Genomic DNA, 57,671 nt, shown 5'->3' on the forward strand with positions numbered 1-57,671 from the left:
TCAGCGCCACTGACGATACTCGTCACACCACTGACGGTTTTAAGCGTGATGATGTTCTCACCCGCACCGGCATCAATGTGCGTACTGCCAGTGTGAGTAGATTCAACTGTAACGTTATCTGCGCCAACACCCAAGTTCAGTGTTAACCCTTCTAGATTGGCGTAGTGAATGCCGCCCTCTACGATTTCGCCTGCAATCACGACATCACCACCCATCCCCATTCCGGTGATGCGGCTATCGGTGAGCGTAATGGATTGATCGGCCGGGCTGTTTGTATTAAATACATTCAGCACATCCACCTGTACGGCTTCATCAACGCGGGTATTTAAATTCACTGGGCGAATGAAATACTCAACACCTGCGGCAATGGTGACGCCCTCTGGCAAGGCAGCAAGGGTCAATGATTGACCATCTCGCGCAATGACATCTAACACAGCGATCAATTCACCATCAGCCATAATGCTGACTTCATAGGGGTAATCATCAATTCTTGGGTCAAATCCATCCACATGCTGGGCAAGATCGGCATCCCAGTATTCTGCATCAGTGTCTGTGATGATCGTGCTTTCCGGTGTGACAACGACCGATGTCAAACTACCTGCCGCAGGGAACAAATTCGTTTCACCGTGAATCGTCAATGGATTATTAAGCTCGTAGTCTGCACCTACTTGCTGTCCACCATCGATAAAAATCGGGCCGCGCAATGTATTTGCAATCTGTCCACCTGGAGCAAACACCTGTGCGTCAGAACCGTCGATAAAGCTTTCGATTTCCGACCCAACAATTGACCCGCCTTCTAACGCATCTATGTCAATCGATCTCAGGCTCGACCAATTGTTGGCGTCGAATATTAGCTGCGCAGTGTCTACCCCCACCTGCACATAATTCGCTTCCGGCTCACCACTAAACACTAAATCGCCATTGTAGGTGCGCGTTTCAACGCCCGCGATATCAAGCGTTACCGTGTCGCTGGGGGCACCCGACAATACGACAAAGTACTGATCTTCTTGCCATGTTGTGAGCGCAGGAGTGTCACCGTAATCTTCGTAGGTGTCCTCGACGTTGTAGGTGATTTCATACCGCTCACCGGCACTAATGCTCAGCGGTGTTGCCAGCGTGAACTGATCGGTTATTGCATCATAGCTATCAATAACAGCACTTTCAGTGGTGCCGTCAGCGCGATGGACAGTAAGCAGCATGCCCGACATATCCAGGAAGTCTGCGTCCGTTGCATGGCCTTCCAACGATACGTTCAGCTGATAACCTGAATCGATGCCCACATCACTTGTGGCAACCGTTGTCGCTGTAGTCGTTGATGAAGATTGGCTCTGCGATACAAATCCACCAAAAATGTTTGTGGTTATAGAGGCAACATCAACTGTCACAGTTTCCGTTTCCACTTGAGTAAGCGTATAACCAACTTCTACCTGATAGTTGCCAATATCTTCAAAAAGGAACAAAGACATTGGATCGGTGGCCATAAAGCTACCCTGATCAAAATAGGCGGTGTAATCAACGTCCGGCAGTAATTGATTACCAGCGGCGTCAAATACTTTCACATAGGGTAGGTACGATTCAGTAGTGGTTTCCGTGACAAGGGTAGTTACAAATGTTCGAGTAAGCTCAATGCCATTTAACGTTTGAGATTCCACCATAGAACTATGGGTGCTGGTAGTTGACGTCGAATATGTCTTAACGAAATCCAAATCGAACAAGCCTTGAGCTGCACTAGTGCGCGACCCACTGACCACTAAACCCGTACCTTCAACAATAATTTTATTGCCGACGGCAGTGTCGCTGCTGGCAAAACCGGCGGACTGCAATTTCGCCATCAATGCGTCTGCCACTAGGTCTTGCGTTGCAACCCCGCTATCAATGTCACTTTGACTGATTACATGGCTGTAATCGATGCCGTTAACAGTAATCGTCCATGTGTCGCCTACCGCAGGCGTAGCGTCTTCATCCACCGCCAACGCGTAGGTATCCCAACGATCCTGATCATCGATGATCGGACTTAAGGATGCCTGCGTAACCGTCATCGCCAATGAAGCGGCAATGGCTCCTTCATCGTCGGCCACTATCTGGAGTGCGCCGTCTACGGCGGTAATGGTATGGTTTGAGAATTCAGCATTTAATGCAGCTGCCGTACTTGCCAAATTACTGCCTACAGCAACGCCGCGGCTAACGCCGTTCACCGTTAGCGTCCAAATATCCGACGGGTCGCTGTAGTTGTAGCCTGCGTCAATAGCAACCGCATAGCTGTAGGCCGTAAAGTTTTCGGTGCTCGGTGTGCCATCCACACCACTGTCGGTAACCTTGGCCTGCAAGGTTAAATTGGGTGCTGCGCCGTCGGTCCTTTTAATGGTTAGCGTGTTGCTATCTGCATCGTAGCTTGCACTATAGGTGGTGCCGTTAGTCGCATCGCCGTCGCTATCAATAGTATTTAATTCGGCTACAAACTGAGTACCTACAAGATCGAGATCATCGTTGTTAAACGGCCCCGAGATTTCGGTGCCCGATAAAAAGATTGACCAGTCGCGCGCGGTGAGCGACTCATCCAAGACCAAGGTCTGTTCGCGCAGACTATCGGTGGCAGTCATCGTCGCAGCGCCACTCTTCGATGTGCCGCTGACAATGGCATTGCCATCGTTGCGTATCACGTCGAAACTTTCACTACCGACGGTATAGACAATCGTGTAATCAGTTGAATCCAATTCCGTTGTCAACTGTGATACAAGGGAAGCAGCCACACTAGCGCGATTGGTAATGCCTGTATCATCGCCATTAACCGTTGCCTCAACACCGTTTACAGTGACCTGCCACTGCGCACCATTGTTAACAGTGCCACCGACGGTGAAAGTTTGACCCGTAACCGTTTCATTTATAGCCGAAACGATTTGTTGCGATTCCATGGTCACATCGACAGACACACCATCAATATCAATAACCTCTATCGCATTGCTATCGTAGCTGATTCGGTAGCTGGCACCTTTACCCGCGGTGACACCATCCCCACCCTTCACAGCGGAGACCAAACCTGCACCGATATCATCCCGATCGTCACCCGCCGCAGCTTGATACGTATAACTGTCAGCACCAATGGTGATGGTCCAAATATCACCTACTGTGGCACTGTCGCCCGCGCTATCGAGGGACAAGGTGGTCTTTGTCAAGTCTTCCGTTGTTTCAGAGGGTACTGCCGTTGAGAAATGGGTGATACCTAACCGGAAACCCACAACCGGATTGCTGACTGTTAATTGCGTTGGATCATTACCGTCGATTTCTACCGTGAACAAATCGCTGTTCAACGCCGCATTGAGCAGTCCACTCAACTCAGTGGCAAGGCTAGCACCCGTGTCTGTAGCATCATCAGCGTTTACTGTGAACGCTTGATCATTCACCGTTACTGTCCAACTTTCGCCAATAGCAACTACTGCGGGGAAATCAATGCCCGAAGATGTATACCAACCGCCATCGGTATTACTTACCGATTCATTTTCAAGGTGTTCACCGAGCGCGCCGTTAAGCATTTCGGTAGTCACGGTAAACCAATAGCGATCCTTACTACCGTTTCCTGAACCATCGACCGTGATATAGGGCATGCTCGAATCAATGCCAGTGCCCGTACCGATATTGGCGTTGGGCTCTGTATACCAGCCGGTGTTGTCTTCGTTGCCAATACCATTTGCCGCGGACGTCGACTCACTCAGCCATTGCCCACCGGCACTGGATTCCAATTCATTTTCTAGCAGTGTTGCAGGAATGAACTTAAAGTCTGCCACGTATTGCTCCGGCAAACTCACATGCAACTCGTAGTTCACACCCTCAGGCACTCCACTGCCGTAGGTTGCCGTCGTAGATTCAGATCCATCCACTTCAATAATGTAAGTGCCCGCCTCGGAAATGCTTTGGCTTAAGTGGATATCATCACTGCCGGTAAATGGCGTGTCGGCGAGCTTCACCAATTCTGTGCCATTTTGGCGGAACAATTTGAATTTTGATTGCCACCAGGTGGTATCCGCATCGCCTTGGTCTAGATCTGCCGTAAGCACAATGGGGCCGTTGGCCAGCATGTCGTCGGTCACCACAACTTTGTAATAATCCCGCGTACCATCGCCGGTGCCCACCACCGTTACATGCGGTGTCGAGGATTGCGCAATGTCCGGGTGGTTAGCGGTGCTCCAGCGCGTAAGGCTCAGATCCTGCGCCTGGAAAGGCGCATCGTTGCCAATGCGTTCATCAATTTCAGCAATACCGACGGTACCGGCAAACACAGTGCCGGTACTGTTAGTCAAGGCTTCGCCCTGCGCTAACACGCCAATTGACGCGCGTTCAGCAACACGACTGGTGCTATCACTTTGCAGCTGGTAGCTCTCTAGATCTGTGGTGCCATCGCCATCCATATCGATGCTGACGCGCTCCAGTAGCAAGAGGCTTGGATACTCGCCGTCGGCAATAGTTACATCCACCGACTCCATCGCCAAGTTATTAAACGCTGCATCGGCGCTGGTAACTGTGTGGGTAATACGACCGTAGTGCTGGCCTTCAACGCCATCATTAGCTACAGCGCTGAAAGTTACCCACTGTGGATCGTTCCAATTGTCTTCAGTAAAGGTCAATGTCGGCTGATCAACAGTTAACTGTCCATCAGTTTCAATGGTGATAACGACGTCTTCCGTGGGTGCCTGACTCAGTACCACGCGATAGCTATCGCTGTTTAAATCCGCAACGGCCTCCGCCACCAACGGATTCTCGGTGTTCTGACTCACAATGACTGAAGCGCTATCGGCATCAACCACTTCAACCACCAAGCGCGATACGTTAAGGCGATCGTAGTCGCTACCATCTTCATCGGTGAGACCTTCCATTACCGAGTGACGAATTTCCACGAAATCGTTACCCTCTGCTACACCATCAGCAGGCGCAGTCACGGTAATGGTTTGGGCAATAAACCAATTGGTCCGATCAAACACTAATGCCGTGGCATTTGCAGTGCCGTTTAACAATACGCCCACAGCACCAGCGTCCTGTAACTGATCGCTGGGCAAGGTCGCCGTGGCAGAAATGCGCACCACATCCTCCGGCGGTCGCGTCAATACGACTTCGTACACATTGATCGCATTAGGATCTACCAGCGCCGTGCCATTGTCGTCTTCATAAGCACGCAAAGGGCCGACCAAAGGCCTAATAATGACGCCCGCTTCGTCGGCATCCATGACGTTGGCGGCCAACAACGCGCGCATTTCAGCGAGTCGTTCATCGCCACTGGTGATCACATGTTCAATCAAGCCACTGTGGCCCAACAAATCATCGGCAACGACAGAAATCGGTTCACCATTGTTGCCACCGGCCGTTTCAAAGGTATCGCTACCTAGGCCGCCAAACAAATTCAACTCAACCTTTTCACTGGTACTCATCACATAGAAGTTGTCGTTACCTTCCATGCCGTCAATCACCAGTTTTTCAATACCGGTAAAGCTCGTGTACCGCCCAGCGCCGTATACGCCCTCTTCAGTTACAACAAATTCGTCGCCAAACTCTGTGCCCAGAATGGTGACCGTATCGAGGCCGTCTCCGCCACTGATTCTTACCGGCGCGTTAATGGCATAACTGATGAAGTCTGCACCTTGTCCACCGTTAATATTGGTAAAGGGTGCTTGAGGATCGTTGGGATCAATAAGTACAAAACTGCGCACCAAGAAGGTGTCGTTATCAGCGCCGCCAATTAAAGAGAGCTCAGCCACATTGCGATACACGGTGAAGTTATCTTCACCTGCACCACCATCTAACGTGAGGCCATAACTGTTGCCGTTGCTAATGAAGCCCTGGGTAATGGGCGTGGTGTCAAAAATATCATCCGAAGACAGCCCAGCCGCTGCATTGCGGGGCGAATTGAATATCTGGCCAACCTGGAAAACATCATTACCGGCTTGGCCCAGCACGGTAATCACCGCACTGGTTTCATCAAAGACAAATCGATCATCGCCATCGCGACCGTAAACGGTAATGCCACCGTTGAGGTCGGAACCATAATTAATGCGCTCTATGGCACCGTTCTCTAGGACTTCTCCCTCGGCATCAGTCTCAAGGGCGTTAATGGCATTGGGGCGGAACAGGAACTGATCAGCGCTGTTAGTACCGTATACATGCAATGCATTCGTGGCCAGCAGCTCTGCTTCCGCTTGATCAGCGATGTTGATGATGCTGTCGCCGGTTCCGGCCAGACCCACGTAATAGGTGTCCGAGCCAATTTGGCCGTGGACATCTAAGGTGCCACCTACGCCATTCTCAAAGGTTTGCTCACCCAATGCGGTGTAGTTCACCCGCAAAAGGTCATTGCCATCACCCGCGTTAAGTTGTGCATAGTCACCGGTCGCGCCAACATTGATGGTATCGACACCGTCGCCTGCGTGCACAATCGTCGAAACGGTATTCGCAGTACTCACAAAAATAGCATCGGTACCATCGCCACTGTTTATGGTGACCAGATCCATTATGGTGTTGCTCTCCACGTGCACTACATCGGCGCCACCGCCGGTGTTTACCGTGATATCGAGCCAGTCCACGCCATCACTAATGGTCACGTGATCCACTTTGTCGAACACCGTGAGCACATCATCAGTCGTGTCTGCGGTATCTTGATCGTCCGTAACATCTGCATTGACGTTGAACGTTGCGTTCTCAAATCCACGCAGCCAGAGCCCGCTCCAATCGCTGTCAGCCAACTCAATGGTGTCGTAACTCACATCGTATTGCGTGCCGTCGATACGACCGCTTACGTAGTCATTGTCAACGGTCACTTCAACCAAGGTGGTGCGATTAACAGTGACCGTTTCCGGCAAGTAGAAACCTGCAGTATCCTGGAACTTAGCTATATCAACACTGTATTCATCCGCAGCGTTGCCAGCCACTTTAGGCTCCAGAATTAGACCGTCGGACAAAAGTGCCGAAATTTCTACACTGCTCTGCGCTTGTGTTAAGCGAATCAACTTATCGACGTTTTCTTCCGTGAACTCATCGCCGATGGTATTGGCAGAATTGTCGAAACCTGCATCTGCCATGAGTGCATCACGATACGAAATCCAATTGTCCGCCGTTAAATAACGCTCCGTGGTTTCGCCGTATTTGGTGCCAGATGCATCTTTGAGATCTGCAACGTAATCCAGCAATTCTTCGTGGGCAACATCTGCGTTAAATCGGTTGATCGAAACAGCTTCAAGAATCTGTTCGCCGTCACTGCCCACGCCAAAATAGGCGTAGGTGTAGTAGCTGGTATTAAGTGCATTGATGGCGTTGGTATACGCAATCTCCATGGCCAACGTATTGCCCATCAGGTCTGGATTGCCTACACCACCAACCATGCCGGTGTAACCGCCGACACTGTAAGCGATCTGCAACAGTCGCAAGGTTTCGCCAGTGACATCATTTGAAGCCAACAGCTCAGAGTCATCCGGGCGGCCCACTAGCCCAGCATAATCACCTGTACCCGCATGCCACTCATTGGCATGTTGTAATAGGTTTTCATCCCAGATTTCTTGGCTGTACTGATAGCTCGCAGTGCGGTCAGTTAAATCGATATCATTGCGGGTATAGACTTTAAGATTCGTACTGGCTTGCCATTCAAAGTCAGCAGCTAGTGTGCTGTCTGCCGTTACAAGCGTAATGAAGTTGCGCACAGCAACCAGCGCTTCTACAGCTGCTAATGCTTGAGCATCTTCGGCCGCCCACGCCTTGAGCGTCGCGTCTGCCAACAGCGCATTAATTGCATCTAACGAAAAATCACCTGCGCCAATAATCGCGCTTCCATCACTGTCTTTTTCACCCAGCAATTGCTGACCCATCTTGGCCAAATTTTCAATACGGGTTTTCGTTGCAATTTGCTCCGCACCAACTGGCGTCAAGGCTGCACTGGCGTTGCGCAAGGCTGACAAATCCGTCGAGAGCGATAACGTTTGCTCAACGGTCTGAATCTGCAGTTCCACCTGCGCATTCGGTTCTTCACCTAGTGCCAACTGGTCCAGTATTGCAATTTGGGTTTGCTTATTGGCGCGCTCTAACGCGCCTTGTACATCCCCGTGGTTGGCATCAGCCAACAGCCCCTGAAAGCCCGTCACCCAATTTCCGCTGGCGTCATAATGCCCGATGAGCGATTCATCATTTACGTAAGTAAATTCCGCTAAATCCATATCGACACGGCCTACGTTGAGGTCCGCGCCATCGGCATCAGCAATATTTAATGTCAAAGAGTCGCTGCCAGGTCCACCCGCCAAACGCAAGGTACCTTGGATGTCAGCCAAATCAAAGGTGGCTGGCATGATTTTGGTGACCGTACGCTGGGTCAATCCATCAAAACGATATGAGGCTGCCCCCTCGTATTCTTGCGCTACATAGCTCTGCTCAAGGTTTACATTAGTGTCTGTGGGCGCCTCTGCCACCGGCTGATAGAAGAGCGAAATTAAATCGCGGAAAAGATCGCCACCCGCTCCTTCCGAGTATTGTTCGGTGGGAATCCATACCGCGGATTCACCCGTCACGTGCGGCAAATTATCTTGCACGGTAACTTGCCGTGTTTTAATGGAAAAACTGCTCCAATCCCAGTAGTGCTGAGTGACAGTTTTGTTCACCCTAACTTGATCGGAATAGAGATCCCACCAATACAAATCAGGATCGTAGCCCCAATCGTCCAAACGCCGTGAGTCACTGTTGTTGTCAACAAAATCAGCAGTGTCGTATATCTGGTCAGCATGGATAAAATCGCCCCAGATTGTAAATGCGACAATTTTGCGCAAATACTCTAAGAAAAATGCGCTATCTAGTGATCGCGTACCCGCTTGTAGCTCGCGATCCCCCACCTTGATATTGCTATTCCAATCGCTCACACCGTCCCATGCGGCTTGTTGCTCAGAATCCAATACCACGCGATCGGGAGCAAGGTTCAACATAGTTTGGAGATCTATGGCGTCTGGCAATATCGGCGCCTGCTGCCCCAACCCAAAACCAACTTCATAGTCGCCATCGGCCCATTGGTTATAGCCGCCTTCTGCATTCATCGCCGCCAGCAAGGCATTCTCGAAGGCATTGACATCGTCGCCGTAGTCACCGGGGCCTTTGAATATTTCGATGATTTCTTGGTGAATATTGTTCGTCAATTCACCAAAATTTATTTTATCCCAAATGGTAGTGCCGTGATCTGGGTTATCACTTAGCGCTTTATCAACGGCCTGACTGTAGAGCTTCAAGGCGACAGATAAATTGGCCTCCAATAGCTGCCAATGAATCGCATCCATTTGTACCGCAGCAATTTCATCCTCTGAGGCATCTGGCTTAACCCAGCGCTTATAAAACTCTTGCCAAAGCGCGACCATATCGGTTGAGCTGCGCTTAACGAATTGAATATCGTTATAGGTTATTTCTGGCTCGCCTACAGCCTCATCCTGATACAAATCGCGCTGCACTGTGTGGGTTGCATTGCTGATGGGGTAGACCACTTCAAAAGTGCGTTCTTCGCCACCCAAAACCACCTCATCGTCGCCCGAGCCGGTATTGATGAGCAATTCTATATTGCCGCTTAAACCATTGAGATAAACAACATCGTTACCGCCACCGGTGACTAACGCTAGACGCTCAATGTTTGACACACCTTCAACTTTTAAGCCGGCGCCATATATGTACTGCTTGTCATTAGCATCTGTAAAAATGAAGAACTCGTCGGCGATGCCTGTACCGGCAATGACCAAGGTGTCAAAGCCAGAGCCACCGTTAATTAGCACCCGATTGTTTTGCACATAGCTGATCAGAATATCCTGATCGGCTTCGTCGATATTGTTGGCCTCATCACCAGCACCGGCAGTTACAGTATTGCCATCTATTTCTTCGCCGTCCGCCTGCAGGTGGGCGCGCAAGAAGAAGGTATCGTCACCCGATTCACCGTAAAGTTCTAATTCGCCAATGTTGTGGTTCACTTCGAAATAATCATCACCGCCACCGCCATAGAAATAGGCGTTGTAACTTACACCGGCAGTGATGCCCTCATCACCTGCCACCACATCTAGCGTTCGACCATCAGCCAAGGTGACCGTTTCAGTTGCGATTACGCGTCCAATGAGGAAATTGTCATTGCCTTCATCACCATACACGTAGGATGCCGCCATGCTGTCATCGGCGATAATTGTATCCGCGCCCAAACCACCATGAATTTCAACCCGCTCTGCGCCTCGGTTGTAATAGACGCGCTGGTAATTGCTAGGTGACGCAAGCGACAGTGACGGTGACGTCGTCGCAGCCGCGTCGGCGATATCTAATGGATCGCTGATCACACTTAAATCGAGTGTGGTGAATTTTTGATAGTTGCCTTTGGAGTCTTTTTTGCCCTTTACAATTTCTATGCGCCATGGATCTCTGTGAGTGCCGGCGCCAGCGAGAGTAACATCGTCGATATCATCAAACGTCTCTAACAGCGCTTCCAAATAGGCGAGACGCTCAGCAACGCGCAATGCACGATCTGCTTCACTATAAAGTTCGTCTTCATTCGGGTTGGTAGGTAGAGTCGCGCTCAGCGTCTGACCGCCATAGGATATATCGAAGGCAATGGCACCCGCGGCGCTGTCGCGCACATAGAACTGCTGCATAGCGAATTGCGGTTTTTCAAATAGCGCATCAATGTCGGGTTTACTCGCCAACAAGGCGGCGCCAAAGTTGGCATCTAATCGCTGTACAAAGGCACGCTCAACATCGGCCTTGGCGATATTGACGTCCGTTGTGCCCAATTTAAAGAACTTATCCTCAGCGGTGGTGTCAGCCGATTCCAATACAATTAACCACGGTTCACCCGACGTACCCTCGCCGGTAACCGTTACCGCGCTAATGCCGTCTAAGGCAATCAATGCATTGGCGATATCTTGCGCGCTACTCGAACCGTTAAGCAGCTCGGTAGACTCGCCGTGATAGGTCAACCTAAAGCTTTCGGTTGTGCCGGTGTAGGTAACCTGCTGACGACTGGTATCGACATCCAAATGCAGCGTGTCGGCTTGATCAATGCCATTACCGCCACCCCAAATTTCTACACTGTCGGTGTCTTCACTGTCGTTGCTACCGCTATCCAAAATTTCCACTGACGAGGCGCCTTCAATTTCACCGCTCAGTGTAATCACGTAGGTATCAGAGCCCACCGTGCCATCGAGCATTGCCTCTTTTGTGAAGTCAACAATGGCAAAATTATTTTGCCCAGCACCGCCGAATAGCTCAAAGCGCTCAAATATTCCCACGCTAGTTTCGCTTTCTGGCACAACGGGCTCACCGGTTAAGCTGTCAGAGCCAGAGATCACCAACTCATTGTCAGAGAGCGAGAAATTGAGATTGCGTTGTTCGATGAGCGTGTCAAATTCGGTCTCGTCCGATGCATCTAAAAATGCATCGACACCGCCGCCGCCAGTTACTGTATCGTTGCCGATCCCAGAGTTGATGGTATCCGCGCGCCAAGTGCCGACGATCCGATCATCATCAGCGCCACCAATTAGCGTTAAGTTATCCACCACGTGAGCCGTAATGATGTCAGTTGCGGCAATGTCGGTGCTGTTAGGTAAGAAACCGGCAATGATTTCATCATCGCCCGCCTGACCGTCAATGGTAATCTGATCGTGAGATCCAATACCTGATTCACTTGTTGAATCATCCAGATCACCGTCTAAATCAATGCCGCGAATTACGATGCTTACACTGCGGGTATCATTGCCGACGCGATGGTGATCAATCTGCAAGGTATCGTATTCGATCGTAGGCGCGTCAGTATCTTCGCCATTGACTAAATGGCCGATAGTGAATGCATCATTTTCGGTGTTACTGCCTTTAATAGTGACACTGTCAATGTTGTTGTCATTACGATAGGTGGGATCTTGAAACCAATCCGTCTCGTCAGTTTCCACCAAGACACCATTCTCATCGTAATCCCAAATGGTTTTTTCGGTTAAACGCGGGCCATTAACCTCTACAGTAAGATAGGGAGAAATATAGAGATCTGCGGTCGCATCGGTCTGCTGAGTTGGCTTAACTGCCTGCAGGCCATCAACGGTCTGCAAGGCCCAGTTGCCATTGTCATCGCGTTTTTCAAGGGTGTGGTAGGTGGATGGCGCTGCCAGCGTTACAGCATCAAATCCATTGCCAGTAAAGTCAATTGCCGCTGTAAAGTCAGACAACCCAGAGAAATCCGCCACCTGAATCACAAAGGGACTTTCAACCGTGCCATCGCCCACAACGGTTATATTTTCAGCCGCTCCCAGCGTTAACTCCGCCAGAGCACCTTGAATACTTAGCGCTATGTCTGCAGCCGTGTTACCCGACAAGGTTAGCGAATGTGATACGCCGTTATAGTTTAGCGTGATGGCCGCCGTCCCTGCAGGCAGCGCCAATTGCGCGAACGCCTGGGTGGCAGCATCGGCTTGTTCCACTGCTGGATCCAATGACATATTGCTGGCCAGCAGCAAGCCCGTTAGTCCTGAATCTGAAATAACATACTGGCCACTCGCTGAATCGAACTCAACCTCAACATCATTACCTAGCAGTACTGAAAGGTCAGTGGCTAGTTGATCGGCTTTTTCACTTTGGGTTTTACCAGTGTAGATAGCACCTAGCGTTATCGAATCATTGGCGTTGATGGCAATTGTAGTGCCTTCCTCAATGAACGCCTCACTTATGGATTGCGTTGTGATATCTGTTGTGTCATTTACGGTTGCGAATTCATTCATGGCCTGTACGTATACGTCACGCGCCAGGGTATAGAATTCACCAATCGCATCAGTTTGCGCATCTACGAGCGCAATGGTCCACTGCGAGCCTAGGACGCCTGCAGCAGCGGAGACCACCACATTGGAAATGCCATCCATTGACTCCAAGGCGGCTTCCACATCAGCTGCACTCATGCCGCGCTCAATCAGAACTTGCTCGCCGTTATAATTGACGTAGGCTGAAGTTTGCCAGTCTTCGAGTGCGAAGATTGCCGTGGCACTGCTGGCAAACACCTGGTTGTGTCGCTTGCCATGGGCAAGTTCAGCGTCTGATGATTCAACGCTGGCCATCAAGAAGTGGCCATCGGGATCTGTGTCCGCTGCCACAAATGTTATCTGCCAATTCCCCGGCACACCGGAAACATGCACGCGCTGAACATTCGCCAGCTTTTCTAAAGCCGTTTCAATTTCTGCTGCTGTTGCGCCGAAGTCAACATCAACGCCTTGGTCGCCGTACCAAAAACTGGCCAATGCATTTTCGGTAACCGATTGAATGCTGTTGTCAGTCAACGCTGTTGAAACTGCAATGTCTGGATAATTTGCCGGCGCGGCGTTTATGCTAGCGCTGTAAAACGCACTGTACTTAACATTTGCATCGACAGACGTTAAGGCAATAGACCATTGATCACCGTCGCGAGTCACCTCGATATTGGCATTCGCCAAGGACGTCAATTCCTCTAGATCAGACTGCAGTGACGCAGGCGTGGTTGCACTGTCAATCACCACGACGCCCGTGCCGTACCACAATAAGTGATCGTCACCGACTAGCGTTACGGTTTGCAGGGCATTGTTGTCGTCACTTGCCGTCGCTTTTACAGACGAAGATTTTGTTTCAAGTACATCCACGGCAATAGCTTCTGGGCTATTTTTGTGAATAACTATTTGCCAAGTATTGGTGCCAGTCATTGCCACCGAAACCGCAACTGCGGTGGGTAATGCGGCAAACGCGGCTTCGATCTTCGCTGCAGACTGCTCGGCGGTTAAGCCCGCAAAATCCAGAGAGAAACTTTCTGTTCCGTAGGTAAATTCCAGACTCACTGCACTGGCCGGCCAATCAAAATACTGGCGATCCAAATCAGGCGCGGCTTCTGTAGCAAGTGTAACGGTAGTCCGAGTCAGCGCGAAAGCGGTATCAGACACACTAACGCCACCCGCAAACTCTAAGGGCAGATAAGCGCCGTCTGTTTGTGGCGCTTGATCGAAGATAAACTCCCACGGATCATCCGCAGTACCACTTCCAAACACCTCAACAGAATTGGCTCCCAATACGCTGTTTAGACGACTTTCGAGCAGCGCTGCGCCATTAGCCAATTCACTCTGTGTGATAGCAACCCCTTGGTCGCCATACCAGATGACGCCTTCTGTACTGCCAGCTGGCAGCGCCAGCTGTTGAATTCGACTATCGGTTACCGCAGTGGCGCTTTCACTATTTACCACCAATGCAGGCGCCACGCCGTCATAAAGGTAATCAGCAGTTTCACTGTCGATACGGTAAAAAACTTGTACTGAGCGCGTATCATCTTTTTGCAACAGGCTCCCGCTGTGGGCCTGAACCGCATAGTGATAGCCAAATAATGCCGTGCTCGAAGCGGAAATTATTTCAATATTCCATGGCGAAATATCGGTGCCACTGCCCGTAACTTCCACCTCATTGATACTTGCCATCGATTCAATAGCGGCCTTTACGTCTTCAGCGCTCATGCCCGCTGTGAGCGTAACGCTATCAATAGGCGAATTGTCATTGGAGGGTGTGGGACGACCGGCATTGACCAAGCTATCGTCGTAGCCGTAAAACAGCGTCACATTTTGCAAGCCATCTGCAAGGCTAACGCTTTGCACTGACAAATCCGAATTCGCTTGCGCCACTACATTGACATCTTTCAGCATGGGCGAACCATCACTGTTGTAGCGATAGGTGCCACCTTCGGCCAAATCAAATCGGTAAAAATATTCTTTAAGTGCAACACCATCCACAAAAGCTTGAGGCTCAACGGGTACCATTACGGTATATCCGTTTGCGTCTTTTACCTCGTTGCCATCGCTATCGAGCAGCGGGGTTTTCTCGAGAAAGGCTGTGTACTCTGTGGAATAGACTTGATGGTTGCCAAAGCCGTCGCGCTCAACTTGCCACATGGTGGCCAAGGATGATCCCAACTGCACATCTACGGTCAATAAGTTGGTGCCGAGTAAATCGCCAATATCGATATCGTCCGCGCCACCTTGGGTGTCCAGCACAAGATTTTCTACGTCCAGTTTCAGGCTATCTGTTTGGCCGCCGTTGTCCTGTATTTCCAAGGTAGCTAACTTGCTCGCAACATCATCACCGTGTTGGTACAGATTGATCTCACTGTTGTTATTGGTAATGAACGCTGACAGGGTGTCGTTACCATCGCCACCTTGAACAATTAACTCCACATCTGCACCTACCGGCGCGTATTGCCACACGATGGTATCGTCGCCTTTACCGCCGAAAGCAATTAATCCACCGACTCCGGCATCGATAATGTCATTGCCGTCATCACCGTAAATGGTATTGGTACCATCCGTGCCGATATTTTTTTCGTTGAGCCCATAGAGGCGGTCAAAGCCTTTGCCGCCGCGTATTTCGTCGTCGCCTTCGCCGCCTTCAATTACATCGCCACTAAAGGTGCGAACCACAATATCCAAACCACTGATATCAATAGGATCTGCGCTATGGGTACCGGTTTCTCCGGCAACGGCCAGTCGATATAGGCCCATGGCGGCATCGAAGAGATAGCTGCCGCTGGCATCGCTTGAGAAAGTGACTGGGAATCCGTATTCGTTATAACCCTCTGCGGAATTCGCCACGCCATAGCGGTCGCCATTAACGTCGTAGATTTCCGCTGCTTGTAACTCACCCTGGCGGTTGACATAAAGTGCTGGGGCTTCATCGCCCCCTTCGATGTAGTCTGCACCGCCGTAGGTGGCGATGACATCGAAGCCTGCGCCGCCATAGACTTCGTCGCGGCCTGCACCACCAAAGATCGTATCGTCGCCGTCATCGCCGTGTATTTCCAACTTACTATAGCTAGCAACGCCCGTTACTTTAATGGAGTCTTCACCCGCACCACCTTGAATGAGGTGTACGCCATCGGGAGTAAGTAGCAAGCTATCAACACTGATTCGATCGGCACCTTCACCACCAATAATACGGATATCCAAAGCTTCATCGGTGACATCACTGTCGGCGTAAAGGTCGATGATATCATCGCCCTTACCTGCATTGATGGTTAACGACTCCACTGTGCCATTTAGCTTTGAAATCTTGAATCGATCAAAACGATCACCAGTCAAATCCGACCCATTGACTACAACGTGGTTAATTTCTGAAGCGAGAAAAACTTCTAAACGCTGACCCGTGCTCACTACTATGACTTCATCACCGGGGTTATTGGCGCGCCAGTTTGCTAATTTAGTACTCAGCGCCAATTCTTCATCGCGATCGTAATACTCTGTATCCAGAAGCCCCGCTAGCGCCAAGCTCTGCAGTGTTAAATCACCGTCTATTGGCCAGACGTCGACAGTGTATTGATTGGCACTGTCGCTATAGTCCGCCGGATATTGCAGAACCAAAGTGTCGCTGCTAGCGTTCTCAATCCATTCACCGCCACTTTCAATACCTTTGAAGGCAATGTCAGTAGGCGCTTCGTGAATACACTCCCAAGAAAACTCGGCAATGATTTCGTCAACGAAGCGATCTCGCGCTTCGAACAAGGTGATCGTACTAAAGCCCATGTCGATACCAATCCACATGAAGGCTTCCAAAAATACACTTAGCTGGCCGGAGACATCGAATAAACACTGTGGTCCGTGTGTGATGCGCTCAATTAGTTCTGAACCGTAGAGTTTGCCATCGCCAATGGGCAAATCGTTTTCGTAGGCGGTTTCGGTATCGTTTAAATCAAAACCAATGATGGCCTCTATTCCACCTTTGACACCGGCTTCAATGAAACCGCCAATGCCCAGTGATGCCTTGGCAAAAATTTCCGCAGTCAAGCCCAATTCGTAGGCATCTTGACCGGTATTTTCTATGCCGTGATCATCGAGATAGAAACCGTTAAACACACGCCAGCTCTCGCCGAGATCAAAACCGGTGTCCATCCACTGGCTAAATCCGCGGGTATCAAAACCGAAATCGAAATTGGTAAATGCGCCAATAGCACCACCCAATCCAACATTCAGACCGGGATACACCATGTAGGATTTTTCGTATTCAAACTCCAAGGCCAAATCTGGCAAGTTGTACCAGAACAAATCGACCTCGCCTTTACCCAAAATAAAATTGAGCACAGACATGGGGTCTTCCAACACGGGAATGCGGAAATTTTTGCCCCCATTGGGGTCGGTTAAGCCATCTTGATCTGGGCCCTCTACCGGTGAAATGGTATCGCCACCAGAGCGAATGCCGCTGTCATTGCTAGATGCTTGCTGGTCCGGATCGCTGAGCAAACCTCCGGTAAGATTAAACGTGCCGAAGTTGATGTCGCCCTCCATGCTGTCCATGGATTCCATGAACTTAATGGTGGCATCCAACGCTTTCAGCACTTTCTTTGCGGTATCTACGGTTTTCGCAGGCAGCTTGAGGTAGGCGATATCGATAAACTGCAACTTGGTAACGCCCAAGTCAATTTCCATGAGCAGCAAATCCACTACCGGCTTCAAGGGCATAACGATTTCTTTGATAACATCAAAGGTATCACCCAGGAAACTGTCGAATACCGAGCCGGCATTCAAAGTAACGTCATGCAAGATCGCAGTTGGGTCGCCAATTTCAAAACTGGCGCCACCTGATAGCGATAGCGACGCATTCAGGGCTTGAGAATATTCGATGCCGGTGTTGATGCTTGGCAGTATATCGCCAACGCTGGTGGCAACAGATGCGTGCAAGTTAGCCTGGGCTTTCGCATTGGCATTTAACACGACATCGATATCGCCAATTTCACTCAACTCTAAACGGTTATCGCCATTTGCCTGAGCGTCGTTAATATCTAAGCCCAAATGGCCCGTTAGGCTAGTCTCGCCGGTGCTGACAATATCCATGGCCAAAAAGCCCAAGGTGCCCGACATACTGCTGCCTTCAGCAAGCGAAGCCTTAACGTCGAGCGCAATTTCTTCACCCGCCGTGTTTATGCCACTGGTGTCAAGAAAGACACCCACGTGCGTTGGATCATCTTCGTCCAAAACACCAATACCAAGACCGATGCCCATGAGGTAGTCCATGAGCACTTCGAGCTCGGCATCAACAGCCAAATTAAGGCCGGCCATGCCAGTGCTAAGGTCGAGGGGAACGCTTGCTTCAGTTACAGCACCCGTGCGCTCTTTTTCACCCGTATCTGGGTTGGTGACTTTGACATAATTACCCAGCAGCAATCCGCCAAATTTAATATTGAAGGTCAGCAGGCCCGTGTCGGAAAACACCAACTCAATATCATCTGGGCTGGTGGGCAATTTCGTCAACAACTTACCAAATTCGTCGTACTGCTCGGCACCGTATTCATCGTAGATAGGCACTACGAAAGAAAACAAATCGCTGCTGGCTTCATCGGTGTTGAAGCTGGTTAATCCATTAAATAATGCCGTGCGCACCTCATCGAGCAGCGCATCAAAAATCTGCTCCTCATTGTCGGACCGCTCTTGCAACCAAGCGCCTAGGCTGTCCGCGTCGTAAACACCGGCAACCGCCTGAGCGCCCAACACACTGGACTCGAGGCTTTTGAGGGAATTGGCCAAGCTGTCAAAGGCATCACCACCAATTAACGGCAATTCAATATTCGCAATACCGTCGGCAACGGTATTAATCCCGCTGAAAAAGCCTTCTAAGCCCGCTAGCATATTGTCGGGATTATTAAGCAGGCCAATCATGCCTGCGACAAGATCCGACTTGCTAAACCCTAGGCTGGGAATTGCATAGCTGTAATTGGTCTCGAAGCCGCTATCTAAGCTCCAGTTGAATTCCGCTGAGGCGGCTAAAGCATTATCGGCAACGCCATCGCCATTGCGGTCGTCTTCGGTGCCCCCTAAAGGCATCGATTTAATGGGGAAATACATGGGCAGATTGAGATCGGCACCGCCAAACGCCTCGGCGCTGAAGGCATCACCCAGTTCGGTAAATTCCAACACACCATTGGTATCAGACTCTGCATCAAATCCGCTAAAGCCTGCACTGAAACCTAACTGCAGCGCAGCGCTGCCATCTTCGGCCAGTAAACCCAGCTCGAACGGCAGCCCTAAATCCAGCCCCAACATGAATGACAAGTCTTCCGCCGCCGCACTCAACAACACATTAAAGGCGGAGTCTTGATCGATATAAGCTAGGGGTTCGGTGACGTTAGTCAGATCAAAGCCAAAACCAAAATTGAGGTCAGCGGACGCTAGTAAGTCGATTGAGCCGTCAGCCTTGATTTCGACCAGATCTGCGACACCCTCAAGACCCCACTGATCCAAGCCCAAGTCATCAATATCCAGGGCTAAGGCAAACTGGTCCTGAATAAGGGTTTCAAAACTAAAATCAAAATCGAAAACAGAGTTTTCATAACTGCCGGAAAATAATTCGATGTCGTCTGCGAGGTTAAATGTCTCACGCAGCTTGTCATTGAAAGCCTCAACCAATTCGCCAACATTTTCGGCATTGTCACGGGCAAATTCGATGGCTTCATTGATTGCATCGGCAACACTGACCGTACCCTCACCCAGAATGTCCGTGAGGCTCATACCCAGTAGCGGAATGTCTTGATAGAGCAAACCCGTTCTCACCAGCCATTCATCCGCCGTACCAGTTTTAACGGCAAGATTTTGTTCTGCTGTGCTTAGCGCTTGATCTACTGGGGTATAAATGTCTAGCTCAACACTTGAAAGATCATTGGCATCTATGCGCCGTTCGATGCCCCAAACAGAAATCCCGGTTGCCGTCTCGATAAATTCATACAAGGTCAATGCGCCATCGGCGGTGCGCACAATTTTCTCGCCGACACCTTTCGTATAGTCACCCACACTCACACTTGGATCGACCGACCAGACAGGCACCGTTAACTCATTGCTATTCGCACCATAGGCGATGAATTCTTCGCCGGCCATTTCGTTAACTACGCCCTGCAGCATGTCGAGAATGCTATCGAGCGACAGCAAGCCCATTTTGCCAAGGTCAAAAATATCGGCGGGAATGACGATCTCAAACTCACCCAAAGTGGCCGCTAAATTTTCGTCCAAGCCAAAATCGACACCCAAGTGCAATAGATTATCGGCGTAGCCATCGGCATTGAGGTCTTGGTCGGACCCACCGGCAGGAATTAATTCTGTAGGGAAAAAGACGGGAAGATCGAAACTGGCGCTGCCCGTAGCGGTAATGTCCAGTGCATCTTGTTGCAGCACTGACAACTCTTTAATCGAGTAACGCCCGGCATTGGTGTCCTTTAAACCGGCGCCCATCGCCAAGGTCAACAAGCCGCTACCATCTACACCGTAGAAACCAATTTCTTGACCAAAGATATCCAGCGTTACCGACGCATCTAAATTTTCACCACCCGCGCTGCCCGTAAAAGACACGCCAGAATCATCGCTTAAATAGGCGTAGTCTAAGGGGTTTACGGCTGTGCCGGTTTTTGCCGCAGCCAAACCAAACTGCTTAACATCAAAATCCAAATCGAAATTGAAATCTAATACTCCATTGAGCACAAAGTCGCCGGACGAGGTAACCGTAGGCTCTGGCACATCAAAACCAAATAGAGTATCCAGGTCGGGCAAGGCTAAATCAAATGGCAGGTTGTAGGTGAGGTCCCAATTGAAGTCCCAATCGAAGCCAAGGTCCCAACCGTCGAAGCCAATATCAAGATCAAAGCTGGGCAGATTAATACCGGCAGGCAAACCAGCGAATAGAGCGGCTAGCTCGGCTTTTATCCAGTCTCCAACATTGGAAATGCTGTCAAAATTGGCCTGGAGTCTATCTAAGAGGTCGGTAAAGTAATCTTTAAAGCCCGGGAAATCGCCAGGAATCAAGTTGTCAAAAATGCCGTCCAAGGTCAATCCAATGCCTGGAATTTCTACGCTAAATAGATCGGACTCTAGAATGAAATCAAAGGCACCACGCAGCAGGTTCACAATATCCGCAGGGGAGAGGTTATTTAAATCAAACAGTTGCGAGAAATCGGGCAAATCAATAGTCAGATTATCGAAGAAGTTGCCAATAGCGGGCAGTAAATCCACATCAGTAAGCGCCGAAAAATCAGGCAGTGCGGGCGTAGTAATCTTAATAACCGGCAGTTCGGGCAGGTCGATATTGATACCATCGGCGGCAAATACCACAGGCAGTTCAGCGACTACACCGCTATTTTCACTAACCGTGATTTTCAGCTGGTCATCAAAGGTATTACCTACAGTACCGTCGATAGCCGCCTGCAGATCAGCAAAGGATAAATCGCCTTCATGGCCCAAGGACAATAAGGACAGCATCTCGACACTGCCGTCGACGATACTTGCCTGGAGCAAGCCAAAATCAAGTGTCGCATCAACGTCTTGCTCACTGACTTTTGCTTCAAAATTGAGTGCGGCATCTCGTAGGGTAAACTGATCGAGGTTTGCGTCCTTATCAGTTTCTGAGCCATCGACATTTAAGCCAAAGGCAAAATCGAACGTGAGACGATTCGTCAATTGCGGCTGAAAATCGACACTAACACCGGGCAACTTGCTTAATGCTGCGCCTAAATCCAAACCGACCGCGTCTAACTCTTGCAAGACTGTGACATTGGCGCCGAATTCAATGAGGCGATTATTTAGCGTCATGCTAAAGGGATTCAGTGGATCGACATGGGCCTCACCCGTCACCACATCGGTGCCACTGGTAGCCCCATTGACCTGGAGCTCATTGGCGCCGCTTCGGTACACCACAATGGTGACAGTTTGTATGTCGCTTAAGGCCCCAGAATCATGAGTAGCCTGATAACTAAAATTAACTTCCGTCGCTTCACCTATGGCCAAGTCGGTAAAATCGACCGCGGGATCAACGGAATAGCTGTAGCTGCCGTCGGGCTGAAGTACCAGCGTGCCTTGTTGTGCATCGACGTTATCAATAACGGCGTAGGTGGCAACGGCGTCGGTACCGAGAGCAAACACTTCGTCCGTGGTAGCTGTTGCGCCGTTATTTGCAGTATTCGAAGCACCATCCCAGAACAAGTCTTTCAATGGATTGATTAGCTGGGATTCTATGGCGTTGCCAAGCGCTGTCGCGTAATCCACTGGCGCGTCGTCGCCATCGAAATTAAATAACTCGCCAAAGGTCGCTGCATCCACCAATGGTACAGGCGTATCCATCAACTCACCCCAGCTTGAATGATTTGATGAAATCGCGTTAGCCCAATCGCGCAGCTTCTCTAAACCTTCAATCAACGCATCTTGTGCGTCGGTGGTGAGGATTACGTTAGCCTGCTGAAGATCGTTGGCGCCTTGGCCTTCGATGAAATGTTCAATCGTGAAATCAGTGGTAACGCTATTGCCGTCGCTGGCAATAGTAACATCGCGATCCAATGCGTCGGACATCGCTACTGCGCTGCCGTCACCGCGCCCCATGTCGAAGGCTAAATCTGTTGTGACTTGGCTGAAATCCAGCGTGTCAGTGCCGTTGTCATTGGCTATTTTGGTATCTTCGCCCCAACCATCGGTAAACACGAAGCGGTCGTCGCCGTCGCCACCACTTAAGGTGTCGTTACCAGCACCGCCTTCAATTACATTATTGCCGGCGTCACCGGTTAAGGTATCTGCTTGATCACTGCCAATGAGGTTTTCAATGCCATCAAACGTATTAATGCTGTTGGTATTATCGCCAAGCGCATATGCATCACCCCGCGCCAAACTTGCGTCAACAGCCACCGCGATATTCACGTAACTGACAGTATCATTGCCAGCGCCGCCCACAATCACGTCTGCAATTGCCCCGGCGTTGATGGTTCCCAAGACAAATAGATTATCTTTGTCGTTGCCGGTAAAACTATCTGCACTGTCTGTGGCCAGCGAACCCCACACGTTCTGAATGCCGATGATGCCGCCGCTAAATCCTGTGGCAGTATCTGCAGCAAGATCTACGGTGACGTTATTGGTATAACCGCCGGTAAAATAATCGAGGGTATTGGTTCCCTCGCCGGTATCCAGTGTGCCAGTAAAGCTTGCTCCGTCACCCATCTGAACGCTGTCGGCACCAGCGCCGCTGGTGATAGCCCAAGTTGCCGTACTTACATCGCTAATCGCAATGCTGTTTGTTTTGCTGGGCACAGAATCCGGAAATTGTTTGGGCGTTACATCCGCAGTGATGTCGAGGGTTGTGGTACCGCTACTGTCGGCAAATAGCATCGTGAGATCAGCGGTCAGGCCAGAGAGGTCGAGGGTATTTTCACCCGCTGCGTCGGTGATGGTATCGGCTTCTGTAGATTTTAAACTTTCAAGTAGTGAGTGACGCGCAGCCCATTCATTGTCAAAAACGTAGGTATCATCGCCTTCGCCGCCCGCGAGGGTATCGCTGCCTACGCCACCGTCGAGGGTGTCGTTGCCAATGCCACCTTGCATGTTGTCATCGCCGGCGCCGCCAATCAGTTCATCGGCGCCTTCACCACCCACGATGATATCGTTGCCACCACGGCCTTCTATCTTGTTGTCTGCATCGGAGCCCGTAAGCGTGTCACTAAAATCTGTGCCAATGAGGTTGTCGACGTTCGATACAGCACCGGCAATTCCATCGGTTGTGGCATTGAGGTCGCTGAGATCGACGGTGACGCCGATTTGCTCAGTACCATCGGCATTCATTTTGACGAACTGACTGTAGTCCAGTGTTGCTGTACCCGCGCCGCCATCAATGCTACCGGTGTAATTGACATCCCCCACCAAGGTAAACCGATTGCTGCCGCCGCCACCGATAATGGCTTCGATGCCCACTGCTTTAACGGTGTAGGTGACTGTCTCGGTGACAGTTTCCGTGCGGGTCACAGCGTTTGTGAGGTCGTCGTCGGCAATTAACACTTCCTCGCCATCGGCGTTTTCACCAAAGCGCAAGGTTTTAGTGACCTCTCGCTCTGCCGTAACGGTAACCACTACATTACCGGTTGCCGAGCCATCCTCTGCCAGCTCGTTTTCGAGCGAGAAAAATAACGGGCCTTCAACGGCGCTGAAATCTAACGTACCTTGCTTACCCGCAACCGTTGCCGTGTCATCCAACACCAAGGTTGAGTCGGTGGTGCCGCCCCACAGGTTTTCAAACACGTAATTGTTATCGCCCGCACCGCCTTTAATGGTTTCAATGTTCGCGAGTGATACGGCACTCACGAATAATGTGTTGGCCGTGGCGGCGGAATCTGACACCGACAAGCCCGCACCACTGAAACTTAAGTCCAAGTCGCGACTCACCGCGGCCACCGCGTCTATTGCTAAGCTTGCTTCGGACGCAGCTATGGCGTCTTGACCGGCAAAGCTCAGGATATCTTCACCGCCCTGCGTTCCTTCAACAACGCCGCGCACAGCCAAACGATTGCCGGACGTCAGGTCTTGTGGGCCACTGGCGACCACTAATGCAGCGCCGGCCTCTTCGCTATTCAACCCATCGGTGCTGATCACACCACGGGTGTTATCCGCCGTAAATGTTAAGTTGAAGGTTTCAATTCGGGATTGATTTTGTTCATCTTTAATTTCTAACTTAACGCGAATCGTGACACTTTCTGCGCCCTTCAAGGTGTCACCGGTTGCGGTAAATACGTAACTGCCATCCTGCTCAATGGTCAGATGCCCCTTACCGGGGTAAAGAATATTCTCACCCGCGCCCTTGGAAATAATGTTGCTGCCAAAGCCCGTGATACGATCGCCGTCTGCAAGGCGCGTACTGTCGAACTGGCCAAGCATCTGCAAGCTAAAACCAACCGGATCTGAGTCTGCATCAGTAATCAATTTACTGACGGATACCGTCCCCTCACTTACCGTGGTTTCACCGTTAGTGACGGAGATAGTTCGTGTAATTTCTTGCGTATGGCCGAGCTCGTTTTGCACCACAAGGGTCAAAGTGTCGGTGCTTGGCAGACCAATGGGCTCGCTCGCCATGGTCGGAGCGGGTGTATAGCTATAGCTGCCGTCAGCGTTGACGGTAATCCGCGCCCCACTTGTACCCGTAAATTCAGTACCGAAGGTCAAGGCGGTGCCGTTAAAACTTGCGCTTGCTAGCGTAAAGGTATCGACATCCTGGCCCCAATCGCCGCTAAACAGATAGGTGTCGTCACCTTGGCCACCGACCAGACTGTCGGCACCTGTACCACCTATTAAGGTGTCATTGCCTGCGCCACCGAAAATAATGTCATTGCCCGCGCCACCATCGATATAATCGTTGCCGTCACCGCCGTTAATGTCGTCGACGTCGTCGCCACCACTGATGTGATCGCTGCCTGCTTGGCCCTCAATGGTATCGTCACCCGCGCCACCTACGATGGTATCCATACCCGCGCCAGCAATAATGGTATCGTTACCCGACGCGCCAGTGAGCACATCGTTTTGGCCGGCGCCAAATAGTTTTGTATCAATGCCATCGGCAGCGGTAAACGTATCGGCAAGCTCCGCGCCCACCAATAAATTAATGCCCGCAACAGTGCCGCCAAACCCGACCACTTGACCGGCTGGCGTGGCAGTGGCGTCAGGAATAGTATCCAATGTCAGGTCGATGGTCGGTGCCACCACAGGCGTAACGGCTGTAGCGCTGACCTCTAAGGTGCTGACCTCTAAGGTGCCATCCACTCGTGTGACGTTAAAGGTTAGGGAATTCTTTAAACCGATTTGTTGATTGGCGAGATCGCGCGCCGAGTAGTACACGGTAACGGAAGTTGAAGCTCCATCCGCCAAGTCTTTGAAATCTAATTCCGAATCAACGAGGTACTGGTAGCTTCCGTCTGCCTGCCATTGCAATTCACCTTTGCCCACGACCGGTGAGGAAAGCAACACATATTGTGTTGCGCCCGGTACGCTTGGCACAGTGCTATCGATTACCGCTTCGACTATGCGCGATTTCGAATAATCGAGCGACTGCAAGGTACCTGGTAGCCCTGCGGATGAATCTAAATTGCCGCCAATACTGCCGTCACCTTCAACCCAGTAGCTATTGTTACCTTGGCCGCCTTTAATGTTGTCGACATTGTCTACACGAATGCTATTGCCGTTGGTGTCTTTTACCAACACGGTGCCCGAGCCGATAATGGTAAAGGTGAGATCAGCGGTCACATTGGAAAAATCCAAAGTAACATTTGCCGCTTCGCTATTTTCAATAAGCAGTGGTGACAGCCAATTGTTCTGGAAGGTGTAGGTGGTATTGCCGCTGCCACCCACGATTTTTTCAATTTGGGTAATACCACTGATCGAATCACTGCCAACAGTTGCACTAAAAGAATTTTCGCCTATGGCGAATTCCACATCGGCACTGGTATAGCGGAAATCCACCACGTCAGTACCTGTGTCGCCCGCATTTTCTACCAGCGTCGTGCCGTTCCACCCACTGCCGCTAAATACGTAAGTGTCGCTGTCTTTGCCACCGGCGAGGCTATCGCCGCCAGCGGAGCTGTAGAGCACATCGTCGCCATCCCCACCGTCCACCGTATCAGTACCAGTACCGCCGTGCAGTAGGTCGTTGCCCTTACCACCCGATAGCGTATTCGTTCCGCCCTGCCCCCAAATTTCATCATCACCGCTGCCACCTTGTAGCGTATCACTCGCGGTTTCTGATCCAATCACAATGTCATTGCCGGCACCGGCATTGACCGTAAGCTGCTCACCGGTTGTATTGGCAATATAGTCTTGCCCCTGCGCGCCGGATACTAAATTATTACTAAACAATAAGGCATCGGCATCAACTTGTGACACATCGATATAGTTGAACGTAATGCCTGCCAACGTGAGCCAACTGTCGTTTGCATTTTGTACGCTGTGGGCGTCGTATAGTTCGTCCGCCTGAGCCGCCGAGGTGTTGTTCACCACAACGTCGCCTTCGAAATCGCTGGCAAAAACAAGGTTGTAATTGGTGGCGTCGGTGGCACTTTCGGCGGCGCGCAGCGTGCCGGTTAAACTGCCAGAACCGCTGTAAATGATAGTGTTATCGCCATCGCCCAATACCACATCACTGACACCTTGGGCGGTAATCACGTAACTTCCGCCAGCAACCGTTAGGGTTGCCCGCACACTGCCTTCTTCAAAAATATCGAGCTCAATAGCTCCACTGAAAGCGGAGAGATCAAGCACGTTGGTGCTCTCTTCCCCATCAAACAATAAGCCCAATGCACCCGCTTTATCCACCACGCCCAACTTGTAGACCGTTGAAGACGCACTCGACTTAGGGACTTTTATGGTTTCAATATTTGATGCTGAAACAGCAAAGGTCAGTTCTTTTTGCACCAAGGTTGTATTGGTGTTGGTGACGGTCATTGTTTGCGCGGGAGCATCTACAAACAGGACGCCTTCGTCACTCACATCAACATCTACAGCGGTGAGATCAACCCCGCCCTTGGTGCCATTGCCTTGAATGCTTGTTTCCACTTTTTCTTTCCAAAGTTGCATCACCACTTCGGCAAGCTTTTCATTGTCGACAGCATCGGTAACATTGGCACCGGGCGTTGTGGCAGCGGCAGTGTAGGCCACGTCAATCGCGGCCTGAATATCGGCCACCCAAGCTTTATAGATATCCGAACTACTGCCAAAGGCGCTGTAATCCTTGCCGGCAACGGTTACTGTGAAGGTCGCCTCAGCCTTAGTCAGCCCCTTGGCAAGGTAATCGCCTAAGGTTAAATTGAATGTGAAGTCAGCGGTTACGGCATTGGTACTTGTGGGGCGGTCATTAAAGAGATCCGACAACAGCAATTCAGCGCCGGCATCACCGTCGCCGGCTGCTTGTCGAGTTCCATTTGAGCTGGAAAATTCCAGCGCACCCGAATCAGTTACCATGCTGATTCGACCTGCCACTTGATTGACAGTGATCGGCGCCTTCATTATTTCTAGCGTGGTGGTGCCGGCATAAGTGTCAATTGCGCTTGCAATCGCCTGCTGAAGATCCTGCGCCCATTCGGCCTTTATCTCCGCGGCTGAACCGGTATAAGTTTTGGCGGGAAGCGTGACTTCCACCAAGGCGGCTGCGCGGCCCATGGCGGTCGCCGACTCGTAGCCGAGCGCCAAGGTAAAGGTGTGCGCAGCAGTGGCTACACCTGCAGCTGGAGGCGTGAACCATTGTGCGAGGTTGAGATTTACTTCCGCTGTGTCGCCCTGCTCTATGTAGGCATCTGGTTGATTAGCGTTGGTATCAGCGGATGTTCTATCTGAGTTCCAGAAGGCAATGTTGCCCGTGTGATTTAACCAAATTTGAGAGCCCGGCTTGAGATCGACATCGGGCACGGTTAATGTCGCGCTGGTAGATTCGCCCTCTGAAAATATACTGTCTTCCAGCGCTTCGTTATTGCCGATTAGGTTGCGCAACTCGCTTGCGGTAATGGTACCCGCAGCGATGGTGACTTCTTGTAACGTGCCGCTCTCACCGGTAATGAAAAAACTGAACCCGGCGTAGTTAATATCTTCAATAACTGCCGGCACGTCGGGCACGTACGCACTGGCATCAAAGGTAACGGCGCCGCCAACGGCGGTGTGACTGATCTCTACCGTAGTCGATTCAGAGGTAACCTGTCTGCCGGCAGCTGAAACGTTAATTTGATTAATGGCCGCTGCTGTGTTGGAAAAGGTAATGGTGAGCGGCGCATCGACCCGCGCTAAATCTAAAGTATCATTACCTTCCCTATCGCTGTCCTTATCTACATCTTCGGGCTCAGGAAGCTCAGTAATGGTGGCGTTAAGACTGGAGCTGTCACCCATATCGGCGGAACTAAAGATGTAGGTGTCATCTCCTTTGCCACCAATGAGCGCATCGGTGCCATCGTAGCCCCGAAGAATATCGTCGCCCTCACCGCCAGTGAGCGTGTCATTGCCTTCGCTGCCGTAGAGCCAATCATCACCCTTACCGCCGTCAAAATTGACGCCTGCAGTGCCGCTGCTATGACCGCGCATGATGTCTTCACCATCGTGACCGGTAACTGCAACAACCTTGTCGAAGACTGTGCTAGAAATGGAACCAATGCGCGCGATTCTGTTGTTATCAAAATTGACGTTGTTGGTGCCAGTGGTACCCTGTAAAACAACAGAAAGAGAGCCAACAAAAGTGGTCGCCGATGAAGTCAGACTACCGGAAAGCGAAGCGCCCGATTCCAAGGTTAAGGTGATTGCATTGGTGGCACCGACGATGATGTTTTGGATATCGCCATCGCCAGCTCTGGAATAGGTTGCCGTTTTACTGCCATGAGCAACCTGTATGCGTCCGTCTGCTTTTACAGTAATTGTTAGCGCGCCCGTCAAGGCAGAGAGATCCAAGGTTTCCTGTGCTTCGACCAACTCAAGCGCACCATTGTCGGTAGCGTCGGCTTTACCGGTTTCGGCATTTAACAAAACGCCCTGATATTTGGGGTCATTGGTTGCAAATAGATTAATAGTTTCAACTTCACCTGACGCCGTTTCTAAAATCCAATCGCCGCCAATGCGGCTGTTGCCTGTCAGATCGTCAGAGGCAGCGATATCCGCCTGGGTAACACCGGCAAGTCGTTCGATGAAATCAAAACCCACTTGTCCTGCGGACAGGTTGCAGCCATAGAATAGAATGTCGCCCTGCTCGGTTAGCGCGCTGCCCCAAGTGCGCAAAGCGGCCTCGTAGCTATTTAAATTGTCGTTGGAAAGCTCAGCAGTACCTAGGCGCAGTTTACCGGCGTCGGCATGGCTCAGAACATGCAATGCCGACACATCTTGTTTGGACTCGAGTAGCGCCGTGAGCGCTGCGAGACCATCTTGAGCACCGTCCAACAAAATTACGGTCACACCATTAGTTTCACCTTGCCACTGTGCGATTTGCGCACCGTGATCACCCGTACTTTCAAACGTCAACTCATCAGCGACATCACCCAAAAATCGGTCCATCAACAACTCATAGTTATCGATACTGGTATCGACCACTAACGTTTGATTGCCCTGTAACTGCTGCAGGAAGTAGACACCTTCGTCCGGCGCTATGAATTTTTCTGCAATGCTGTCGTTTTTAGCTTCATCGGCAATGGGCGCCAAATATTCTGGCAGCAACTCGCGCTCTAGGCGGGGTTGGTCATTTTCGCTGGCGGCCTCTAAGTAAGCACCTTCTACCAACTGCTGGATAATTTCGGCGGTGTCGATTTGATCTCGAAGCGCTTGATCACCTGCAAAGGGGGCCATATCGGCAGACAATAAATATCGCGCCTCTAGCTGTTCAGCAAAATAGCGGTTTTTCCGCTTGGCTTTAATTGCCTGAACATTCCAGAAAAATTTACGTAGCTCCCTCACCCGCGAAAACTTGGACTGAAGGAACCTGGCAAATAGATATTTCATAGTACTAACCTGATTGGGTCGGTAAAAAAGTGCGCACAAAAATGTGCAGGCAACATGTAATTAACGTTCTTGTTACTTCAGCCACGCGTTGATGTGTTGAAGATCGTCTTCAACTAACACACCCGCCGCTCGCTTGAGTTTTAAACTATTGATGACGTAGTCGTAGCGCGCTTCGATGTAGTTGCGTTCCGCATCGGCGAGATCGCGCTGAGCATCTAACACAACCAACATGGTGTAGATGCCCGCTTGATGACCGCGCTGCTTGTTCATCAACACACTGCGCTGGGATTTAACCGTTTTTTCTAACGCCTTGATCTGGGCGATATTGGCGATAACACCTTGATAGGCGGAGTTCACATCCGTTTGCACAGATCGCATTACGCGATGCAAATCCTCTTGAGTTTTATACATTCTCTCGATAGCTTCACGCTTGCTTGCAGAAACGCCACCGCCTTGGTAGATGGGAATTTCCAGCCGCAACGCCACTTCATCGCTTTTGATTTTGCTAGCGCCGCCAAATAACGAGCCGCCCTGGTCTTCGGTGAATTGGCGATAGGTCAAATCCAAGGTGGGAAAGTGTCCCGCGTTTTGTGCGCTGATTTCTTTCTTAGCTTCTTTCAATGCAGTTTGCTGCGAAAGGACATCGGGGTTTTTGGTCAACCCCGTATTAATCCACTGTTGCGGATCGGTAGGCTCAGGCAGCGTTAAGGGAATTTGCTCCTGAATAGGCCGCAAATTGGTGGGCAACTCATTGGTCATTTTCAACAGCTCATAGCGCGCATCATCGAGCGCTTTGATGAACTGGGCCTCTTCAGCCAATGCAGTGAAATAACGCGCCTCGGCATCTTCCACCTCCGACTTGCGCCCGATACCGGCCTTGCGGCTCTTGGTGGCGTATTCCACTTGGCGGCTCAGCGCCTCTTTCTCTGCGCCGATAGCAGCCAGCTGCTCTTCGGTTTTCAGCACAGTGAAGTAACGCTCGGCAACGGACATCAGCATGTCTTGGCGGGCTTTATCGAAATCAATATCGGCGCGCTGAGCAATAAGCTTGGACTGGCCGTAACGCACCCAATGCTCATGGTTATAGATGGATTGGTTTAGGGCGAGGGTGAAGGTGGTAGTGTCGTAGGAGGCCTTCGACGAATCGGCTACCTGGTTTTCAGATTCCAGAATGCGATCGTTATTGCGCGTTTCATCAACGGCGAAAGACAAGGACGGCAGCAATTTTGCGCGCGCCTTGGCGATGGCTTCTTGCTCGGCAGCTCGCTGGAATCCCGCCCCCAAAAAGCTTGGATCGGCCTGTTTGGCCTTTGCCAGAGTTTCTACCAGCCCCTCCTGTGCCTGCACAGCCGTGCAAGAAAACACAAAAGCGAGCGCGGCAACCGCGCGAAACAGCCCTTTCATAGTGGTATCCCCAAGTTTTACGCCCATTCCAGGCGATTATTTCTTTTAGCTGTGTGGACCACTAAAAGCGGTCCATTAATGCGACTAGCAGCTAAATAGCAATCCAATTGCACGAATCACTCAGCAGACCCTCACACAAAGGGCTTAAAACGCGCCGCGTCATAATTTTATAGCACTAAGGCATGACTGTATATTTCTTGCGCAACCGTGATGGATGTCTCACAAACCATTGAAAACGCGATGCCCCTTGATTCAGGGGGCTGGGGCTATGCCTACGAGACATGAGTCAGACACAGGAAGGTTTTAATAACGAAATCGTATAAATAGAAAAGGCTCAATCCCGAAGGATTGAGCCCCTTTGTTGCTCTCTTGCGTCAGCCACAAGAGGCTATGCCGCCATTACTCAAAAACGATACGCAGTTGCTCAGCATCGTAATTGTCAAAATAAGCCGGCCTGACCTTGCTGCCAGATCGCGATTCGGTGGCCCACTGGCGCCGGAACTCCGCACGGCCACCATCTTGCAGGTAACCACTCACGCCGATATACATATCCGTCGACGAGCGGGAGGCCAGATCCGCCTCAACAGCTGCAGGCAGCTGTAAAGCGGGCAGTGTACCGGCTATCGGCGCATCCAATCGCCACTGATAGTCGGTGCCGAACAGGTTCCCATAGGCGACGGTGCGCTGGCTGCCAAGGGACGATAGGTCGTAATCTACCGAAGTGCCTTCGGCAAATGCATCGCTCAGGCCGGCAATGGCGGCTAACAAAGCGTCTTCATTTTCGGCAATAGTCAACGTCTGGGTGGCGCTGTTGGTATCCACTTTAATGCGGCGAATGGCGTCATAGGTAACGCTGCCCTGCTCGGTGCTACCCATTGCAACATCTCGGTAGGCCTGTACGAAGTTATTGCTGCTTTGACCCGGAAACACAAACTGACGCGCTTCGCCCGACATCAGTAATTGGCGGCCAGCCGCCGTATTGGCATAGGTGCGATAGAACGCAATATCAGTGGCATTGGTGGCAATTACTGCCTCAAAACCGGCGTTGGCGTCGGCGGCAAAGTCATCTGCCACGAGGGTGTAGTTGGTTTGATCGGCCTCGACCTGCAGCAAGGTAGCAAAGGCATTCTGATCATCGCTTGTGGGAAGCAATAAAATATCCACCATTGGAAAGGGTTGATCAGGCACAGTGCACCAACTCATGGGATGAATGCTGCCCTGTTGCAGGCCGCCGCCGATGAAGACGGTATGGTTGGGGTAGGCACTGTTGACGTTACTTAAATCGAGCTGCAGATCTTGACAGCTGCAATTTGTGTCAAGCTGACTGTCATATTCTTTGCGTATTCCCAAATCACCCTCAGTGACGTCAATGATGCTGCTGATGCGATAGGCACCTGACTCGCCCACCGTGGCGACGATACTCACGTGCTGTGCCTCTTCCGGCCAAACAATATCGATTTTGCCCTCGGCGTCGGGCGCATGGGTTGCCAAAATACTGCCATCGGCGCTGTGAACCACAAACTGCGCATCGGTATCTGCTTGTACCGCATCACATTGAGTGGCTGTCTTTATTAGGTCAGCCGTTAATCGCGCTTCTGGCGTGGGCGTGGGTGTAGGTGTAGGTGTGGGTGTAGGTGTGGGTGTAGGTGTAGGTGTAGGTGTAGGTGTAGGTGCGGGCACAGGCACGGGAGTAATCGTTTCACCACCGTCACTGCCGCCGCCTCCACCACAGGCGACCAACAGCCCACACACTACCGACAATACCAATCCTTTTTTCATTATTAGATTCCCCTAAACATGGCAAAAAAAAACCGGCAGATTAAACCAGCAGATGCTAGGCAATTCAACGAAAATATCGGACGAATAATGAACAGCGAGTCATTTTTACCTCAAAGGCTGTAGGCTCCGGGCAAATCTCGACTCACCCTTTTATTTAATACAGCGCCTACAAAAAAGCCCATCCGTAAGGACAGGCTTTTTTTAAGCAAAAGTGCTTAACCCAAATTTACAATGCCGCCAGTTCTGCCTTGCCTCTGGCTTCTGCTTCGGGTGTCATCACGCGGATGAAGGGCTCGCCATTGATAACTTGCACACCGTGCATTTCCAAGTCTTTGCGCTCGTACACGTAGTTGGCAATAGCGGCGAGTATTTCTGCGCTGAGTTCCTGACCCGGCACCACTAGCGGAATGCCCGGCGGGTAGGGAACAATTTCATCGCACACGACGCGGCCGACCAAATCAGAATTACCAGCATCTTGAGTCAGCGCTACTTTTTCGCCATCGGCGAAATACGCAGTGCGTGGCAGTACGCGAATTTTACTGAGCGCGGGAATGGATTGGTGTGAATATTCCATCGGTTTGCCCGATGCCGTTTGTGCAATTTTGTGCAGCGCTTGTTTTAAGCGCAGCACTTTGCTTTCGGTGGTGCCAATGGTAACCAACAGGGTAATGGTGTTGTGGGTGTTTTTTTCCACCTGAATGCCGTAGTCATTAAACAATACCGCCTGCACTTTTGGCGCCGACAACCCACCGCAGCCCACGTCGATGGTGACCTTGGTGGTATCGAGCTTAATGCCGTCATTTTGCACGGACACATCACACAAATCGTTTACACCCAAGGATTTAAACGGCGTGTTTGCTTCAACATAGTCGCGAATTTCCTGCGCGAAATTCAATGTGCGCGCGAGCACGCTAAAGCCTTCAATACTCATTTGTTTGCGCGCCACATCCAGACTCGCAATCATGCCGTACTGCGGGCTGGTGGAGGTGTGCATATTGATGTCTTCGCGAAATCGTGGGGCATCGAAATTTTTAACACCGTGACCCACGTGAATCATCGAAGCCTGCGAAAAAGCTGACAACATTTTGTGCGTTGAATGGGTGACGAAATCGGCGCCTGCCTCAAGCGCGGTAGGGCGCAATTGTGGGTGGAAGCGACCGTGGGCATACCAAGCTTCGTCGATGAGCACTTGGATATCGTGCTCGTGGGCGTAATCGATAATGGGTTTTAAATCGTAGCGCAAACCATCGTAGGTGCAGGACGTCAAAATTAATAAGCGCGCCTGCGGGTTTTCATCGATGGCGGCAAAAATTTTTGCCTTCGGCACCGGCCCATACACGCCATAGGTTTGATTGACCGAAGACTCTAGATAAACGGGGACCGAGCCACTCATAATCATGGCGTGATGCACGGACTTGTGGCAATTGCGATCGACGATGACCTTGTCGCCGTGGCGCATCAAATACTGCAACACCACTTTGTTAGAGGTTGAGGTGCCGTTGGTGACGTAATAGGTGTGGCGCGCGCCAAAGGTTTTGGCCGCCAGGTTTTGCGCTTGGCGAATGACGGTAACCGGCTCCATGAGGGAGTCGAGCATTTTTACGCTCACCGACAGATCGGTATTGAACATGTGCTCGCCCATGAAGCGGTAAAAATCCACCAACCACGGACTTGAACTCAAGCTGTCGCCACTGGAGTGCCCGGGCGTGTGCCAAGAATCTTTGGCTGCGTAAACGTACTCTTTCAACGCATCGGCAAAGGGCGTTGCTGTGCGCTCAAACAATTCGCGGCGCAGGGTGCGATACACCACGCCATAGTTGGACTCTGCGCGGGAGATCACGCCTTCAAACTCGGCATCTTCGTCGGGCATTTTGCCGTCGGTCAGCAAGATGCAGTCGATTTCGGCGCGGGAATTTCGTACTTCGTCATAGCAGGCATCAAGGCTTGGTTCGCCCAAGCTGCCTTCATCCAAGGCCACAATTTGGGTTTCACCCAAATACAGCTGCGCCTTTAGCTGCGCGGCCTTGCAATGTGAAAAGCACAGACGAATGGGCGAGCTGGTGTCGGCCTCAGCTACTTGCTTCAATTCATTCACCCAGCGACTACCAAAGCTCGCGTCTTCGGTAACCAGTACTACCCGGCATTCAGCCATGTGTTCACTCCTTACAACGTTAACCGGCAATTACATCAGGAACTGAGCTCCCTGTAAAAAGGCGCGACCTCAATTAATCGCCTTATGCCCCAGTTAGGGTAGTATGGAGCCTCAGATCACGCCGGTAATTTCCATGCTCGAAGAGTTCCACACATCCTGCCCCTACTGCGGCGAAGCCATAAGTCTGTTGGTGGATCAATCCGGCGGCGATCAAGACTATATTGAAGACTGTCAGGTCTGCTGCAGGCCCATCGGGGTGCGGATTTCGCTGAGTGGAGGGCATTTAGATGTCGCACTCACCCATGAAAACGACGCCTGACACCTATTATCCCGGGGAATTTAAGGTGGCACATTGCCCGATTTATCCGTCTAACCTCTAACACTTACAATTGGAATTGCACTTTTGTCCCCCCAACCCACTTCGACTAGCACCCCCATAAAGATTGCCGCCGCGCTGGTGGGCTTGGCCTTGCTGGCGGTTATTGTGCTGCTCTTTAGCGGCCAAGATCACTACGAATTGGAAGTGCCGCTGTCGGACATCCCCACCGACAAACCCTACTACTTGGAATGGCACAGTCAGCAGCTGGTCATTATTCGACCACGGGCTGAATTGCTGGGCGACCAATACGATCGCCGTATTAGAAAGTCAAAACAAGTGATAGACCCGCCTGAACGCACCAGCCGGGAAAAGTACCCCATCAAGGTGTTCGTGTTCGACCGCAATCAGGGCTACCTGATGTTTGGCTTTCACAAGTGGTACAACGGCATCGTGCCCTGCGCCGCATTCCACTATATCGATCAACCATTTAAGCATCGGGAGGAAGTAGTCCAAGGTGGGTTTAAATGCTCGCAAAGCTTGGATGACTTCTGGCAGGACAAGTTAGTCTTCAACTTGTTTGGCCGCTCGCAGAGCCCCGAAGTGCCGGACCTCTATGTGCCCTACTACCGCATCGTGGATGACACCTTGGTGATTGGGCTGAAGTAGCGCACACAACTGCACTATATGAGCCCTCCCCTAGGGCCCACCGCCTTACTGGCGCTATACTCTGTCCGCTATTTTGTTGGCTATAAAGGTGGGCATTTGGCAAACAATCGTTCGCGTATTTACCCATGTACGCCGCCAATAACTCCCTGTAGCCTTCTGATGTAAATATAGGTGTACCTGTAGATGTGCCCATAACTGACAATCCGCCTGCGCGCGGCTATTACTCGGAAACTTTCATGACGCAATTGTTCGCTCAACCGGCCGAGCTGCGCCGCGCCATTCGCAGCGGCGCGTTTACCGGCAACACTTCAGGCCAAGCGCCCGGCTTTGTGCAGTGCAACCTGGCAATCCTTTCCAAGGACTGGGCCGCAGACTTTCTGCAGTTTTGCCAAAAAAACCCAAAGCCCTGCCCGCTAATAGCCATGAGTGACGAGCCCGGCAACCCGCTCATGAGCGCCGCGGGCGAGAACCTAGACATCCGCACCGACCTGCCCCGCTATCGCATTTGGCGCGAGGGTAAATTGGTGGAAGAAGTGGCCGATGTGAGCGATCACTGGCGCGACGATTTAGTCACCTTCCTAATTGGCTGCTCCTTTTCCTTTGAGGAGGCGTTGTTGGCCGACGGCCTGGAAATTCGGAACCTGAGCGAGGGCAAGAATGTGCCCATGTTCAACACCAACCTGGCCTGCCAGCCGGCGGGTCGGTTTAGCGGCAATTTAGTGGTGAGCATGCGCCCCTTTGTACCGAGCGACGCGATTCGCATGATCCAAATTTGCTCGCGCTTTCCATCAGTGCACGGCGCACCGGTGCATTTTGGCGATCCAGCAGCCATTGGCATCGCCGACGTGAACGCTCCAGACTATGGCGATGCGGTAACGCTGAAGGCGGGCGAAGTGCCGGTATTTACGGCCTGTGGCGTCACCCCGCAAGCGGCCATCATGCAGGCCAAACCGCCTTTTTGTATCACCCACAGCCCCGGCTGTATGCTGGTGACCGACATCCCTAACGCCAAGTTGGCGATTTTTTAATTTGCGCACTGCGAGGTACCTATGACCCTGCTACTGAATTGTGACTTGGGCGAAAGCTTTGGCGCATGGACCATGGGTATGGACGAACAGGTCATGCCGCACATTGACCAGGCCAACATCGCCTGCGGCTTTCACGCCGGTGACCCGCTCATCATGGCGCACACGTTAAAACTGGCTGCCGCTCATGGTGTCATGGTGGGCGCTCACCCCAGCTACCCAGATCTGGTGGGCTTTGGCCGTCGCTCCATGAATTGCAGCGCCGATGAAGTGCGCGCCCTGGTGCTGTATCAATTGTCCGCGCTAGACGGCATGGCCGCCTGCCAGCAACAGCAGGTGCAGTACGTCAAACCCCATGGCGCGCTCTATAACGACATGATGGCCAAGCCGCTGGTGCGTGAAACCCTCATGGCCACCGTGGCCAGTTACCACCGCCCGATCAAGCTAATGCTGCAAGCCACACCTGACGCTGAGCAACACAGGGCCGAGGCGCAACAGCACGGCATCGAATTGTGGTTTGAAGCCTTCGCCGACCGATGCTACGACGACGATGGCAAACTGCTGTCGCGCGCTCAAAAAGGGGCGGTGCACGATCACAACAAGATGATGGCGCAGGTCCGGCAATTGGCCGAACAAGGTAGCGTCACCACCGTGGGCGGCCACACGCTCGAGCTACATGTAGATACGCTGTGCGTGCACGGAGACAACGCCGCCGGCGTGGCCGCCATCGCCGGTATCCGCGCGCTTTTGAAAAAGGCCGAATGATGCCTGACATGCGCATCGAAACCGCTGGCAGCAATGCCCTAATCGTTTATTTTGGTGCACCAGACGCGGGGATAGACGACACCGCAGCGGCACAGGTGGCCGCCTGTGCGGACGCATTGCGCGCGCAAAATCCGCGCTGGTTGGAAGATTTAGTGGCCTCATACGGCTCATTGTTAGTGGTCTACGACCCGCTGCTGGTAGACCCGTTAACCGTGCGGGCCTGCGTGCGCAACTGCGCGCTTGTGGATGCCTCGCACCATCAAGAGGGCCAGTTAATTCGCCTGCCGGTGTACTACCACCCCGAGGTGGGGCCAGATTTGGCCGATGTAGCCAAGCGCGCAAACATGAGCGTTGAGCAGGTAGTAAGTATTCACCACGACACAATCTATCGGGTTTACGCCATCGGGTTCGCACCCGGCTTCGCCTATTTGGGGCAAGTGGACGAGCGCATAGCCACGCCGCGCCTAGCCACCCCAAGAACCAAAGTGCCCAAGGGCGCGGTGGCCATTGCCGATCGGCAGACCGCCGTCTACCCCGCCGCCTCGCCCGGCGGCTGGAACCTCATCGGTCGCTGCCCTACGCCCATGTTCGATCCCAAGGCCGACCCCTGTATGCCGGTACAAAGTGGCGATCGCGTGCAGTTCTACCCCATCACCCGCGATGAATTTATCGCCGCAGGGGGCAGCCTATGAACACCGTCGAAGTGATCAAGCCCGGCGTGCTGGCGCTACTTATGGATGCGGGCCGCAAAGGCCAACACGGCCTGGGGTTAACCACCGGTGGACCGCTCGATGCCGACGCCTTTTTTTGGGCCAACACGCTGGTGCGCAATACACCTAATGCCACGGCCATAGAAGTCAGCGTGGGTGGCATGGAGTTGCGCGCGAACGCAGAGGTGCAGATTGCCGTCACCGGGGCGCAAATGCCGCTATTTATCGATGGCAATCCGCGCGCGATTTGGCAAAGCCACACTGTTGCGGCGGGCAGCACCATCAAATTGGACTTTGCCAAGCAGGGCGCGCGCGCCTATCTCGCAGTGGCTGGCGGTTTTGATGTGAAGCCCCAGTTTGGTTCAACCGCCACCGTGGTGCGGGAGGGTATCGGCGGCTTGAATGGCAGCGCGCTGGCTACGGGCGATGCCCTGCCGGTGCTTGCCCAACGCCCAACGGACGATCAAATGCTACCCGTCAATCTTTGGCCCACCTATCCCCAACACCCAGTGCTGCGTGTGATCGAGGGCTATCAAGTGGCGCATTTTAGCGCCGCCCAGCGAGCCCTGTTCTACAGCCACGAATATCAACTCAGCCAGCAGTGCGATCGAATGGGCTATCGTCTGCGCGGGCCTGCACTCCAATGCGATATCGGCGGCATAGTGTCAGAGGGCATTTGCTTGGGCGCCATTCAAGTTCCAGCCGATGGCCAGCCCATCGTGCTGCTCAATGATCGCCAAACCATCGGCGGCTACCCCAAAATTGGCAGCGTATTCAGCGCTGATCTCGCGCTCCTAGGCCAACTCATGCCCGGCGCCACGGTCAGCTTTGCGCCAATCAGTGCAGAGGCAGCACACGCAGAACTGCTGCTGGCCGAACGGCGCCGGCTGGCTGCAACCCAACAACTGGAACGCTTGTCATGACGCCGGCATTGCTCGCGCTCTCGCGCACCTTGGAAGATATGCTAGTGCGCCGCAATCCGCGCGGTATGAAAGAATTGCAAGCGGCCCTATCGCCCGGCTATTTGTTGCGCGCGGTGAATCTCATCCAGCAAGCCCGTGGCACCGTGCTCATCGCCACCGGCTTTCCCGTGGTGGGCACCTTTGAAACCGACGGCCCTGTGGGCGCCATTGCGCTCTATGAAACGCTGGAGCACATCGGACTAACCCCTGTGCTGGTGTGTGGTCGGCCACTGTCCACGGAGCTGGCCAAACGCTATCGGTTGCACGAAATCAGTGTGGGCAAGCCCGATTGTCTGGCTGAACATCGCGCGGGTGTTGCCGCCGCACTGGCCCAATTGAAGCCCGCTCTGATCATCGCCATCGAGCGGCCGGGGCTCGCCAAAAATGGCCACTATCACAACATGCGCGGCGAAGACATTTCCGCTGGCACCGCGCGTTTCGATACGTTTATCGAATTGGCTGATTGCCCGTCCATCGGCATCGGCGACGGCGGCAATGAAATTGGCATGGGCAATGTCTACGAGCACCTTGCCAAACTCGACATAGTGCCCGCCGCCACCTGCGTGGACGAACTGGTGATCGCCGACGTTTCCAACTGGGCCGCACACGGATTGATTGCCCTACTGGGGTACGTGCGCGGTGAAGATTTGCTCGCGCAGATCGACATGGTGGCTATGCTTGAGTATCTGTCGGCGGGCAACAGCGTAGACGGCGTAACGCGCCGCAATGAAATCACCGAAGACGGCCTAGCACCGGACATTGGCTTAACATTGATTCAAGACCTACGGGCGGCCTGCAGCTTTACACCTTAGCGCGTGAGCCAACAATTTCTATTTTTAGTTGAGTGACACTATGTCTATTGCATACTTAAACGGCGAATACCTGCCACTGGAGGACGCCCGCATATCCCCACTGGATCGCGGCTTTTTATTTGGCGATGGCATCTATGAAGTGGTGCCTTCATACGGCGGAAAGCTAGTGGGTTTTGGCCCACATATCGACCGCATGCGCGAAGGCTTAGCTCTGGTAGAGATCGACCTCCCCTGGGACCACGACCAATGGCGACAGGTGTGCGAGCAGCTGATGATTAAAAACGGCAACGGCAATCTGGGTATCTACCTACACGTGAGCCGCGGCGCCGACACCAAACGTTTCCACGCCTACCCGGAAGGGGTTGCCCCCACCGTCTTTGCCTTCGCCTTTGACATCGCGCCCGCCCCCGTCGCCGACAAAAGCAAAGCCAAGGCCTACAAAGTTTCCACCACCGAAGATTTGCGTTGGCGTCGCTGCCACATTAAATCGACGGCACTGCTGGGCAATGTTATGCATTACCAGCAGGGCCATGCTGCAGGCAACAATGAAACCATTCTGTACAACAGCCAAGGCGAAGTCACTGAGGCCAGCGCCTGCAATGTGTTCATGGTGAAAAATGGTGAAGTGATTACACCGCCACTCGACCATCAATTACTGCCCGGCATTACCCGCCTCATTTTGTTAGATGTACTGCAAAAATACACCCAAATACCCGTGCACGAACGCACCATCACCTTGGAAGAATTAAATAGTGCCGACGAGGTGTGGATCACCAGTTCATCCAAAGAAATTGCGCCGGTTACCAGCATCGACGGCAAACCCGTGGGCAACGGTGACATCGGCGATGTGTGGCTGGCGGCGCAAACGGTGTTTGAAAAACATCGGTTTGATTATTGAGAATTTAAGTGCACCAGAAACACGTGTTAAGACTTTCCTGCGATTACCATTAGCCGTGCCCTAAAAAAAAGCCGCCAGCCAGAGGGATGCGGCTGACGGCTAATAAAACGCGTTCGATTCAGTGCAGATCCGCCAGTAGTTGCAGATTGCAAGCGGCCTCGCCCTCCACCGAATCGGCAGTGAGGGCCGTGGGTTGCTTAGCACTAGCGGCACTTTTGGGTAGGAGTAGTACACATTTGGCAGCGCGATAACTTGCACCTTGATCGTCGGTTACCGTGAGTTCAAAACGCAGCAGTTCGCGCTCAGTCACCTGTGGGGTTTTGATGTTTAGCCAGCCGTGGCGATATTGGCTCATAGTGACTGCCACGCCACCCAACTGACGCCACTGATAATCCCGAATCTCACCGTCCGGGTCGTAGGCGCCTACCACCAAGGTAATAACTTGACCGCTCTCCGCTAGCAACAGGGGGCCGGGATCGATGTGCGGCGGCTGGTTCTGGTCCCGTGGCGCGCCGACATCGCAGCCCAACAGCAGCAGTGCCACAATCACACTCAAACACAGCCAGAGTGTGAGTGAGGCACGCAGCACCAGTGGCGGTTTTTTGAATTTATCGTTATCCATGACGGTTCAACCCATCTCAGCATTGACGCCATCATAGCGAGTCTTAGCAGACCAAAGGTTGAAACAATATGATTCTTAAAAATTAAATACTATCAACAAGTTATGCTAATTTTTGAAAAGGTATAACTGCCTACTGCGCAGTTTTGAGGTGGGTTTTATGGCGACTGCCAGCATAGGTATCCACCAATTGCGTGAGAGCGTCCGATGATTCAGCGGCGCCCTGCCCTCCTCGAGCGGCCACTTCGGCCAACAGTGGTGGGTTGACCACCAAGGTGTAATACACCACCGGCAGATCAAAGTTGGCGGCGCGCAATGCGCTCAGCAACTCCAAACCCGCCAAAGGATTTCCGTGTCGGCCCATGTCGGAAATGATTAAATCAAAGTGGTAAATTTTGACCAAGGTTAAGGCGTCGGCTGAGGATTTCACCTGATGCACTCCGTAGCCACGGCTGCGTAAATCAGCGACCTCTGCGGTGTTGTTATGGGGATTGTCATCTACCCACAGAATGCGCCCAGCAACGGCTTGCGCTTCACTAAAGAGCACGGGCGGTGTTGCCGCCGGCCACCAATACTTCGCCAGCGCAATTAAGATGCCAAAAGCAATGGCTGCAGCGATGTAGATGGCGACACGCGCACCACGTCTAACTGGCTGTGCGCTTGAGAGGTCATCTGCGACGGCATTATTGCCGCTCGACTTCGACACATCCTTGTGGGGTAAACAGGTAAGACCGGCGACAAACACCGGCGCCAAGCGGTAGCCGTGGCCATGTAGGGTTTCAACCACGCGCCCTTTAATGCCGACGGCAGCAAAACTTTTACGGGCATCGGCCACCAACCGCGCCACCGATTGTGTAGTGACAACACGGCCGGGCCAGAGCGCTGCCAATAATTCTTCGTGCGTCCAGCGCGGCTTTTCTGGTTGTTGCAACAGCAGCAACAGCAAATCCAAATGGCGGGGTGGAATGTCGCGCGGCGTGCCGCTTGCAATCAACTGCGGCGGTTCACTGCAGATTTGGAAATGTTGAAACAGGTAAATGACCACTGCCTCGGATTGGGCATCGTCGGCAGGCCTAGCGCCGTCATTTTGGTCCGACGCTTGAGTCAATCCATGGCTCCCGAAAACTCATCGAATTGGGGCAAACCATCCACCAGTGAAAGCCATGGGACCTTGTGTGACACCCAGATATGGCGGCTGGGTTGAACGGCGCTTTGATCTTCCAATGTGGCCAGCGTAATGTCCACATGATCGGGCCGCGCGCTGTGCGAGTAACTGATGGGCGTGCCGCAATTGGCGCAGTAGCAGCGCTGGACTTGGGGTGCGCCGTAACACTCATTCAGTGCGCCGGACAACATTACCTGCGATCGCTCTACGGTCAACCAACCCACACAGGGCGCGCCACTGGCAAGCTGGCAGCTGCGACAATGGCAGATGCACACATGCTCTATTTCGCCTTGGATTTTGTAGCGCACTGCGCCGCAATAGCAGCGCCCCGCAATCAAATGTTGTTTACCTTTCGCCACGTTAAAAAACCCAAGCAATCAACAACCACATCACAATAAAAAACGAAAAAAATCCTGCCAACATGAATTGCAATTCACCGAGCAAACCATCGCCTGCAGTGATCGCAAAAAAGGCCAAGGTCACGATGGTTACAAAAAAAGAAATGACCGCCGCTTGCTTCATGCCCACACCGGGCTCAAATTCCGTTTGCACAAGCTCGGTGAGCATTGGCATCATCAGCAAAACTGCAGCAATCAATGCCACCACAATAATGGCGATAACAATAAGCAACTTGCGAGATTCTTTTTGATCTTGGCTGTCGCTAGTCATAGGGCAATCCTTCGCTGCGGGTTAAGTCAATTCACGAAACTTATTGGGCTCTGGAATGCCATCCACCTCAAACTCCGGGCTGTCTCCGGCGGTAAACACGGTGATTTTTCCCACGCCAGTAATGCGATTTAAAAAGCTTTGATACACGCGCACCGATCGGATACTCGCCAATCCCAATTCGATGCGCTCTTTGCTCAGTAGCCCGCGCTCCAACACCACCTCGTTGTCGATGATTGAAAGCTTGGTGGACTTACATTTGACGTACCACACCATCAAAATAAGGATACCAATACCCACAGCGCACAGCAGGACACACAAGATGAAACTAAAGGGCCTGGCTTTAAACATGGCGGGATGGGCGGAGAATTTAGTCCCTGGGGCGACGGCGTCGGTCATTGCTGAATCCTTGATTGAATGCTCTTATTTTAGGGTAAAATTGCTGTGCCAACGGTACTGCCACTGGCCAGAAAAGGCAAATCAAACCCTTTCACTTTGTGCAGGGGCAGATTCACGGTCTATGCGCTGGCCGATTGGCTAATACGCACTTCTCGCTGCGGGAACGGGATCTCGATGCCGGCCTGCTTTAAACCCTCAAAAACTGCTTTGTTAACGGCGTATTTCGTCGCAAACAATTTCGGCGTTTCGACCTTATAGCGATAGCCGATATCCACACTGCTGTCACCGAAGGACTCAATGCCAACCACCGGCGCGCGGTTGCCCTCCGCCTCCGTGTCTGCCTCCGTGCCAACCGTCGTGACAATCGCCTGGGTAATAGCCTCAATAGCACGGTTGATGTCGGCGTCATAAGCCACGCCCACCTGCGCCTCAACCAAGGTGTGGGCGTTGGAGTTATGCAAGATCTCGCCAATGATGTGCTTATTGGGGATGGTGATTGTGACCCTATCTTCATTGATCAGCTGCGTTTGCCCGAGCCGCACATCGGTTACCTGACCACTGACGCCACATACGGAGATGGTATCGCCCACCACGAAGGGTCGGCCAATAATGATATTCACCCCGGCGCCATAATTAGAAACCAAGCCCTGTGCCGCCAACGACAAGCCAAATGTTAAGGCGCCAATGGCCGCCACGAAGGGCGTAACGCTGATACCGAGTTGCCCCAGCGCCATGATCGCCACCATGGCCAATACAATAATTTTTACGGTGCTGCCAATAAAACGACTGAGTGTGACATCAATATTGCGCGCCTCGCACAGGCGCTGCACTAATTGTGCGAGCTTGCCCGATAGATACCAGCCGGCTAAAAATATGATCAATGCACCCAACAGCTGAAAACTGTAGGTCACCAAAAACTCAGCCACCAGTGTATAAAGCTCACCCATTTGCTGTAGATCGTCTTTCACGTTCGCATCCCTTTTGGCCATTTGTCTATTGATTGTAGCGGTATTCCAGCTTTCACCCAGCACCGCATAATAGCGCTATTAATGACCACAGAGTCGCCCCAAGTGTGTAGAATTGTGTTCGGATTTTTGGAGGACAGGATGACTAAGCCAACTACCACGATCGCTTGGGCCGCATTGCGCGGTCATAGAACCGCTAGCGGCGATATGAATATGCTGAATTTGTTCCAACAGCAGCCCAATCGCGCAGCAGCGTTTAGTGTGGAGGCGGCGGGTATTGCGCTGGACTACTCTAAAAATCTTGTTACAGACGAAACCATTGCACTGTTAATGGACCTGGCAAAGGAGCGCGGCCTCAGCGAGCGCATTCAAGCGATGATGGCCGGCGAATCCATTAACACCACAGAGAAACGGCAGGTGTTACACACGGCGCTGCGCGCGCGCAGCGGCAGTCTACCGGAGCACATGGGCGAGGTCAGCGCCGTGCTCAAGAAGATGGAAGAATTTGTCGCCGCTGTACATCGTGGTCAGTGGCGCGGTTTTACCGGCCAAAAAATTACCGACGTCGTCAACATTGGCATTGGCGGCTCAGATCTCGGGCCCATGATGGTCACGCAGGCATTAACCCCCTACCATCAACGTGATGTGCAGTTGCATTTTGTGTCCAATGTGGACGCCTCCGATCTCACAGAGACTCTCAAGCGACTTAAACCAGAAACCACCCTGTTTATTGTGGCCTCCAAAACATTTACCACCACAGAAACATTGACCAACGCGCGCTCAGCGCGCCACTGGTTGCTAGATAGCGCGCAAGATGATGCCGCCGTTGCGCGCCACTTTGTGGCCGTGAGCGCGAACATTGAAAAAGTCAAAAACTTTGGCATTGATGCCGACAACATTTTCCCCATGTGGGACTGGGTGGGCGGGCGCTATTCGCTCTGGTCCGCCATTGGTCTACCCATCGCACTGGCCTGCGGCATGGCCAATTTTCGCGCGCTTTTAGAAGGCGCCGCAGACATGGATGAACACTTTACCAGCGCACCGCTGGATAAAAATCTACCGGTGTTAATGGGTATGTTGGGTGTGTGGTACATCAATTTTTGGGACGCGGAATCACACGCGATTTTACCCTACGACCACTACCTCGGCGCCTTTACCAAATACATTCAGCAGCTGGATATGGAGAGCAACGGCAAGAGCGCCTATCAGCAGGGCGGCTATCTTGAACACCATACCGGCCCCGTGATTTGGGGCGAGCCCGGCACCAACGGCCAGCATTCTTTCCATCAATTGCTGCATCAGGGCACGCGCTTCGTGCCGGCAGATTTTATTGTATCGCTCACCAGCCACAATCCACTGGGCGATCACCATACGCAACTGTTTGCCAACTGTATCAGTCAAAGTCGCGCACTGATGTTAGGTAAAAATGCAGCGCAAGCTCAGGCTGAGTTTATCGCCATGGGTTACAGCGACTCTGAGGCGGCAGCACTCGCACACCATAAGGTTATGCCAGGCAATCGGCCCAGCAATACACTGCTCCTAGAAAAACTAACGCCGAGAACTCTGGGCGCACTGATAGCACTCTACGAACATAAAGTATTCGTACAATCCGTCATCTGGGGTATCAATGCCTTTGACCAGTGGGGTGTGGAGCTTGGCAAACAACTGTGTACGGAAATATATCCGGCGTTGGCAGGGGGTCAAGCCATCGAAGTGGATGGCTCAACCGCTGCACTGATGCAAAAATTTAACGCGAAGCAGCAGTAAACATCGTGACGGCGCGCGGTTCAAATCGGCTCGTCACATAGGCCAAACCTATTAGATTTTTGGTGGAAAACTGCGGTACTTTAAACGATTGAAGCGCCACATTTCTCAAATTGGCACCTCAATTACTATTTAGCGGTAATACATTTGTACGAGTCCATGCTGCCAATACATATACCGCAACACGATGTAAAAGCGCACCAATAAAACCAGTACGTTTTCCGTAAATTCCGCTTAACATCGGCAGCATTTTATGATGTCGCCTCTAGCAACATTTCTGTCGAATAAATTAACAAAGAAATATTTTCGCTTTAATTTTGCTAGCGAATTCAATCAGCTAAAAAATCCGATAATTGGTATGTTATCTGCAACCATTGCCTGCTGCAAAACTCACACTATTGCACAGGGATACTTGCTATGAATATTAAACGACTACTTACGGCTTCATCACTATCAATTGCATTGTTTTCTACTAGTACTTTCGCCTATGTTGTTGGCGGCGCATCCTCGGCCCTGACACCCGGGAGTGGCAGCTGGTCCTGGGATGGTGCCTACATTTCCGATTTTCGTTCTGCACTTGAAGACCCCGTCAACTTCGGGCCCGGCGGGATCGTAGAAGAACCCATCAGCACCGTTACCATGGGCGCTGTTAATGCGGCGTCCTTGAGTGGCATCGATATGTTTATTGCACCCTGGGTGTCGGATACCGATGCCCCTGGCTTTGGTGCAGCGGTGCTCGATTTCTTTTTGGCCGGTGGCGATCTGTTCATTCTCAGCGACGACAGCAGCCACGATTGGTTTTCTGAAATGCTTGGTGTACCAACCAGTGTCAGCACGGGGAGCGTCTCTAATGGCGGCGTGCCGCTGTTTGACGGCCCCTTCGGCACGGCCAGTGATGTGACGCAACACTATGCAATAGGAAAACTGGACGAAGCCGATATCCTAGCCAAAGGCGGCCACGTAGCGGGCACCAATGTCGAAGGTGAAGTGACGTCTGCCTACTGGAGCGCTGGCGAGTATGCCGCTGGCGCCGGCTCACTGTTTATCATTGCCGATGTAGACATGATTGCGACCACCACAGCCTGCGGCGATCCCATTTGTGGCGCGGATTACACAGGCATGAATGACAACGCCATCTACGCGCTGAATACCTTCTCGTTTTTGAAAGACCACGGCGGCACCTCTGTGCCTGAGCCAAGCTCACTGTTTTTAATGCTGATTGCATTGGTAAGCTTGCCGATGTTACGTCGTCGAGTGCGCTAGGTTAGTTCTGCCACACAAAAACGGCCCCGTATATGGGGCCGTTTTTGTGCGGGTGATTGATGTTATGAGCGTATTACGTTATCGATACTTACGTTGTCGATTCTCTCACAATCTATCTATTAATTAGACATCAAGATGATCGCAACGACTCCCGCCAACATCAAGCAAATCAATCTTTGACTTTCATATCTAGGGATAAGTCTTTTGCGGCTTTCACACCCATCATTTCGATGAGTGTCATAGCACTGCTGCCGCCAGAGGTGGATTGACCCATTTGAATTTCAGGTACCCATTTTTGTTTTTCAACGGCGCCGGCAAAGCGATTCATTACGCGCTCGTAGGTGGCCAGTTTTTGTGCCAGGGCGCCATCGGCTTCCATTACAATGCGTTTATAGGCACCATCACCTTCACCACGTAGAATTTGTTCCTGCTTATATTCCACCGCAGCCAGCTTCTTTTGTTCGGCTTCAAGCTTCATCTGGCGCGCGACTTCGACGTTTTTCTGCGCCGTGATCACGGCCACTTCCTTTTCACGCTGCGCATCAACAATGGCGCGCTCTTTCACCACTTCTTTTTCGTATTTGGCCATCATTACATTGGCCTTACCTTGTTCTTCTGATGTTATAGCGTCTTGTTTGGCGCGCTCCGCATTGGCTTTTGCGGTGATGATCGCCATTGTCGCTTCGCGCTTGGTGGCAATTTGTTGCAGCGTTTTTGGCTCGAAATCCCAATCAGTAATCTGGAAGCCGTTAACATCGATGCCGTAATCTTCCAGATCGCTATTGAGGTGAATGGGTAGTCCATCTTCACCATAGCTGATTACAGGAATATTTTTGGTGACGGTTTTCCCGGTGCTTTCATCCACAGAGGTAATGGTTTCTAACCGTGTTTGAAATTTGCCCTGTGAAATTTGCTGACTGGCCCACTGGGTGTAGATGCTGCGCTTTTCGGCGTACGCCTCTTCAGAGCTCATCAAGCCCGCCGTCAAGTTCATGCCCTCTTCGGTCACCGACTTAATCAGCTTTTGCGCCACACCCCGGTTGGAGCGGAACGCCTTGTGCAAGTGCAGCATGGTGTCTTCATCGTTGGGCAATGTAAAACGCGCCTTGCCGTACACAGTGCCAGTGCCACCGTCCTGATAACGCACGGAAATACCCAATTGATCAATAGACGACTCGTCCTTGGAAGGGGTCTTGTCATAATCGAAGGTCAGTACATCGTTATACACCTCGGTGGTGCCAAACCACTGCGGGTAGATACCCGGTGTAAATTTTACGTAGAGAGTGCCGGTTGGGTACTGAACCACCGTTCTGTGGCCCGCATCGTTAATACCAAAAGCGGTGATGAACAGTATGATGAGCGCCACAAATGCAACGCCGCTCGCAATGAGTTTAGTTGGAATGCCATTCATTGATCTTCTTCCTTGTTGTGTTTCGATTTTTCAGTTTTGATATCTTGAATTTCCGCCTCCAATTCTTCCTGGCGGCGCTTTTCTTTCGCGATTTCTTTGTCGATGTCTTTCATGTGGGTATCGAGCCGGGTCTCTTTTAGCTCTTCAATCTTTTGATCGCGGGCTAAATAATTCCTAAGCTGTCGTATAAAGACAAATACCAGAAACAGGATTGCTGCGATAACTATTATTCGAATCATGAGGTGCTCCACAGGCTGTTGTTGCATGGTAACTGCTTTGGGAGGCACATAGAAGCATGTAAATTGTGGCGGGAGCGAACGGGGAATGCGAAAACTTGGCGTTTGACGGGTGCTGAATCTCGAGCGCTGAGTGTTTATTGGCCGCTTATTGGCGCCTGTTTTTTTGGTGTTTTATTGATCAAAACTTCCTACTGCCATTGGCTTGGTTTTTTATCTGTGCGATGAATACAGCCTACCCAGCAGCAGGGCCGCTTCTTGCCCTCGAGCAGCTGCCCGATAGTTCGAACAATGCGTTTATCCCGTGTATCCGGTTTTTTGGCGTCTTCGATCCAACAAATAAACTCGTTTCTACCAATCGCAGACAGGGCTTCCCAAGCGCCAATTACGCCTTCTTCAGCGAGCCCGTTGGCCAAATCAAGGGGCAATTCGTGTACCAGTCCGCCAGATCTCATTGGTTTCAAGTTAAAGCCCTAGCATCTATAGCTGAATTAAGGACGCTTAGTTAGGTAGTGAAGTATTTTTATCTGGCATATCTTTTTGTCCAATACCTAGCTATCTTTAGCTGTTAGCAGCTTTACACTTACCCTAAATTTCTTTAGTACATAATAAATATTGGCGTAATCGTTGTTGAATTACCGGCCCCTAACTTAGAAATTGGATCAGTTATCTCAACATTATTTTTAATTAATTTAGTGTCGAGGTTTCTATATTTTTTTCTTATAATCGGAACATCTCGATCGTATTTGTTTTCGTAGTTTACATTCACACCTGTTACCGTGGCACCAAACCCAGACTCTCTTATAAAGTGAAATCCGCCGCCGTAAGTTATATTTCCTGGGTAGATATTGAATCTGATGCTAAATGGATCAACTGGACCTATTGAAGCTACTCCACTTGATACGAACCAAGATGCAAATTCATACTCACCCTCAGGTAGTTCAATGGCAAAAACGTTACCCCTTAACCCTGGCGCCTCTATATCCCAATCAAGCATTCCTGGAGGCAAGAAAGCTGTTCCAGACCCAATCTGTATTTTTTGCCACTCAGCACCCCCTACTTTTCTGAACTTTATAGAATATCCAGAATAGGTGCCGTGATAGCTCACAGACGCCAGTAATATCCCTGTTTCAGAGTCAGGACTGAATACGTAGTTAGATGGAAGATTGCTTACATTGGTGCAACCGCTTAACGCAAGCAGCACTATGGCCAATAGAAATTTTAATTTAATCATTTAACAAACCTTAAACAAATGCAGAAGTTCAAGCCTACTATTCTACTTTGATTGACTAAATCCACATTTTTTGCAGATCCCTTAAATTTACAATAGATACCTTTGAAAAATCACACTCAGCAATTATTAGCGTCACGGCTAGTAAATTGGCTGTCATGACGGATCCAACTACCTACTTGGATTACCGCTTATCTGTTTTAGCAATTGATTCAAATTTGCAATATTTTATGATGCTGATCCACATACCTAGCCAACCAATGAACAACTCAACGGACCAATTGCAGTAATTTCAGTAAGTTATCACAAGCTTATTCCCCAATCAGCAAAATATTGCGGCTTTTATATATGTAGCCAGCCACGGCTTTATACAACGCCGCATCCGAACACCAATATCCAGATACGCTCCCACCCAATACCTGCGATATAATGCGCGCCTATTTTGCACAACGCTGATTCTGGCTATGGCTAACACGCGCACGTCCGAAACTGCCTACCACCGCTTGCGCAAGCAAGCGATGGCGACCTCTACTCGTCACTACAATGCCCGTGGCATTTCCGCCATTCGCTGTGAACGCTGTCAGCTAACCTCGAGCCATTGCATTTGCGCGCACTTGCAGAGCGCAGATTGCCCAGCGGAGTTTGTGTTGATCATGCACCGCGATGAGTTGTTTAAGCCCACCAATACCGGGCGTTTGATTGCCGATTGTTTTCCAGACCGGTGCCATGCGTTTTTGTGGGATAGGCTCAGCCCTGAGCCCGCGCTGTTGGCGTTGCTGGCAGACCCGGCCCGCCAATGCGTGGTGATATTTCCCGGTGACGAACAGGGCGAACGCAAAGTCTTGTCCGAGCCGGTGGCTGACGGGCGCCTTTTGACACTAATTTTTTTGGATGGTACGTGGAAGCAGGGGCGGCGCATGTATAACCTGAGCCCTTGGTTACAGGGGGTGCCGGCACTCAAGCTTAACCCCGCGGCCCGTGCACGCTATTCCACGCGGGTAGCGGCCCACGACAATTATTTGTCCACTGCCGAATCTGCGGCACTGGCACTGGATGTGGCCGGTCATTGTCGGCAGGGCGAACAGTTGATTAATTATTTCGTCGTGTTCGATAGACACTATGCGGCCATGCGGAAAAATGTAGCGTTAACTGTTGAGCGCTAATCAGGAGTAGCGATGGCAGCGCAGCTCAACGGTATTGCCGTCGGGGTCTTGTAGGTAAAGTGAAGGGCCAAAGCCCTGTGCGCCGTAGCGCTCTTTGAAGGGACCGGCTTCGATTCCCTGAGCCTCGAGGTATTGCAGGATTTTCGTTTCTTCTTCAGGTTCTATTTGCAAACACAGGTGGTCCAGGTTGTTGCCCTTCGCGCTCGGTGCCGGGCCGCCCTGCTTGCCGAGCGTGCCGTCGAGCGTGACCAGATCAATTAAGCCGGTGCCTGCGCGCAGTTGATAGAGGCCTAACTCAAGATCTTCGCGCTCCAAGGTACACCCCAGCACATCACCATAAAATTGCAGCATGGGTTCAAGATTGTCTGTGCGCAGTACTAGGTGGTCGATGGCAACAATTTTTAACATAGCCCTACCCTGTGTTAGGAGTGGCGATCTGCTTTTATGTCGGTCAGCTTGCTCGCAATCGTTTCAGCATAGCCCATAGTCGCTGGCGGCGGCTCAAATCCACACGTCATTGGGTGCCTGCAAATCGCCGCCGGCCTCGCCGGTGTTGACCACCCCGCGCGGCTCTACCAACAATACCTGGCATTCCTGCTGCGCCACAGGCCTGTGTTCGACACCCTTGGGCACAACGTACAAGTCGCCCTCGCTGAGCGCCACCGCACCGTCGCGCAGTTCGATAGTGAGCTCGCCTTTGAGCACCATAAACACTTCATCGGTATGGTCGTGACTGTGCCAAACGAACTCACCCTTGAGCTTGGCGAGTTTGAATTGGTAGTCGTTCATCTCGGCCACTACCTTGGGCGACCAGTGCTCGTTGATCAAAGCAAGCTTCTGCAGCAGGTTGACTGGCGCCGCCATCGCTACCACTCACCCACGTTGGCCATGGAGGCCCAGGGCTCTGCGGGCGCTTTGGGTTCACCTTGCTGCAATAGCTCGATGGAGATGCCATCGGGCGAGCGGATAAATGCCATATAGCCATCGCGCGGTGGCCGGTTAATGACCACGCCCTGTTGCTGCAGGGATTCACACAGCGCGTAAATATCTTCAACGCGGTAGGCCAAGTGGCCAAAATTGCGACCTCCGGTGTAGGTTTCTGGGTCCCAGTTGTAGGTGAGCTCCAGCATGGGCGCCTGCTGTTCACGCGCGCGGGCTTCATCGCCGGGGGCGGCCAAAAAGATCAGAGTAAAGCGGCCTTTTTCACTGTCTTTGCGGCTGATTTCGATCAAGCCCAATTTTTTACAATAGAAATCTAATGAGGCATCGAGGTCGTGTACGCGCACCATGGTGTGCAGATAATGCATGTGATCACTCCGATTGATAGGTTGTTGGCAGTTCGCGCTAGGTCGCAAAAAGATACGGGAATAATTGTCTGCGCTGCGCTTCACTCAGCGCGCTGACTCTACGGATATTGTTTTCAGGGATAGCCTCGGGATCGGGGTATTGGTCCAATACTTTGGCCATGCTGTCTTCGCGCAACAAATGCAAGATGGGATAGGGCGCGCGATTGGTAAGATTTTCTGCGTCGTCGGGCGCGGTGTCGGCAAACTGATAGTGGGGGTGAAAGGTCGCCAATTGATACACACCCGTGTAGCTATAGCGCTCCAAGAGCCAGTCCGCCAAATTTAAAAAGTGATTGAAGTCGAAAAAATCCTGTAGGTGCTCGGGAATAATCAGCAGTGTAGTTTCCAACTGTTCAGCGGGTTGTTCATCGAGCAATTGACACTCGCGCAATAAATCGGCCATCACGGCTTCATCGTCGCGCGCACTCGACACTGCATAGCGAATGGTACCGGCGCGCTGCGGCTTGCGCGCAAAGGGGCACAGGTTTAACCCGATAACTACCGACGCCAACCATGCCTCGGTGGCCGCGACGACTGCTGGCGCGTCCGTCATGGTGTTACCACATTAAATCGTCGGGAATTTGGTAGTCTGCATAGGGATCGTCTTCGTTGTCGGGCTCCGCGTGTTTGGGCGCCAACACCACCATGTTTGGATCCCGCTCCAGAATTTTTTCGGCGATAACTTTGGGCACCAACTCAAAGCGCCCCTCAAGCCCTACGATCACCAATCGCCCCGCAATTAAGTGCGCTTGCACGGCAGCCGAGACATAGATTTTTTTGATTTTCTTTTCAAAGGTGAAATTGTAGGCGATGTCGCCATCGCCTTTGCTTTGCTTGTTGGTGTCGACCATCTGCTTAATTTGCGCGGCAATGGCTTTTTGTTGGGCCACGGCGTCGCGCTCGGCGTTCAGCGCACGGTCGCGGGCAATCTTTTCTGCACGCGCCTGCTCTGCGGCCAGTTTGGCTTCATCCACTTGAGGCTGTGACGATTTCTTGGCCACCTTTTGTTGCTTGCGCATATCTTTGCCCGCTTTTTTGGCAGTTTTTTTATCCACCAAGCCGGCTTTCAACAATTGATCTTGTAGGGAACTCATATCGATTAATCCAAATTTACAGTGCTAGCGCCATCAGCCACAGGCTGGCCGTTAATCCTACGCCCCAGACGAGGGAGCGCACCTTGTCCCAGTCGTACCAATAGAGCAACAGGTAACACACCCGCGCCACGATAAAAATGATACTCAGGGCATTCACCCATTGTTCAGACGCGCCCGCCCACAGCGCGGCTAACACGCCGGCGGCAAATAGCGGAAAGGCTTCAATGCAGTTGTGATGGGCCGCCAGTGCGCGGGCGCCAAAGCCTTGCAACCTCGCCTGTTGGGCCCGCGGGTTGCGGTTGTCGTAACGGCCATCCAAGCGCGCCATGGCAACGGCCACAGGGGCTTTGGATATCAGTATGAGCAATGCGGCGATGATTAAACACGCGATAGGTATGGACATACGGGCAGACTCTTGGGGAGTGTGGGAGCAAGAATAACAAGCCTATGGGAGCGGGCAAAGTAAAAGGCAAACTCAGGACTCGTGGTTTAGTCGATGGCGTTTGCGCAACAGGCAAAACGCCCACCACAAAGATGCAGCCATCACCACGGCACCCAGCCCAAAACTGGCGCGCGCGAGGGTCTGCGCCTGATCCAGCCAACCCAATTGGGTGAGCAGATTGCCCCAATCGTGACTTTCCTCGCCGGCACCACCCACGAGGGGCAGCCCGCGATAAGGGGCGTCGGCAATATAGGGAGCTAGATCCACCAAGCTCTGACCACACCACCACAACATGACGCTGGCAGCGTGGTTGTCGCGTTGCTGAAAACTGAATGCGCACAACAAGATCAACGGCAACATCACCTGAAACAGACTGCCACCGAGAATAGTCATGAAGCGACCAAAGGGCATGAACAGCACATGGCCAAATTCGTGAAAAGGCAAATTGATGTTGTGCATAAACGAACCGCCGATCACCTCCCAGTCGACGCCGTGCACCACAAACCACAAGCCCCACAACCCCAACAATCCACTCACTAGTGCTCGCCCCCACAGGTTATCCGTGGGCGAAGGCTCGGGCACCCACATGAAGTGCTCGCGCAAGCGGCTGCTCAAGTTGTGCGTAGCCGCCGGGGCTGTGGGCCCTGTGGCGGGCTCTGCGTCAGTCGGCGTCCGGGCCCGCCATTTATTGATTGCTATGCCGCACGCCGGGCACAGATCTGGATGCACCTGGGCATCTTTATGGGTGCGCTGGTAGTGACATTTTGGGCAAACGCTCATCGCTTTTTGACCTTCAGAACCACAAATTTTTCATTGGCTGCCACCTGCACCAGATTGCCAAAAATGCGCTTGAGGTGCACGTGATAACCCAAATGGCGATTGCCCACCACCCAAAATTCACCGCCCGTTTTCAAGGCGCGGCGGGCATCGTGAAACATTTGGTTGGCCACAAAACCGCCCACCACATTGTGTTGGTGAAAGGGCGGATTGCAAAAGATGTAATCGTACTGATCGGCGTTCGCACTGGCCATGCAATCATCGGCGATAAATTGACACTGGTCTGCACGCTGCGGAAAGTGGTCACACATATTTTGTTTTGCAGAGGCCAAGGCCATGTGCGATTCGTCGTAAAAATCGATATGCGCCTGGGGCATCTGCTGCGCCACTGCCAGCCCCACTAGGCCGTTGCCGCAACCCAAATCGGCAATGTGTAGCGGCGCCTCGGCGCGCGGCAATTGCTGCAAAAAAAAGCGCGTGCCGATATCGATTGACGCGCGGGAAAATACGTTGGCGTGGTTGCTGAGCGTGAGGTTTCGCGCTTCGAAAGCATAGCGCAATGGGTAGGGCGAGCTACCCGATTGCCGACAGTTTTCTTGAGGCGTGCAAAAAATCAAACGCGCTTTTTTCTTGGCCAGCGATGTGGCGGTGGTGCCCAGCAGTTTTTCGAACAGGTCGAAGGCTCCCGCGCTCATGTGCTTGACCATGCCCGCTGCAATCACTTGAGTAGACGCGCTGCACAGATGGCGATACCGGTATAACTGATCTTCCAAGAGCGATAAATTTTTGGGCAATTTAATGAGCAAATAATCCAGCGGCTGTTGCGGCGCATCTAGGCTGGTGTGCCACGCAATGTGCGCATCAGGTTTGTCATTTGCTAAAAGATTAGCGCGCGCGGCCCGCGCCGCTAAAAAGGAATCGGAGCAAAATGCGATGGCAGTATTGGTGGGCAAAGCGGTGACCAGGGCGCCGAAGGCGTCGTTGGCAATCAATAGGCGCGCGCCGTCGGCCACGCCCTGCTCAGCTAAATGCGCGAGCAATAATTCATCGGCGGCGTCCCAGGCTTGCAGGTTTTGCTCTGTGCGACTGTGGCTGCGCGACGCGCGCGTGAGCGTCAGATCGCCAAAGGCACAGGAAAAGCAGTTATCATCAGCAGCCATGACACACCCCAAAAATTTCCGGACAGTATAAATGAATTACCTGCCTCACATTACCGTCGAAACCGCTCCCAACCCCACTGCCAGCGTCATTTGGCTGCACGGGCTGGGCGCCAGTGGCCACGATTTTGAACCCCTGGTGCCGCATCTGGGGCTCACGGATTTAGCGGTGCGCTTTATTTTTCCGCATGCACCGCAAATTCCCGTGACCATAAACGGGGGCTATGTGATTCCCG

Annotated in this window: 34 protein-coding genes (2 of these 34 cut by a window edge); 12 read left to right on the plus strand and 22 right to left on the minus strand. The window is 52.0% G+C overall.

All coding sequences use genetic code 11. The features are described 5' to 3' along the window. The 4 genes from FHS30_RS14330 to FHS30_RS14345 form a co-directional block, all read right to left on the minus strand. On the minus strand, nt 1-30,245 hold the 5' portion of the coding sequence (locus FHS30_RS14330; RefSeq protein ID WP_183911200.1) for a DUF4347 domain-containing protein. Its footprint begins 5,152 nt before the window's first position; the window shows 30,245 of its 35,397 coding nt (coding positions 1-30,245); it begins with the start codon at nt 30,243-30,245; its stop codon lies off the left edge, out of view. Between the two features lie 72 nt (nt 30,246-30,317). Continuing rightward, nucleotides 30,318-31,649, minus strand: coding sequence for a TolC family outer membrane protein (locus tag FHS30_RS14335; RefSeq protein ID WP_183911201.1), 1,332 nt, complete (start codon nt 31,647-31,649; stop codon nt 30,318-30,320). Between the two features lie 399 nt (nt 31,650-32,048). Beyond that, nucleotides 32,049-33,428 carry a hypothetical protein gene (locus FHS30_RS16990; protein ID WP_221197358.1) on the minus strand — a complete coding sequence of 460 codons (1,380 nt, stop codon included), beginning with the start codon at nt 33,426-33,428 and terminating at the stop codon, nt 32,049-32,051. Nucleotides 33,429-33,654: 226 nt separating this feature from the next. Next, nucleotides 33,655-35,580 carry an aminotransferase class I/II-fold pyridoxal phosphate-dependent enzyme gene (locus FHS30_RS14345; RefSeq protein WP_183911202.1) on the minus strand — a complete coding sequence of 642 codons (1,926 nt, stop codon included), beginning with the start codon at nt 35,578-35,580 and terminating at the stop codon, nt 33,655-33,657. 103 nt (nt 35,581-35,683) lie between these two features. On the opposite strand from FHS30_RS14345, the gene FHS30_RS14350 reads away from it, so the two are divergent. The 8 genes from FHS30_RS14350 to FHS30_RS14385 all read left to right on the plus strand — a co-directional run bounded on the left by FHS30_RS14350 (nt 35,684) and on the right by FHS30_RS14385 (nt 41,737). Beyond that, a complete protein-coding gene (locus tag FHS30_RS14350) occupies nt 35,684-35,899 on the plus strand; it encodes a CPXCG motif-containing cysteine-rich protein (protein ID WP_425502382.1) in 216 nt (71 codons plus the stop codon). Nucleotides 35,900-35,983: 84 nt separating this feature from the next. Continuing rightward, complete coding sequence (locus FHS30_RS14355; RefSeq protein WP_183911203.1) at nt 35,984-36,565, plus strand: hypothetical protein; 582 nt, start codon at nt 35,984-35,986, stop codon at nt 36,563-36,565. 236 nt (nt 36,566-36,801) lie between these two features. Beyond that, nucleotides 36,802-37,593, plus strand: coding sequence for a putative hydro-lyase (locus FHS30_RS14360; RefSeq protein WP_183911204.1), 792 nt, complete (start codon nt 36,802-36,804; stop codon nt 37,591-37,593). 21 nt (nt 37,594-37,614) lie between these two features. Beyond that, on the plus strand, nt 37,615-38,355 hold the full coding sequence (locus FHS30_RS14365; RefSeq protein WP_183911205.1) for a 5-oxoprolinase subunit PxpA: 741 nt from the start codon (nt 37,615-37,617) through the stop codon (nt 38,353-38,355). Beyond that, a complete protein-coding gene (gene pxpB, locus FHS30_RS14370) occupies nt 38,352-39,047 on the plus strand; it encodes a 5-oxoprolinase subunit PxpB (protein ID WP_221197320.1) in 696 nt (231 codons plus the stop codon). Before FHS30_RS14365 ends, pxpB begins: the two co-directional genes overlap by 4 nt. Next, nucleotides 39,044-39,988, plus strand: coding sequence for a 5-oxoprolinase subunit C family protein (locus tag FHS30_RS14375; RefSeq protein ID WP_183911206.1), 945 nt, complete (start codon nt 39,044-39,046; stop codon nt 39,986-39,988). The genes pxpB and FHS30_RS14375 overlap by 4 nt, the downstream gene beginning before the upstream one ends. Then, nucleotides 39,985-40,839, plus strand: a complete 855-nt coding sequence (locus tag FHS30_RS14380; protein ID WP_183911207.1) for a DUF4392 domain-containing protein — start codon at nt 39,985-39,987, stop codon at nt 40,837-40,839. Before FHS30_RS14375 ends, FHS30_RS14380 begins: the two co-directional genes overlap by 4 nt. Before the next feature lie 40 nt (nt 40,840-40,879). Beyond that, a complete protein-coding gene (locus FHS30_RS14385) occupies nt 40,880-41,737 on the plus strand; it encodes a D-amino acid aminotransferase (RefSeq protein ID WP_183911208.1) in 858 nt (285 codons plus the stop codon). Between the two features lie 118 nt (nt 41,738-41,855). Here FHS30_RS14385 and FHS30_RS14390 read toward each other — a convergent pair whose 3' ends face one another. The 6 genes from FHS30_RS14390 to FHS30_RS14415 all read right to left on the minus strand — a co-directional run bounded on the left by FHS30_RS14390 (nt 41,856) and on the right by FHS30_RS14415 (nt 45,554). Further along, the gene (locus FHS30_RS14390; protein ID WP_183911209.1) at nt 41,856-42,359 is read right to left on the minus strand and encodes a PKD domain-containing protein; all 504 of its coding nucleotides are present in this window, start codon (nt 42,357-42,359) and stop codon (nt 41,856-41,858) included. A gap of 130 nt (nt 42,360-42,489) precedes the next feature. Beyond that, complete coding sequence (locus FHS30_RS14395; RefSeq protein WP_183911210.1) at nt 42,490-43,464, minus strand: response regulator; 975 nt, start codon at nt 43,462-43,464, stop codon at nt 42,490-42,492. Continuing rightward, a complete protein-coding gene (locus tag FHS30_RS14400) occupies nt 43,461-43,880 on the minus strand; it encodes a GFA family protein (protein ID WP_183911211.1) in 420 nt (139 codons plus the stop codon). The genes FHS30_RS14395 and FHS30_RS14400 overlap by 4 nt, the downstream gene beginning before the upstream one ends. Before the next feature lies 1 nt (nt 43,881). After that, the gene (locus FHS30_RS14405; RefSeq protein ID WP_183911212.1) at nt 43,882-44,190 is read right to left on the minus strand and encodes a hypothetical protein; all 309 of its coding nucleotides are present in this window, start codon (nt 44,188-44,190) and stop codon (nt 43,882-43,884) included. A gap of 21 nt (nt 44,191-44,211) precedes the next feature. Then, a complete protein-coding gene (locus FHS30_RS14410; RefSeq protein ID WP_183911213.1) occupies nt 44,212-44,586 on the minus strand; it encodes a PH domain-containing protein in 375 nt (124 codons plus the stop codon). Between the two features lie 119 nt (nt 44,587-44,705). Beyond that, nucleotides 44,706-45,554 carry a mechanosensitive ion channel family protein gene (locus FHS30_RS14415; RefSeq protein WP_343049182.1) on the minus strand — a complete coding sequence of 283 codons (849 nt, stop codon included), beginning with the start codon at nt 45,552-45,554 and terminating at the stop codon, nt 44,706-44,708. Nucleotides 45,555-45,692: 138 nt separating this feature from the next. Here FHS30_RS14415 and pgi point away from each other — a divergent pair, with 138 nt between their 5' ends. After that, nucleotides 45,693-47,318, plus strand: a complete 1,626-nt coding sequence (pgi, locus tag FHS30_RS14420) for a glucose-6-phosphate isomerase (RefSeq protein ID WP_183911215.1) — start codon at nt 45,693-45,695, stop codon at nt 47,316-47,318. A 414-nt stretch (nt 47,319-47,732) separates the two neighbouring features. Further along, complete coding sequence (locus FHS30_RS14425; protein WP_183911216.1) at nt 47,733-48,578, plus strand: PEP-CTERM sorting domain-containing protein; 846 nt, start codon at nt 47,733-47,735, stop codon at nt 48,576-48,578. 169 nt (nt 48,579-48,747) lie between these two features. Here FHS30_RS14425 and FHS30_RS14430 read toward each other — a convergent pair whose 3' ends face one another. The 4 genes from FHS30_RS14430 to FHS30_RS14445 form a co-directional block, all read right to left on the minus strand. After that, the gene (locus tag FHS30_RS14430) at nt 48,748-49,989 is read right to left on the minus strand and encodes an SPFH domain-containing protein (RefSeq protein WP_183911217.1); all 1,242 of its coding nucleotides are present in this window, start codon (nt 49,987-49,989) and stop codon (nt 48,748-48,750) included. Beyond that, nucleotides 49,986-50,228 carry a hypothetical protein gene (locus FHS30_RS14435; RefSeq protein WP_183911218.1) on the minus strand — a complete coding sequence of 81 codons (243 nt, stop codon included), beginning with the start codon at nt 50,226-50,228 and terminating at the stop codon, nt 49,986-49,988. Before FHS30_RS14435 ends, FHS30_RS14430 begins: the two co-directional genes overlap by 4 nt. 188 nt (nt 50,229-50,416) lie before the next feature. Beyond that, a complete protein-coding gene (locus FHS30_RS14440; protein WP_183911510.1) occupies nt 50,417-50,680 on the minus strand; it encodes a YdeI/OmpD-associated family protein in 264 nt (87 codons plus the stop codon). 143 nt (nt 50,681-50,823) lie between these two features. Then, nucleotides 50,824-51,459, minus strand: coding sequence for a hypothetical protein (locus FHS30_RS14445; RefSeq protein ID WP_183911219.1), 636 nt, complete (start codon nt 51,457-51,459; stop codon nt 50,824-50,826). A 461-nt stretch (nt 51,460-51,920) separates the two neighbouring features. On the opposite strand from FHS30_RS14445, the gene FHS30_RS14450 reads away from it, so the two are divergent. Further along, the gene (locus FHS30_RS14450) at nt 51,921-52,619 is read left to right on the plus strand and encodes a tRNA-uridine aminocarboxypropyltransferase (protein ID WP_183911220.1); all 699 of its coding nucleotides are present in this window, start codon (nt 51,921-51,923) and stop codon (nt 52,617-52,619) included. Here the strand turns inward: FHS30_RS14450 and FHS30_RS14455 are convergent, their stop codons facing one another. From FHS30_RS14455 to FHS30_RS14490, 8 genes are all read right to left on the minus strand, one after another. After that, nucleotides 52,620-53,027, minus strand: coding sequence for a VOC family protein (locus tag FHS30_RS14455; protein WP_183911221.1), 408 nt, complete (start codon nt 53,025-53,027; stop codon nt 52,620-52,622). Nucleotides 53,028-53,120: 93 nt separating this feature from the next. Next, the gene (locus FHS30_RS14460; protein WP_183911222.1) at nt 53,121-53,483 is read right to left on the minus strand and encodes a cupin domain-containing protein; all 363 of its coding nucleotides are present in this window, start codon (nt 53,481-53,483) and stop codon (nt 53,121-53,123) included. A 2-nt stretch (nt 53,484-53,485) separates the two neighbouring features. Further along, on the minus strand, nt 53,486-53,926 hold the full coding sequence (locus FHS30_RS14465) for a VOC family protein (RefSeq protein WP_183911223.1): 441 nt from the start codon (nt 53,924-53,926) through the stop codon (nt 53,486-53,488). A gap of 37 nt (nt 53,927-53,963) precedes the next feature. Next, complete coding sequence (locus FHS30_RS14470) at nt 53,964-54,518, minus strand: DUF1415 domain-containing protein (protein ID WP_183911224.1); 555 nt, start codon at nt 54,516-54,518, stop codon at nt 53,964-53,966. A 4-nt stretch (nt 54,519-54,522) separates the two neighbouring features. Continuing rightward, on the minus strand, nt 54,523-55,059 hold the full coding sequence (locus tag FHS30_RS14475) for a DUF2058 domain-containing protein (protein ID WP_183911225.1): 537 nt from the start codon (nt 55,057-55,059) through the stop codon (nt 54,523-54,525). Nucleotides 55,060-55,075: 16 nt separating this feature from the next. Further along, a complete protein-coding gene (locus FHS30_RS14480) occupies nt 55,076-55,462 on the minus strand; it encodes an MAPEG family protein (protein WP_183911226.1) in 387 nt (128 codons plus the stop codon). Between the two features lie 72 nt (nt 55,463-55,534). Further along, nucleotides 55,535-56,281, minus strand: coding sequence for a hypothetical protein (locus FHS30_RS14485; RefSeq protein ID WP_183911227.1), 747 nt, complete (start codon nt 56,279-56,281; stop codon nt 55,535-55,537). Next, nucleotides 56,278-57,438 (minus strand): methyltransferase, encoded by a 1,161-nt coding sequence (locus FHS30_RS14490; protein ID WP_183911228.1) that lies wholly within the window; start codon nt 57,436-57,438, stop codon nt 56,278-56,280. Before FHS30_RS14490 ends, FHS30_RS14485 begins: the two co-directional genes overlap by 4 nt. 31 nt (nt 57,439-57,469) lie before the next feature. On the opposite strand from FHS30_RS14490, the gene FHS30_RS14495 reads away from it, so the two are divergent. After that, nucleotides 57,470-57,671: the start of an alpha/beta hydrolase gene (locus FHS30_RS14495; protein WP_183911229.1), read on the plus strand. 455 nt of this gene lie beyond the right edge of the window; only the first 202 of its 657 coding nucleotides appear in the window; the start codon lies at nt 57,470-57,472; its stop codon lies off the right edge, out of view.

Origin of the sequence: Simiduia aestuariiviva (genome assembly GCF_014192475.1) — a bacterium.
Classification (GTDB): Bacteria; Pseudomonadota; Gammaproteobacteria; order Pseudomonadales; family Cellvibrionaceae; genus Simiduia; species Simiduia aestuariiviva.

Bases quoted from the DNA above. Each gene is read 5' to 3' on its own strand.
- FHS30_RS14485 (WP_183911227.1), bottom strand. From the start codon at position 56,281: ATGAGCGTTTGCCCAAAATGTCACTACCAGCGCACCCATAAAGATGCC.
- FHS30_RS14360 (WP_183911204.1), top strand. From the start codon at position 36,802: ATGACGCAATTGTTCGCTCAACCGGCCGAGCTGCGCCGCGCCATTCGC.
- FHS30_RS14470 (WP_183911224.1), bottom strand. From the start codon at position 54,518: ATGACGGACGCGCCAGCAGTCGTCGCGGCCACCGAGGCATGGTTGGCG.
- FHS30_RS14425 (WP_183911216.1), top strand. From the start codon at position 47,733: ATGAATATTAAACGACTACTTACGGCTTCATCACTATCAATTGCATTG.
- FHS30_RS14475 (WP_183911225.1), bottom strand. From the start codon at position 55,059: ATGAGTTCCCTACAAGATCAATTGTTGAAAGCCGGCTTGGTGGATAAA.
- FHS30_RS14455 (WP_183911221.1), bottom strand. From the start codon at position 53,027: ATGTTAAAAATTGTTGCCATCGACCACCTAGTACTGCGCACAGACAAT.
- FHS30_RS14365 (WP_183911205.1), top strand. From the start codon at position 37,615: ATGACCCTGCTACTGAATTGTGACTTGGGCGAAAGCTTTGGCGCATGG.
- FHS30_RS14350 (WP_425502382.1), top strand. From the start codon at position 35,684: ATGGAGCCTCAGATCACGCCGGTAATTTCCATGCTCGAAGAGTTCCAC.
- FHS30_RS14480 (WP_183911226.1), bottom strand. From the start codon at position 55,462: ATGTCCATACCTATCGCGTGTTTAATCATCGCCGCATTGCTCATACTG.
- FHS30_RS14375 (WP_183911206.1), top strand. From the start codon at position 39,044: ATGAACACCGTCGAAGTGATCAAGCCCGGCGTGCTGGCGCTACTTATG.
- FHS30_RS14380 (WP_183911207.1), top strand. From the start codon at position 39,985: ATGACGCCGGCATTGCTCGCGCTCTCGCGCACCTTGGAAGATATGCTA.
- FHS30_RS14460 (WP_183911222.1), bottom strand. From the start codon at position 53,483: ATGGCGGCGCCAGTCAACCTGCTGCAGAAGCTTGCTTTGATCAACGAG.
- FHS30_RS14465 (WP_183911223.1), bottom strand. From the start codon at position 53,926: ATGCATTATCTGCACACCATGGTGCGCGTACACGACCTCGATGCCTCA.
- FHS30_RS14450 (WP_183911220.1), top strand. From the start codon at position 51,921: ATGGCTAACACGCGCACGTCCGAAACTGCCTACCACCGCTTGCGCAAG.
- FHS30_RS14345 (WP_183911202.1), bottom strand. From the start codon at position 35,580: ATGGCTGAATGCCGGGTAGTACTGGTTACCGAAGACGCGAGCTTTGGT.
- FHS30_RS14430 (WP_183911217.1), bottom strand. From the start codon at position 49,989: ATGAATGGCATTCCAACTAAACTCATTGCGAGCGGCGTTGCATTTGTG.
- FHS30_RS16990 (WP_221197358.1), bottom strand. From the start codon at position 33,428: ATGAAAAAAGGATTGGTATTGTCGGTAGTGTGTGGGCTGTTGGTCGCC.
- FHS30_RS14445 (WP_183911219.1), bottom strand. From the start codon at position 51,459: ATGATTAAATTAAAATTTCTATTGGCCATAGTGCTGCTTGCGTTAAGC.
- FHS30_RS14410 (WP_183911213.1), bottom strand. From the start codon at position 44,586: ATGACCGACGCCGTCGCCCCAGGGACTAAATTCTCCGCCCATCCCGCC.
- FHS30_RS14405 (WP_183911212.1), bottom strand. From the start codon at position 44,190: ATGACTAGCGACAGCCAAGATCAAAAAGAATCTCGCAAGTTGCTTATT.
- FHS30_RS14435 (WP_183911218.1), bottom strand. From the start codon at position 50,228: ATGATTCGAATAATAGTTATCGCAGCAATCCTGTTTCTGGTATTTGTC.
- FHS30_RS14335 (WP_183911201.1), bottom strand. From the start codon at position 31,649: ATGAAAGGGCTGTTTCGCGCGGTTGCCGCGCTCGCTTTTGTGTTTTCT.
- FHS30_RS14490 (WP_183911228.1), bottom strand. From the start codon at position 57,438: ATGGCTGCTGATGATAACTGCTTTTCCTGTGCCTTTGGCGATCTGACG.
- pgi (WP_183911215.1), top strand. From the start codon at position 45,693: ATGACTAAGCCAACTACCACGATCGCTTGGGCCGCATTGCGCGGTCAT.
- pxpB (WP_221197320.1), top strand. From the start codon at position 38,352: ATGATGCCTGACATGCGCATCGAAACCGCTGGCAGCAATGCCCTAATC.
- FHS30_RS14385 (WP_183911208.1), top strand. From the start codon at position 40,880: ATGTCTATTGCATACTTAAACGGCGAATACCTGCCACTGGAGGACGCC.
- FHS30_RS14440 (WP_183911510.1), bottom strand. From the start codon at position 50,680: ATGAGATCTGGCGGACTGGTACACGAATTGCCCCTTGATTTGGCCAAC.
- FHS30_RS14390 (WP_183911209.1), bottom strand. From the start codon at position 42,359: ATGGATAACGATAAATTCAAAAAACCGCCACTGGTGCTGCGTGCCTCA.